Raw genomic sequence first — 50,725 nt, 5'->3', positions numbered from 1 at the left:
GGGTTTTTGCGGAAGAACCCTAAATGACCGTGCAAATGGAGTTCTCCGGTCGGAATATACATGAAACACAGTTTATTTATTTATCTTTGTCAAATTTAATTTTTACAATTCACAATATATTATGTTATATCAATTACATATCCTGTAATACAAATAAATAACTTTCAAATTTTTAATATTAAGTAATCATTAATTAATATTGATATCCATGCTCTTTTACTCACGAAAATATAATAAAAAACCGATTGATCAAATTTAATTGAACAATCGGTTTTTATTTTTATTTTAAAACTGCAATGATTATATCCCGGATTTATTTTCGATAATTGTATTTACACATTCACTCGTGCATAAAACAGATAAAATATAACTGCACTGATCCCAGAAAAGTGTGCTTTGAAATATCGGAAACACTACACTGAATCGGTTCTTCCTTAAATTTGAGTAAATTCCTTGTTCTATAGAAGTAAAGCTCTATAATTTTCACGATTTTAATATGTATGCTTCAATGAATACTAAAAAAAGCGGAAGAGCCACTATTCAAGGGGAATATTCATTTAAGCCGGCTTTTGTAATTTCATAACTTTGCTCTTTATTGAATCACTGTGAATTCTTTCAATCTCTATTCTATCATTTGCTAATGCTTCTTTAATTATTTCTTTTATCCTTGGTTCTGAAAAACGAATTATATTTTTTTCCTCTTTATTAGAGCTATGATTTTTATTATCAATAATCACTAACTTTTTATAAAGATTTAAAACATTTTCGAATTTTCCATAAGTTAATTCTTTCAAATCATGATGTTCGCTTTTTATCTCTTTAATCGGAATATCTCGTCCAGCTAATGTCTGGCAATGAAAAACACCTGATTCTTGGCACAAGGATTCATCAATTACGACCACATCTAACTTTTCAAGATTATCTGCTGTCAGAACAATTGCTAGAATTGCATCGTATAAACAATCAATTGACTTTATAAAATATGTAGAAAGACAATTATTGTTTGTTCTAAATTCTTTCGTAACAAAATCTCCTTCAACATCCCTAATTGATTCAACTTCTTCTAAGGCTTGAAATTTTGCTCTTGATGAAATTTTTCTCACTAAATATGGCATTAATGTTACTCTCCATGTTTCTTAAGGTTTTCAATTACTTCCTCTAAATATTCATTTAACCATTTAGCTGAAGTTTCACTGTTTTGTAAAATACATATACTTTCCTTAGAATTCCAATTTTCAAACGCTTTTATTGCAAAGTCTTTAACTTCAATATTTTTATTTGAAAACCCAGCCATTGCGATTGTTTGACCAATTGGCTTTATTTCATTATATTCAAAATGTGAAATGATATGTAAAATTCCAATACTTGTATTGGAATTACCGATATATGTGGTAAAAACATCAGCCAGCCATAACATTGTCTTTAAGATTCCAATCTTTGGGATAACCTTACTTCTAACAAATTTTTCTGATCGTGGTGTGATTCCTGACTCAAATATATCTTCAGCCATTATTTCAAAAATTTCTTTAGTAAATGCAGGGTGTGAGTTATCTATTATCGACACTTTCTTAATATCATTGATCTCACTCCCAATAGAACTTTTATCAATTAATATTTCCTGTTGCTCTGCACTAGTATTTTTTTTATTTGTGTCAGTAAAATATAAAAGATTCGAATTGTTATCTCTTGCAATAGAATTATTTGGGTTATAATCTTCAATTGCAGACTCTAGTAGATATGTATTATTTTTAATTGGGTTATAATCTTCAATTGCAGACTCTAGTAGATATGTATTATTTTTAATTAAGTATTCATTTTTAGACTTGCTTTTACTCATAATGAAACCAATCCTTCAATATTTACTACTAAATCTCCAATCATTTTTACACACCTATCACCAAATGCACCTAAATTTTTGATACCAAATCTTATCGACATATTATCGGGTTTTGTATTTATATCAAATACTAAAATAATTCTAACTGGATCATCGATCTTATCTAATTTTCCTAAAGAAATATTAGTAATTACATTTAACGATTCGGTTTTATCATTTATTTCAATATTATCATTTCCATTTATCATTAATGACCAATCGTTACATAATTTATCATTATAGAAATTTAAAGGATTAATCAGTTTATTTTGAAAATCATCAATTTCATCACTATTTAATTTTTTCATTACTCTTCTACAGTTAACTGCTAGCCTACCGCCTTTTAAGTCAAAGGCTGATAAGGCTAAATCTAATATTTTCTTTGAAAAATCCACTAATTCTTTTATTGACTCCTTCTGTACTTCACCATTCACATCTGATCCATTATAATTAGCGTCAATGCGATCAGGCATAAATAAAATTTCCCACTTTTTACTTATAGACATCATTTTTAATCTTGTCTCGGTTATTAATGTATTAATTGGGAGTTCAATTTTTTGAATTTCAATAGTACTAGGTATGAAAATTTCGCCCTCAAATCCTTTAAATGCATCCATTAATATTTGAATTGTATTCATACCAGGTTTTATATGTTCGTATGTACCAAATATGCTCATTTGATAATTTAGAAATTTCCCCATAAGACTTAATCCTTTCCAAAATAATATGATATTTATTATATAACTAAAATTACTTAATTGATACACTTAAAATGAAATTAATTAATATATTTCTATCTTAAATCTTACATTTTAGCGTATTTTGTCTTATTCTTACTATTTTCTTGTTAATTTACTTCTTTAATAATTAAAAAAGACAAGCTAAAGATTTAAATAATTGCAATTGGATAATTCTATATTCAATGATTATCAAAGCCATTTTTATGGTAACTGATATAATAATCCTCTGTTGTAAAATAAGAATGCCTTTTTGCAAAAGATACTTGCAAAAAACATCTGTTCTGGACAGTATTATTTACACAGCTACAATTTGGATTAAAGCACTTATCGCTTACTTATCAACACCATTTCTAAAGTCATCCTATGAGTTGATATTTATATGTGATATACTGATTTCAAAATTATTTCCTATTTTAATAAAGGAGTGCTTATATTTGAATATAGAAAATTACGTTGAAACAAAATATCGAGAATTATTGCTGAACCTGAATACTGAGTTCATTGATTTATACACTTGGTTTAAATATCCAAAGTTAGAAGAAGTTCTTGCTACACTACATTTTATAATAATTAATTCATTCAAAAAAATGAATGAACGATTACCTACAAAAGAATACACTGCTCACTTTTGGGCAGATCCAAGTAGAGAACTCTTAAAAGCAATCGATCTTTCAATTGGGTTGCAACAAGCATTAAAAAGCAGTACATATTCTTTTAATATAGATCCATATTACATTAAACTGTTTACTGATTCTCGCAAATTTCTCTGTACTAGCCTTGGTAGTGAAATACCCCCGCATATGGATAAAGTTGAGTTGTATTTTACTTCGCCAATATTTGTGACAAATAATCCAATTACTGTGGTTTCTGGTTTGGATAAAATAAATTTTGAACTAAAACCCATTGGAGAAGGATCATATGCAAATGTTTATAAATATAAAGATACTTTTTATCAGAAGTGGTTTGTTTTAAAAAGAGCAAAAAAAGATTTAGATAATAAAGAATTGATTCGCTTCAAAAGAGAATTTGAACAAATGAAAGAATTCCATTCTCCATACATTGTTGATGTACACCGATTTAACGACACTTCAAACGAATATATAATGGAATTTATGGATTGTTCTCTATACCAATATATCGAAAAAAACAATAGTAAATTAACAAAACCACAAAGAAAAAGTTTACTAAATCAGGTTTTAAAGGCGTTCCAGTATATTCATTCTAAAAGTTTATTGCATCGAGATATTAGTCCAAAAAATGTTTTAATTAAACTGTATGATGATGTTCCTGTAGTAAAAGTAGCCGATTTTGGATTAGTAAAAATTCCTAACAGTGATTTAACTTCTATTAATACAGAATTCAAAGGTTATTTTAATGATCCAGCATTGATTTTAGAAGGATTTGATAACTATGCAATAGTTCACGAAACCTATGCTCTTACACGTCTAATATACTTTATCATGACAGGTAAAACCAATATGGATAGCATAAACAATACGAATTTAAAAATTTTTCTAGAAAAAGGAATGTCTTCCAATAAACAACAGCGTTTTCAGTCTATTTTTGAATTAACTGAAGCAGTTAAATATTTTTAATATCGTACTCAAATTTCCTATTTTTACTTCAGGAGGTAAAAGTGTTATTAGTTAAATTCTTTGCAGTAGATTGCAAAATTGAATCAATTGATCAATTCCAGTATATATCAAACATAAGTACTATTTTGGCATTATCTGGTTTTACCACCGAGTATCCATCAAATCAAACTAATGCTAATTTTATGATAAACAGTGCTATTACCCCTTTGGATGATGGAATATTTTTATTTGAATATATTTATCGTAATGCTATATTTCAGATAATCTATGAGTTTGGAACATATTCTACTTCAAAACAATTGGAAATTCAAATTTCTTCTGATGATTATATTATTAAACCTGAAAACAATTATCTTGAACAACTAAAACTAAAAATTAAAATGATAATCAAGCATGATTGGGAAAAACTGATTTGGTTATATGATAAAGATTCAGAGGCACTCTCAGTTGCACTCTATCCTAATATTTATAGAACAGAAAATATGATGAGACAATTTATCAGTGAGGTAATGAACAAAGAGTATGGGGCTAAATGGTGGGATCTGTTTGTCCCTATTGTGATTAAAGCCAAACATAGAGCACGAGCTGTTGGATATAAAACAGTAGTACCGGGTTTTAATAATATAGACGAACGATTATTGTCAATTGATGTAGGAGATTTACTAGACATTTTACAGATGCAATTAAAAAAATGGAATCCTAGGTTTGATACAGAAATAAATGACATGTTAGTTGGAAAAAAACCAACTAATAACGTACTAATGGAAAAGCTTTTGGATAAACAGACAACAATTGTTACTGACTTATGGAAAGAGCAATTTTCACAATACTTGCCAGAGGAATTTTTAAAAGAAGCTCATATTTTTGAACTAAATAGAAATCATGTAGTTCATAATAAATTGATCGATAGAATTGCATATAACAGTATCCTTCTATCTATTGAAGTTGTGGATATAGCGCTAAATAAAGCGCTTAGCTTCCTAAGTATAATGATTAGATCAAAAGAACAGATAGATAGCCTTGAACGCGAATTCTTACTACAAGAGGAAGAAGAAAGAAAGTCTACATATAAAGAAATTATTGAGTCGGAGGCAAATATTAAAATTCGCGATTTTGATGAAATATTAAATTTATTTAATGACATGCTTTCAGATTTACACACTCATATCATTGAAGATTTGCGTTTCCGTTCCGATCTGAATATCTCAGATTACCAAGACATTGACTCAGATTCGAATGAAGGGCAATTATTTGATATAGAATACAAAATAACTGGAACAATCGCAAGAATATATTTTGGCTTGAATATTGATGATTCACCAGGATCATCTAGTCAAGTGAAAATATCCTTATCTGATGGAGAACATACAATAGTTGAAAATTTATATTACACAAATGGTGAAGCAGTATTTGATACTGAATTAGGATACTATATGCCTGAATGTTATGATGAAATTTCTGACACTGATGAATTGCGTGATTCTATTATCGCCTATGTAAACGAACATTATGAAAGTTTACCAGAAAAAGTTGACGCTGATATGTATTTTATAATCAAAGATGGTGGGAATAACCCTATCGCAGATATACCTTGCTGTGAATGCGGCAATGATTATATATGTATCGATGAGAACTATGCACCTTTTGGAAAATGTTTAAGTTGTGGTACTCAAAATGAAATTCGTATTTGTGAACGCTGTAGCTGCTATTTCGAGCAAGAAGACGATGGTGAACTGGGAATTTGTCCTAATTGTTTTGATCTGATTAAATTCGAGTAAAAATTTACATTTTGAGTGACCCTAGTGTTGAGAAAAGAAAGTAATAACTATCAAATTGATATTGATTTGGAAAAATTGAATAGAAGATATAAAATCATTTTATATTGAATAAATAACATCATTCGAAAAATAGTATTTTCAGAAGATATATTCTAGGATTATTTACCATTTTTATTTACTAGTTACACTTCAAACCTATGACTATTTACGGATTATATTTCAAAATACCTAAAATTACCACTTACACTTCAAAATATATTGATGTGTAAGTGGTAATTTAGAAAATAGAATGGCTTAAAACTATGTATTTACATGATATTTATTTACTAGGTATACTTCAAAGTACACTTTTCATTTTTATGCTGTTTATAATAAAAAAATTTAACCGCTTTTCACAGCTGATCATTTTCTGACTCCCTGCTTTTCCATCTCAAATTAATTTAATTTCAAATGATTTGGTATTCGCAGTCAACATCTGATAATAGCACATAATTACTTTTAAAAAAACAAGACTTTCAGTGCAATTTTTTCGCACTAAAAGTCTTGATCTCGCATTTATGAATAATTGCTTTTTTATTCGTTTGTCCGTTCTCTGATAAAGAAATGAATCGGTGTTCCAAAGAAATCAAAAGTCTCTCTGATTTTGTTTTCCAGGTAACGTTGGTATGAAAAATGTACCAGGGTTGCATCGTTAACGAAAACAACAAAGGTTGGTGGATTTATAGCAACCTGAGACGAATAATAAAGCCTTAATCGTCGACCATGTTTGGATGGCGGTTGTTTCATAAGGACAAACTCGGCCATGGCTTCATTTAGCTTACCAGTGGTAATCCGTTTTGCGCTTTGGGCTTTAACATACTCAATGGTTTGAAATATTTTTCCTAGTCGCTGACCGGTCTGAGCTGAAATGAAGATAATCGGAGCATAGGTCATAAAGGAAAGCATATCGCGAATATCATCTTCCATTTTTTTCATGGTTTTATTATCTTTTTCGACCGCATCCCATTTGTTGACAACAATAATGGAAGGTTTTGCTCGATTATGAGCAATTCCGGCAATTTTTGCATCCTGCTCGGTGATTCCTTCGGAACCATCAATGAGGATTAAAACCACCTGACTTCGCTCCACTGCGGCAATGGCACGAACGATACTGTATCGTTCAATATCTTCATATATTTTCTTTTTTCGCCTTAGTCCGGCGGTGTCAATTAAAACGTAATCTTCCCCATCATAACGCACATTGGTATCAACCGCATCCCGGGTTGTTCCGGGAATATTGCTGACAATCAGACGATCTTCGCCTAAAACCTTATTAATCAGGGTTGATTTTCCAACGTTTGGTTTTCCAATTACAGCAACTCTTAATCGATCATCTTCTTCTTCCTCATCATTATAATGACGCTTAATATGATCGATGACTTCATCAAGAAAATCCCCGAGTCCAAGACCCTGTTCAGCGGATATGGCAAGCGGTTCGCCCAATCCCAGATTATAAAATTCAAAAATGTTGTTTTCCAGAGTTTTACTGTCTACCTTATTAACGGCCAGCAGAACATCTTTATCATGTTTACGAATCATGTTGGCAACTTCTAAATCTGTTCCGGTGATCCCCTCACGTCCATCAACCATTAAAATAATAAGATCCGCCATATCGATGGCGATCTCGGCCTGGATCCGCATCTGCAGAAGGATATCATCCTTGGCGTGTGGCTCAATCCCTCCTGTATCAATGAGTGTAAAATGGTGATTCAGCCATTCAGCATCGGCAATGATGCGGTCCCGGGTAACCCCTGGGGTATCTTCTACAATTGCAATTCGTTCTCCTACTAATCTATTAAACAGAGTGGACTTTCCAACATTTGGGCGTCCTACCACTGCAACAATTGGCTTTGCCATAATTATTCTTCCTCACTTATTATTCTTAGAATCAGGCTTTCGCCATTTACCGGTACCCCAACAGCCTTGATATCAAGTGCTTGTCCCAGAGTTTCCAGTGTCCAATCATCCAGTAATATATTTGTACCGCTTCTTAGCGCATTTTCAGGAATAAGCAAAATATCCCTTGGATTTGCTTCCAATCCCGGTTTTAACTGCTCAATGATATCCTGACCGGTCATCAATCCTGATACGGTAATGGCTTCACCAAAAAAATCATTCGTTAAAGCATAAATTTCAACATCGATTTCCGGAATTTTCTTTTTCATTTTTTTTATGAGCTCCCGCAGATAATCGTAAGCAGCGGTTCCGGTGACAATGCCGACTTTAGGAAAAAACTTTTTGTCTAACCCTTTATGGAGCCAGCTCTCCAGTCCTTCGTTAAATGATTCTTCAAAATCCGATAGCATTCCTACCCCATTTTCAATCTGGGGGAACCCATTATAATAGGTTGGTCCCGGAATTGATACACCGGCTTTAAGAAAAAATTCATCACTGGGATACACAAACCCATCTCCGAATTTTTCTTCCATCTCAGTGTGAATCTTATTAATAATATCGATTGTTCTTTGGGCTCCAGCCTGGTCAAACCCTTTGATTTCAAGGAGTCCTTGTCGATGTCTGGAAATTCCCACCGGAACCACTGAAACGGATTGAAGGGTAGGATAATAGGCCTTTAAATCCGCTAATGTTTTAATTAATTCCAAATCATCATTATATCCCGGTACCAGTACGATTTGTCCGTTCATTTGAATCCCATTTGCCTTAAAAGCGTCAAGATATGACATCACATCCCCGGCAAAGCGATTATTCAGCATTTTACAACGCAATTCCGGGTTTGTGGTATGAATGGATAGGTTCATGGGCATAATCCGATACCGGATTATCCGATCCAATTCAGCCTTTGTCAGATTGGTCATGGTGATGTAATTTCCGGTGAGAAAAGAAAGACGCTCATCATCATCTTTCACATAGAGACTTTCACGCATGCCTTTTGGCAATTGATCAATAAAACAAAAGATACAATTGTTTTTACAGGTTTTTGTTCCAATCATCTCTTCTGTGAAAAGAACACCCAGATCCTCCTCAAAATCTTTTTCGATTTCAAGCTCCCAGATTTCTCCGTCCGGTTTTTCAATTTCTACCATTAATGTTTCATCTGCAATTAAATAGCGATAATCCAGGACATCCATAATCTGGGTTTTATTTATGGTTAGCAGCTTGTCCCCTGCCTCAATTTCCATTTCATCCAGTATGCTGTTTTCAAGCACACCCTCAATAATAAATTTTTTCAATGCTATCTCACTTGTTTCTTTACAATTTAAAAACTGCCCGCAAAACAAGCCGGCAGATCTCCACATCTATTATATAGTATTTTACCATAAAAAAAAACCTATTTAAGTTTTTTTTCGAAATACATGATGAATATCTCTATTTTTTATTCCTTCCCCACCGGACAGGCTACCATACAAAGGCCGCAAACAGCCCCGCGGCCAATATGCTTATAAGCATCCTTCATATGCTGGCTGCAGCTATAGGCATCATAAAGCGCATTTCTTGGCAGTCCCAATTCCCAAAGCTGGCCTTCAATGGCCATGGCCGGACAAGCCGTCACACAGGCCCGACAGGTGCCGCATTCGCTTCTGGTTGTCGGTACGCCAACAGTTAATGGAGCATTGGTAAGGACCGTCCCCAGTCGCACACGAGGGCCATAGTTCCGGTGAATAAACAAGGCACTTCGGCCAATCCACCCTTCACCGGATAATACAGCACCGGTTTTATGTTGAAAAGCGCCGGTGAATGCATCATTGGGGTCCGCGACGGACTGAGAAGCGGGAATGGCTAGGGAGGGGTATCCCCGATCTTCCAAAAATAAACTGAGACGCAGTGTAATATCATCAATAAGACGATTTACAGTCCGGTAATGACTAAAATATGTTTGGGTGGGTTCATATTTAATTTGATCTAAAACACCCTGGGATAGTCGTATAAAAATCGTGATGCACCGTGAATAACCCATTCTTTTTTCTGCGGTTAATACTTCAATGTTCGAAAAACTCAGTTCAGTGGCGCCCAGGGATTTCCCAAGGAATCTGATCGATTTCTCAAAGAGCTGCTGATCTTCTTCTTTTTGCATTTTTTTCCTCTTTTTTCTATAGAAATAACCACATAAACCTTGGAATATGTTACAATATTTATAATAATCAAAGGTGGTGGTACGAATGCTCTTTAACTCTGAGCAACAGGCTGAAAACAAACTCATTATATTATATGTTTTAAAAAAAATCAAAACCTCACTCACCCGTGAGCAAATCGCACTGATTGTCATTGAAAATTTGCAAATTAGTTATTTTGATATTCAGTTATATATTGATGATCTCATAAAAGATGAATTTTTGTCAATTTTAGATTTTGATGGAAAGTCAGCCCTTACCATAACACCCATGGGCAAAGAAATCCTTAAAGTCTTCAAGAATAAAATACCAGGTTATATTATGGATATGATTAATCTTTATCTCCAGGAAAACCGAGAAAAAATATTTAAGGAGGTTAAAGTTACTGCGAACTATCAGGAAAAAGGTGCTTCAGATTATCTGGTCCAGTTAAAGCTCCATGAGAATAACGTGATACTCATGGAAATTAGCCTCAATGCGCCAACTGTAAAACTTGCTCTTGATATTTGCGACCGTTGGAAAGAAAATACCCAGGAGCTTTATGCTTCGGTACTCGAAGTCCTTACCCAGCCCAATAAAAAAATATAAAAGGCTATAAAAAGCTTTAATGAAGCACCTGTCTGCTGGTTATCAATTGCTATTTCCTTATTGGACACCACCTCGGTGAACAATCCAGGATTGCAGTGATCAATTCAGCCCAGGTGCTTTTTTCAACATTCCTTTTTTATTGTGTTGTTTTTATGTTTAGTTTTTTTCTCAGCATTGGTCCTGCCTGTTTTGTCAATTCTACCACCACCAACGGCATTAATGATCCGATTATAACCACAAACCACTGTACGGCATCCATCCCAACAACATGAAAAATTGGTTGCAATATAGGGATTAGCAGTACTGACAATTGAAGTGCCGATGATATTGCCAAGGCCCCCCACAAATATCGATTGGTGAACAGCTGTGCTGAAAACAAGGATTTTTTTTCAGACCGAACATTGATAGCATGGGTCAGCTGGGAAAATGCCAATACTGCAAAACACATAGTTCTTGCAACATCAACACTGTAATTAACTAAACCAATTTGGAAAACCGTCAATGTTATCATCGCCAGAATAATTCCATGAAAAATAATACGTCTTCCCAAACCATGAGCAAAAACGCTTTCCTTTGGGCTCCGTGGTCTTTCATTCATAATATTGGGATCATTTTTTTCAACCCCCAGGGCAAGGGCAGGCAAACTGTCGGTAACAAGATTAATCCATAAAATTTGAATGGGCAATAAAGGTTGGATTAAACCTACCATAGTTGCAATAAAGAGAATTAACACCTCAGCAATGTTACAGGATAAAAGAAAGTGGATGGATTTTTTAATATTGGCATAAATGCCACGGCCTTCTTCCACCGCTGAAACAATGGTTGCAAAGTTGTCATCCGTTAAAATCATTTCTGCGGCTTCCTTTGAGACATCGGTCCCGGTGATGCCCATGGCGCAGCCAATATCTGCTTTTTTTAGAGCCGGTGCATCATTGACACCATCCCCTGTCATGGCAACAACCTGGCCTTTCTTCTGCCAAGCCTCGACAATTCGCACCTTATGTTCAGGAGCAACCCTGGCATAAACTTTAATGGCTTCAATTTGATGCTGCAATTCTTTATCCGTTAGTCTCGCCAACTCAACGCCTGTTAATGCGATACTGTTTTCCTCGAAAATATCCAATTGCTTTGCAATGGCAACCGCAGTGTTCTTGTGATCACCGGTGATCATGACTGTTTTAATGCCCGCTTTTTTACAAATCCGAATGGATTCCTTCACTTCTTCTCTGGGTGGATCAATCATACCTGTCATCCCACAGAAAATGAAGTCATGTTCCAACTCCTCAAATGAAATCTCCGGTTCGATATCATACTTCTTATAGGAATAAGCAATAACCCGATAGGAATCATTGGAAAGTGCGTTGTTGCTGGAATGAATTTTCTCAGTAAGCATGTCGTTCATTGGAACGATCTCATTGTCGGTGAAAAAATATCCCGCTCGTTCGATCATAACATCCGGTGCGCCCTTGGTGAAGCTGTACCAGCATTCATCTATTTTATGCACGGTGGTCATGAGCTTACGGCTGGAATCAAAGGGCAACTCCGCAATCCTTGGGAATTTCTTTTCCTCGGTTATTTTATCATAATCCAGCAAACCCCCAAAGGCAACCATCGCTACCTCGGTTGGATCACCCATTTCCTGAATGCTATCCTTACCGGTCACAATGGAAGCATCATTACACAGGAGTCCAATTTGCGCCACCATTTTTTCTGGTCCACTCAGGGTCTTTTCTTTTAGCTCTGAAACATCCATAACCTCGCCGTTAGCATAGACCTTTTTGATGGTCATTTTGTTTTGCGTTAAGGTGCCGGTTTTGTCTGAACAGATCACCGATGCACACCCCAGGGTTTCAACCGCTGGAAGTTTTCGAATAATCGCATTTTTCGCCACCAGCTTTTGAACCCCAATCGCCAAAACCACGGTAACAACCGCTGGTAATCCTTCGGGGATAGCTGCAACGGCAAGACTCACAGCTGTCAGAAACAACAAATAGGGATCGCCTCCCCGAAAAAGTCCAATTACGAAAACGGCAATACAGGCAACAATCGCCCCAATGGCCAAAACCTTGCCAAGTTCATCTAATCGCTTCTGAAGTGGCGTTTGTATTGTTTCGGTTCCTTGAATCATCCCTGCAATCTTGCCAATTTCTGATTTCATGCCGGTAGCTGTCACCACGTACTTTCCCCGGCCATAGTTTACCATACTGCTCATATACACTGAGTTTTTCCGATCGCCCAGAGCCGTCTCCGGATCTTTTATATCAGCGACTGATTTATGCACCGGCATGGACTCACCGGTTAAGGACGATTCCGTAATTTTTAATGACGCTTCCTCAATTAAGCGTCCGTCTGCCGGAATAAAATCTCCGGCGTCCAGAAAAACAATATCCCCGGGAACCAGGTCCTCTGATTTTATGATTTCTCGCTGACCGTTTCGTAAAACCTTGGCCTCTGGAATGGTCAGTTTTTTTAATGCTTCCATGGAATCTTCGGCTTTTTTTTCCTGGACGGCACCAATAAGAGCATTGATAAGGACGATGATCAAAATTAGAATCGTATCGCTTATTTCTCCCAGCAAACCAGAAATAATTGCCGCAGCGATCAGCACCAGAATTAAAAAATCTTTAAACTGGGAGACAAACATAATCCCAAAAGATCGTCTTTCCCCTTCATCCATTTTATTTTTTCCATGGATTTTACTTCGCTCTTCAACTTCACTTGAATTCAATCCTGTTAATGGGTTCACTTTTAAGGTCTCTTCGATTTCCATTGGTGACAATAAAAAACTTTCATGTATTTCCAATGCACTTCCTCCTTAATCATATAAGACCTTTATTTCCAATTATTTGTCTACTAAACAAACATTGAGAAATAAAGGTCTTATTTTAAGCTTTCTTATTAACCAATCAGAGCTATTTTAGCGCGATTATAATATCAATGATAGAGGATAGAATTATTTTTGGTAATAATCCAGGCGTTCCATAACCTTTTCCATTGTTTCAATATATTTCCGTTGTTTTTCACGTTCTTCCTCAACCACTTTTTCCGGTGCTTTATCGGTGAAGCCAGGATTGGAGAGTTTTTGATTTACCCGATCAAGTTCTTTTTGAAGTTTGTTTTTCTCATTTTCCAATCGTTTGATTTCTTTTTCCTTATCCACCAGTTCATCTAAATTAAGGAAAATTTCAACTTCATCTACCACAGCCGACACAAAATTTTCGTCGATTTCTGCTTTGGTAATAAGCTTAATGGTCGATACCGATGCCAACTTTTGAAAATAGAGGAGTGATGCTTCCATGAGCTCAACCCGTTTTTTATTTTTAGAAATAATAAAGAGCTGCGTTTTTTTGGAATTTGGCACATCCATTTCAGATCGGATGTTTCTTATACTTCTGATGACTTCCATTAAAAAGACAACTTCTTTTTCATCCTCAGGAAAAACAAGAGTTTCATCAAAATGCGGCCATTTGGCAATCATGATATCACCATCGGTTCCTGGTAAATAGCTGTTGATTTCCTCGGTAATAAACGGGGTAAAAGGATGTAATAATCGCAGAATGGTATCTAAAACCATGCGTAATGTGTATTGAGCGGCAATTTTCGTTTTATCTTCATCGCCATAAAGTCTGGGTTTTACCAATTCAATATACCAATCACAGTACTCATTCCAGGCAAAATCATAAACCTTTGAAGCGGCGATGCCCAGCTCATATTTATTCATATTATGATTCACTTCTTGGACGATGGTATTCATCCGGCTTAAGATCCATTTGTCGGTATTTTCAAGGTGAGCCAATGCCTCATCCTTTTTATCCATAATATCATCATCCAGATTCATCAAAACAAAGCGGGCGGCATTCCATATTTTATTTAAAAAATTCCGACTGGATTCAACTTTTTCATCCTGCCAGCGGATATCATTGCCTGCGGAATTTCCTGTGATGATGGTAAAACGCAGTGCATCGGCACTGTAGCTTTCAATAAGTTCCAATGGATCGATACCATTTCCCAGTGATTTACTCATTTTCCGACCCTGGGAATCCCTGACCAATCCATGAATGTAAACATCTTTAAATGGCGGCTCGCCCATTTCATTAATACCCATAAAAATCATTCTGGCAACCCAGAAGAAAATAATATCATAGCCGGTGACCAACACCGTTGTGGGATAGAATTTTTTCAAGTCTTCGGTTTCGTTTGGCCAGCCCAATGTTGAAAAAGGCCATAATGCCGAACTGAACCAGGTATCCAAAACATCTTCGTCCTGGGTAAAATGAGAACCACCGCATTTTGGACAGGTTGAAGGCATTTCTTTGGCAACAATCATTTCCCCACAGTCGTCACAATAATAGGCTGGAATGCGATGTCCCCACCACAATTGCCGCGAAATACACCAGTCTCGGATGTTTTCCATCCAATTGTAATATATTTTACTGAAACGATCCGGAATAAATTCAGTTTTCCGGTTCCTTACGACGTCCAATGCCGGTTTTGCCAGAGGTTCCATATGGACAAACCATTGCTCGGAAGTCATGGTTTCCACAGTTGTGGAACAACGGTAGCATTCCCCAACATTATGTTGATGTTCCTCGATTTTTTCAAGCAGGCCCAATGCTTCCAGATCTTTAACCACTGCCTTTCGACATTCGTAACGATCCAATCCCGCATAGATACCAGCCAAATCGTTCATGGTTGCATCATCGTTTAATACCCGAATTTGTTCCAGATTATGGCGAAGCCCCACTTCATAATCATTGGGGTCATGGGCAGGCGTCATTTTAACCACCCCAGTGCCAAAGCTCATATCCACATAAGTGTCTGCAACAATTGGAATTTCCTTATTTAATAATGGCAGAATAACGGTTTTTCCAATCAAATGCTGATAGCGTTCATCATCCGGATGAACAGCAACCCCACTATCGCCCAACATTGTTTCCGGTCGAGTGGTGGCTACCGTCACATATCCTTCGTCATTTGGCAGAGGGTACCTGATATGCCATAAATGTCCCTGTTGCTCGGCATATTCCACCTCAGCCTCGGATAAGGCGGTCTTACAGGTTGGACACCAGTTGATAATCCGGCTGCCCTTGTAGATAAGACCTTTTTCATACAGGCTCACAAAAGATTCTTTTACCGCCTGACTGCATCCCTCATCCATAGTGAAACGTTCTCTGCTCCAATCGCAGGAGGCCCCCAGTTTTTTTAATTGATCGGTGATCCGTGTTTTATAGGTCAATGCCCAATCCCAGGCCCGTTCCATATAAGCATCCCGGCCAATATCCTTTTTTGTTTTGCCTTCTTCTTCACGAAGCTTGTCCACTACCTTAACCTCGGTAGCAATGCTTGCATGATCGGTTCCCGGCAGCCACAATGCCGAATAGCCATCCATTCGTTTGTAACGGGTCAGGACATCCTGTAGGGTGCCATCGAAGGCATGCCCCATATGGAGCTGTCCGGTAATATTGGGAGGCGGCATCACAATGGTAAAGGGTTTGCCATCCGGGTGAATCTCGGGTTTAAAATAACCCTTACTTTCCCAATCTGCATAGGTTTTATCTTCAACTTCTTTTGGATTATATGTTTTCGACATTTCTTTTTTCATAGTTCACTCACCTGCTGATTTCTCAATAGTCTTCTCTATATTGGTTTTTATTAAATCCTGGCACAGCTCAATGGTTTTACTCATGGAGCGTTTAGCTGCTTCTTCTGACATATTTTCGGACATGCGTTTAATAATATATTTATTCTCAAATAAGAAATCAACCATTGAAGTCAAGTCCTTAATTTTGTTAAGCTTAATGGCCATCCCACCATCCACCAGGTAATCTGCATTTTCTTCTTCCTGGCCCGGGTAATAGAATGGAATAATCATCGGAATATTTTTAACAATCGCTTCTGTTGATGTCAACCCCCCAGGTTTGGAAATAATGGCGTCCGAAAGGTCCATCAGTTCTGAAATATTATTAGCAAAACCATAGATCTCGACAATCTTATTTTCAGAAGCATCGCGCTTGTTAAGACTGCGGATTTCTTTTTCAATTTTTGCATTATTCCCACAAACAACAATAATGCGAATCTTTTCCCTGACCTTCAGCAGCGAAGAAAATGCTTTTTCCATTTGCTTGCTTCCCAGGCTTCCGGCCATTAATAAAATGGTGCCGGCAATATCAGTTTCTTCCTTTGGGTCAAGACGATTGTTTTTAAGAAATGTTTGACGGATGGGTATCCCATAAGGATAAATTATTTCAGGGGCAATTCCCTTGTCAATCATGGTTTGCTTGGTATAATCACTCCCGACCACATAGGCGTCAATCATCTTTTTTAGATAAAGGGTATGAATTTTATAATCTGTAACAATTGATAAAACAGGTACATCAAAGGCATTATGTTCTTTGAGAGTCCCAAGGACATTGGTAACAAAGGGATGAGTTGTAATAATCAAATCAGGATTTCCCGCTCGAATCAAAGGGACAATTTCCGGGTTCATAACCTTTGTGAGCACCTGAAAAATCCCTTGCTGGAAGCGATTCATGTTATTAAATTGATTGTACATCTGTTCATATAATTTTGGAACATTCACCACCATCTGCTGATAACCTTTAGTTATGAGTCGATCAAGGGTTACATTGCTTTCCTTGAAGGCATCATAAACCTCGGTTTCAAAACCAGCATCATCCAAGGATTCTTTTAAAGATTGAGCTGCTAAATTATGACCAGCACCAGTTGATGCTGTAAAAATAAATACCTTCGACATCTTTTAACCTTGGCCTAATCTTCAAAATCTTTGGTAAAGAGATAATTAACACGCATCAGTTTTCCGCCAATTGCTTCTTCTCTTCTTTTTTCGAAAAAATACATTCCACCAAAAACAGTTAACATACCTGCGGTAACCGCAGCCAATCCTATAAATAATTTTTTCAACATGTAATCCTCCAAATATGACCGGATTAACCGATCATTTTATTTTTTTATAATATCGCTGAGAAAAACGGTTCCAATTTCTTTACCCTCTAATATTTCATATAAGATACTAGACGATTCACCGGATGCAATAATCATATCAATGCCGCATCCGGTGGCATACTTTGCCGCACCCAGCTTTGTTATCATTCCGCCGGTTCCAAGACAGGAAGCCGTGTTTCCAGCGCTTTTCATAATGTCACTGTCAATAGTCATGACCGTTTTTATAAGTGTGGCCTCAGAATTTTCTGAAGGATTGTCGTCATACAATCCATCCACATCGGATAAAATCACTAACAGCTCTGCGCCCACAATATCTGCTGTCATAGCGGAAAGAATGTCATTGTCGCCAAAGCACTCTTCCAGAATTTCATCAGTGGCAATACAATCATTCTCATTTACAATTGGAATGATTCCCCGTTCAATGAGTGCACTAAAGGTATTCATTGCGTTATTGCGCTTAATTGAATGCTTAAACACATCCTTAGTTAATAAAATCTGTCCCACGGTTTGATTGTATTCATCGAAAAATTTATGGTAAATCTGCATTAACAACCCTTGTCCAACTGAAGCCGCGGCTTGTTTGTCTCTCAGCTTTTTAGGCCGTTCACTCATATCCATGCGATTCATTCCCGCACCGATTGCGCCAGAGGATACCAGAATCATTTTTTTTCCGCTATTCTCAAGATCTGTTAATACTCTTGCCAGGTTATCCAATTTCTTAAAATCAAGGGTTCCGTTGGGATGCGTGACAGATGTAGTCCCCATTTTTACGACAATGGTTGTTGCATCTTTTATTTTTTCTCGCATTAAAACCTCCCAATCCTTTTATCTTAGTTTATTATTATATCAAACAATTCCTAAACATCAAAATACTTTTTATGGTTTAGCTGCATCCTGTGGTTGTACCGCAGTCCAGACAAATTTTGCAGGTGCCATTACGCATTAAACGATCGCTGCCACATTGGCTGCAGGTTTCGCCATATAAGATTTCTCCCTGGGGATTTTGATTGTAATCTGACACAATAATACCATCAGCCATTGATTTATGAACAAGATTTGCCTGATTCATCATAGTAAAGTTTTTTGGTTTTACCTGACAATTTGAAAAGTCCCCGTGCTCAATATCCAGGACTTTACTGATCAAATCCGATATGGAGTACGCAAATTTAATGTAAGGATGTCTTGAAACAAATCCCGAGGGTTCATATTTTTGTCCCCGCAGCATCTTCGAAATTTGATCCGGTGGGATATGGTATTGCAGCATGTGAGAAATGGACTTGGATAAGGACGCCAACAAACCTTTAACCACGGTTCCTTCTTTATCTGTTGAAACAAATAGTTCCGCAATTCCGCCATCATCATAAAATCCGATGGTAATATAAAGTTCGATGTCGCTGATTTTTGCAGCGTGAGTTCGACTTAAACGCATGCCTTCGGGACGAATGCGATTCGGTACCTTACTGGATCCTTCTTTAACAAGTTTAAGCAGTTCTTCATAGGAATAATCCTCAATGGCTTTTTCTGTATCATCTGCCATTCCGGAGCTCAGCGGCTGGGATGCCTTGCAGGCATCCCGATACACGGCGATGGCCTTAGTTCCGGTACGGTATGCCAATAAGTGAATGTTTTCAACATCTTCAACACTGGCTTCATGTGTCAGATTAACGGTTTTTGAAACCGAACCACTGATCATTGGGGTAATGGCGGATACCATTAAGACATGACCCATGGGCGAGATTGTATTGGCTGTATCAAAAACCGCCAGATGTTCCGACTTAATATGCGGTGCGCCGTGAACCCCTTCGTGAAGGAAATAACCATTGCCGTCTTTCTCAATCATGTAGGTTAATATCTCACTGATTTCCCGGGTGCTGTAACCCAGGTTATCCAGAGCAATTTCCATCACTGGGTTCACTATTTCCATGGACCCGCCGCCAATAAGCCGTTTAAAAACCACATGATTATAAAAAGGTTCCACTGACGTTGAACCACAATCCATGGCAAAAGAAATAGTACCGGTTGGGGCAATTACAGAGACCTGAGCATTACGATAACCATAGGCTTCGCCAACTTCTTCAGCACTCTGCCATGCTTCTTTTAGCTGAAGACTGATTTCTTTGAACCCCATTTTCTTTAAAAGCTGATGGTTGACTTTTATAGGCTCATAATACAGTTCTTCAAATGCGTCATTTCTTGCACCGGCAACCCGACTATGGTTGCGAATTACCTTTTTCATATGGGGCTCATTGATCTTATACATCGGAAAAGCCCCGATCTTTTCTGCCATTAATCCGGAAACGTTATACGAAACACCGGTCATCAATCCCGCCAGCCCCGCAATTAACGCACGACTTTCGGGGGAATCATAAGGATGACCCAAGGCTAGCAAAAGTGAAGCGGCATTTGCAATCCCCAAACCGGTTGTTCGAAACAAATAACTTTTTCGTGCCACATCTCTGGTTGGAAATTGTCCATGAAAAATAGAACCTTCCAAGGCGCACTGAATTAAGCCCACAAGATGAACATAGCTTTCCGTTTCAAAACTATTATCTTCAGAATTAAAAAATTGAAAAACATTAATGGATGCCAGATTACAGGCCGTATCATCTAAAAAAGCATATTCAGAACAGGGGTTGGTTGCATTAATACGGTTTCCCTTTTCACCAATGATTCCATTTTCCCCTCCGGGACAAGTATGCCAGGCATTGAATAAATCATCAAACTGAATCCCCGGATCGGCACATTCCCAGGTTGCGGTATTCAGACTATGCCATAACTCTTTTACTGAAACGTCCCGATCAACGCTGCTGTCAACGCGTCCCTTGAGTTTCAGTACATGATCCGGTTCATTTTTCAAATTAAGAACTGCCTTCATGAAGTCAGCGTTTAATCGAACCGAATTATTGCTGTTCTGCCCACTTACGGTTTGATACGCTTCACCATCCATGGATAAATCATATCCCATTTTGCCAAGAGCTCTGACCTTTGTCTCTTCTTTAACCTTCCAGTTAATAAAGGTCTCGATTTCCGGGTGATCAATGTCGACGATCACCATTTTAGCCGCACGCCGGGTAGTACCACCTGATTTTATAGCTCCTGCATTACGATCCAAGCCCTGCAGAAAGCTCATCATTCCCGAGGACTGCCCCCCACTGGTCAGACCTTCATTAACACCGCGGAGGTTCGAGAAGTTCGTTCCCACACCGGATCCGCCTTTGAATAACTTGGTTTCACTCACATAATGTTCTGAAATAGAATGATCTCCCAAGAGGCGATCCTGGATGGATAAAATAAAACAGGCACTGGCCTGGGTCCTTGTATACCGATCTTCAGATTCTAAAACCTGACCGGATTTTTCATCATAATAATAAAGGTCATCCTTGGACCCGCTGATTTGATAGTTTCGCATAAGTCCGGTATTAAACCACTGTGGAGAGTTAGGTGCCCACATTTGTTTTAGGAAAGCATAAGCAAGCTCATCATAATAAATCTGCCATTCTTCCCTGGTTTCAATAAGACCTTCTTCCATCAGCGCATCTGCCCAAAAACCCACCAGACGATCTGCAATTTCTCGCATACTGTGTTCATACCCAAGCTTATTGGGGATCCCTTTGCGTCTGAAATATTTGGTTGCTATGATATTACAGGCATTTTGTGAATAATCCTCTGGAAATTCCAAATCCTTCATCTCAAAAATAGTTTCACCGGTTTTATAATTTTTAAGGATAACATCAACGATCTGCCACTGGAAAAGATCATAAACTGTCTTTTCTGAGTTTTCCAACTCTTTTGTAAATACGCGTTTAAAAATTTGATTCAATTGTTTCAATTATTTATTTCTCCTTTTTTTAAGTACAGCATATAGTAATGCCATCCTATTATAATCCTATATATAGTACGGCACAATGTTTTTTTATGTATTGATTTCTTTGTTTTCTATTCCAACAACAAAGAAAAGGCTCTGGACAGAGCCTTTGTGGTTGGCGATAAACTCATTCTGGCGACAATGGTAAATCATTGTCTGCGGTATGATCGTACCGGCTGGCAACCGTTCGCCATGATGCAGACAACTGATGTTACGCTTGTCCCCAGGCCTTGCTTTGCTGCTTTGGGGCCATTCATTTATGTAATTTAATGCTTTATTTAATCTTAACCTTTTGTCCGATCTTGCTCTCCCGGCCTTGAATAATCCGGCCAATATTTTTTCGATGCTGATAAAAGCTAAAGAAAAAGAGCACAAAGGCAAAAATAATTTCTTCAATGGATCGGCCAAAACCGATGGTAAGAATCGGCAGTGTTGCCATCCCAACCAGGGATGTCAGCGACACCATTTTCCAAACAATTAAAACAATGATCCCAATAATAATGGCAACTAATGTAACCTGCCAGTCATAGGTCAGAAAAACACCCAATGAGGTTGCTGTTCCCTTTCCCCCACGAAATTGAAGAAACGCCGGCCAGTTATGACCAGCCACCACGGCAATACCACCAAGGATAATGTAAATCGCATCCAGACCAAGCAGTCGCCCGGCAACAATAACCAGACTGCCTTTAAGCGCATCGAGAATGAAAACCGGCAAAGCGTAGTTTTTACCCATGACCCGCAGAACATTGGTGGTACCCGCGTTGCCACTGCCATAATTCCGCACATCTTCTTTTTTGAAATACCTAACCACAATATAAGCAAAATTGAGGTTTCCAATTAAATATGCAGCAACAACAAATATTACACCCATTAAAATCATTTATTTACCTCCTTTAAAATCATTGATTGGACTCTTCTTTGACACGTTTAATGAGGATCATAATCTTTTCCAGAACTTTATCATAATTTTCCTTTTGGTGGGGAAAATCACAGTGACTGCAATTTTTTATACCTTTTTCGGTATAGACAAAATTACCGCCACAGTCTCTGCCTAATGCATACAAAGGGCAATAACAAAAGAGACAATTAAAGCTATCGCAATTCTCCACCTTATGACAGGGGAAGTATTCACAAGCGATATTTTGAAAAAATTTAAAATTTTCGCTTTTAACTTCCATTTTAGACCGCATCCATCCCTGCATTCAAGGCTTTTATATTGAGATCAACAAACTGCTCTTTGATATTTCCCCGAATAATCTTTTCCCAATCAATGTCTGTAAGCCCCATGGCTTTAACAACAGATCCCAGGAGAATAACATTCATCACCTTAGCGTTTCCCAATGCTTCCGCCATTTTTGTGGCGGACATCACACGGTAATTCGCCTTACTTGCGATTTCCTCGATGATTCCCTCTGGGTAGGTATTTGCTCCGATAATAACAGACAATGGATAGATTTCCGTGTCATTGACAATGATCTTTCCACTTGGCTTTAAGTATTCCAACGAACGGAGCGCTTCCATTTTTTCGAAAGCAACTACAATATCCGCACTCCCGATTTCAATAACCGGGGATTGAACATCGTCACCATAGCGCACAAGCGAGGACACCGACCCACCGCGCTGACTCATTCCATGAATCTCACTCATTTTGACATCGTATCCGGCTTCCATCAAACCAATGGTTAGGAGTTTCGCCGCAAGAATTGTTCCCTGTCCGCCGACGCCAACTAAAACAATATTTTTTGTTTCCAATTATCTTACCTCCACTTCAATGGCTTGTTTTGGACATATTTGTACACACACGCCGCAGCCAACACAGATATCTTTGAGAATACCTGATTTTTGATTCATGATATCAAATGCCAAAGCAGGACATCCTGACTTCAGACATTTTTTACATCCAATACAGTTATCAACGTTAACCGTGCAAACATTTTTAAATGCAGATGGAAATTCTGTCTTATCCTGGGTTGATAATTTTTTAAGTACACATGGCCACCGGGTAATCACAACTGCCGGACCATCTGTTTCCAGCCCCCAGTTTATAGCTTCTTTTACCTCTTTGAGATTGTTTGGATCAATGGTTTTAACATTCGTCACGCCACAGGCAGAGACAATCGCCTGAATGCTAAGCTCCGGTGAGGCCTCACCCTTAAGGTCATAGCCGGTGCCAGGGTTCTGCTGGTGACCTGTCATTCCGGTGATACGATTATCCAGGATAATCGTTAGCGTATTACTCTTATTATAGGTAACGTCCATGAGACTGGTAATGCCAGAATGAAAAAAAGTTGAGTCGCCTAAAACTGAAACCACTTTTTTACTGGTATCTCCTTTTATATCAAATGCTCTCTGAACACCATGTCCGGCACTAATGCTTGCACCCATGCAGATCATGGCATCCGTAGCATTGTAAGGGGCCATAAGACCCAACGAGTAGCATCCGATATCACTAAAGATCATAATGTCTTTGCGTTTGCCCAGATCGTAGAAGATCCCACGATGAGGGCATCCTGCACAAAGAGATGGTGGCCGGGGCAGTACCATATCAGGGTTTGGCTGAATAATTGGTACGGTTTCCCCCAACAGGACTTTTCGTACACGATCCGGTGTAAGCTCGCCCATGGCAGGCAGCATATCTTTTCCGATACAGTCAATACCTGCAGCTTTTATTTCCCGTTCCATAATCGGATCATTTTCTTCAAAAATATACAGGGTTTTTTTACCCTTTGAAAAATCTCTGATTTTTTCCATGGGCAGCGGGTAACTGAACCCGATTTTCAAGTAAGAGGCTTTCTTACCAAATACTTCTTTGGCATATCGATAAGCAACACCGGATCCGATAACCCCAATCTCCGAGACATTTTCTTCGACATAGTTAAAAGGCGAATTATTTGAATAAAATTCCAAACGTTTAAAATTATCAGCAAGCTTTACCTGCATACCCTTTGCAAAAGCAGGTAACGGACAATATTTTCGAATGTTTTTCTCATAGGGCTTATCCGGAATTTCAACGCGATCCTGACACTCAACAATGGATTTCGAGTGACAAACCCGGGTGGTTACCCGAAAAAGAACCGGCATGTCATATTCTTCACTGACAGTATAAGCTTCTTTAATCATATCCTTGGTTTCCTGGCTATCCGAAGGCTCAAACATGCACACTTTGGCATGTCTGGCATAATTTCGATTGTCCTGTTCATTCTGAGATGAGTGCATCCCCGGTTCATCAGCTGAGACTAAAACCGCTCCTCCATTTACACCAAGATAGGCAAAGGTGAAAAGGGGATCCGTCGCAACGTTCACCCCGACATGCTTCATAGCGCAAAGTGTTCTTATTCCACCGATGGAGGCACCGGCAGCGGCTTCCAAAGCAACTTTTTCATTTGGAGCCCATTCCGATACAATCTCATCATAGGTTGCCACATTTTCTAATATTTCAGTACTGGGAGTTCCCGGATAAGCTGTGGCGAATTTCACACCTGCTTCCCAGGCTCCTCGTGCAATGGCTTCATTTCCAGTTAATAATTTTTTCATTTCTTTTTTCTTGCTCCTCTCTGGTTTCACAATGACTTTCCTTTGGTTGCAATATAGGCACCAAGGGCAATAGAATTTAATTTATTTTCAAAAGAATCTGATCGTGACGTGAGGACAATCGGAACCCGGGCTCCCATGACCACGCCAGCCAACTGGGCATTTCCCAAGTGGGTCATTATTTTTATAATGGCATTACCGGTTTCTATCTCCGGGGCTAAAATAATATCTGCATCGCCGGCGACATTTGACACATAACCTTTTACTTTGGCAGCTTTTTTGGAAACAACCAAATCCATGGCCATAGGACCGTCAACTATAACATCCTCACCAAAATAACCGGTTTCCCCAAGTTCTTTAAGGGCCTGGGCATCCACGGTGGCCTGCATTTTCGGATTCACTTTTTCTTTGGCAGCTAAACATGCAACCTTAATTGGATTTATCTCTAAAATTTTTGCCAAATCCAATGCGTTTTTAATGATCCCTTTCTTTTTCTCAAGATCAGGCGAGATAATCATTCCACCATCGGATAAAATCAAAAATTTATGGTACGTGCTGATTTTAAGTACCATCACGCTGCTGAGAAGTCCCCCAGCCATTAATCCATGGGTTTTGTTAATAACAGCTTTCAAAAAAATAGAGGTGTCAACAAGACCCTTCATGATAAAATCTGCCTGGCCCTCGCGAACCATTTCAACTGCTTTTTCGCAGGCAGCACCGACATCCTCACTGTTAATGATCTGGATATCCTTTAATTCAATTTTTTCTGACTCACTAATTTTCATGATATCCTGACGATTGCCAATTAAGATAACCTTAACCAACTGATTTTTTTTTGCCTGTGAAACCGCTTTAAGGATGTCAAGCTCAGCTGCGGCGGCAACAACAAGAGTTGGGGTTTGGCCAGCAGTAGACCGCTGCGCCAAGTCTTCGAAATTTTTAATCATATTTGACCTCTCAATTTTTCGTATGAATCATTATACCCTAATCAGTTCTATTTTTAAAGGCACAAATTTTTTGTGATTTTTTGTCAGGTCTTATTTAATGTTTTACAGCCAATATTTTTCTATTCTCAGCACCAGTATGTTTTCTGTGATTATTTTATCACGAGTTATGTTAAAAACAAAGAGTATTTATTCATTTGAACGCATGCTATAAAAAAAAAGCCCAGTTACGGGCTTTAAAGCTATTCTCGTTCTTCCAGTGGTACATATTCATTGCGGTCGCATACATTCTTATAGGCAGGCCGGATGATTTTTCCGGCATTAATGAGCTCTTCCAAACGGTGAGCACTCCAGCCTGAAATACGGGCAATGGCAAAAATCGGCGTGAATAATTCCAGTGGCAATCCCAGCATATTATAAACAAACCCACTGTAGAAATCGACATTTGCACTGACACCTTTGTAAATTTTTCGTTCTTCGCCAATAATCACAGGGGCTAAACGTTCTACCATGGAATAGAGTTCGAATTCATCATGAAGGCCTTTTTCTTCTGAAAGACTTCTAACAAAACCTTTAAAAACTTCTGCCCGAGGATCTGAAACCGAGTAAATAGCATGTCCCATTCCATAAATCAGGCCGGCCTTATCAAAGGCTCGCTTGTGAAGCAAGTCAACCAGATATTTTCGCACCTGCTCTTCGTCTGTCCAATCATCAAGGCTATTCTTTAAATCGTCAAACATTTCAACAACCTTAATATTGGCCCCGCCATGTTTCGGGCCTTTAAGAGAACCCAGAGAAGCCGCAATGACAGAATACGTATCGGTCCCTGAGGATGATACCACATGGGTTGTAAATGTCGAATTATTACCACCGCCATGTTCTGCATGTAGTACCAGGGCAATGTCAAGAATCCGAGCTTCCAGTGCTGTGTATTGACTGTCCGGACGTAAAATATGCAAAATATTCTCAGCGGTGGAAAGTTCAGGCAGCGGTGAATGGATATATAAGCTTTGTCCATCGTGATAATGTTTGTATGCCTGGTATCCGTAAACAGCCAACAGAGGAAATAAAGCGATGAGCTCTAAACACTGTCTGAGAACATTAGGGATTGAAACATCGCTGGCATTATCGTCATATGAGAATAATGTGAGTACGCTTCTGGCCAGAGTATTCATCATATCCGAGCTGGGTGCCTTCATAATAATATCCCGCACAAAGCTGGTGGGTAAACTTCGGTAGTTTCCCAGAATCCGGGTAAAATCACCAAGCTGCCTGCTGTCCGGTAGATCTCCAAAAAGGAGCAGATAACTTACTTCTTCAAAACCAAAGCGTTCTTCTTTTACAAAGCCATTAACAAGTTCTTCAACATTGACCCCGCGATAAAACAACTCCCCTTCCTGGCCGATTTTTTTTCCATTTTCAAATGTATAGGCAACAATTTCGGAAATTTCAGTTAAACCGGTGAGAACGCCGTTTCCTTCCAAATCCCGGAGACCGCGATTGACCTTATATTGTGTATACAATGCTGGTTCAATGGTGCTATTTTTTGTACATAATTTGCTATATGCAATAATTTCAGGGGTAATTTCTGAAAAAATATGATTCATCATCAATCCTCCATCTTTCTATTTAATGGTTAATTCTTTTTTAATTATACATTAAATTTCATTATTTATAAAGTTAAATCTCTGAAATATAATATTTTTTTGAAAGATTTATTTCTTATCTCTCATTCTTAATAAAGCATATCCATCAATAAACCGTTTATTATTGGAATAAACCATATAATACCCTAAATAAGGAGACTATTTAGCTGAACAATTTAGTATTTGAAAGTTAAGCAACACATTCTTGCATTATTATTTATTCTTCATTGATTAATTTTAATGCTTTTCATAGTAATTACGCTATCTAAATAAAAAACCTTCAAACCATTTCTAAAAATGGAATTGAAGGTAATAATCATCAATAAATTGGCAGGGGTATGAGGACTCGAACCTCAGGCACGCGGTTTTGGAGACCGCTGCTCTACCAACTGAGCTATACCCCTGCATCAACAACATTTAGAATTATATGATTTTTTGAAGCAATTGTCAAGATCTTTTTATACTTTTAGATCCGTTTTATTTAAATTAAGTATGTTCCTGTTGGCGTCAAGGATCGGATTAACTTCTTCATTAATAAAATCAATGACTTGTTCCGGTGCCCGACCCACATAAAGTGACGGTTCAAGCAATGCGTCAACATCCTCGGCTTTTAAATTGAAGGTTGCATCATTCAATATCCGTTCAATTAAATCATTGGGCTTTCCTTCCACCTTAACGGTGTTTCCCGCTTCCATTGACAACACTCTGATCTTTTCATGAAGCACCTGACGATCGCCTCCCCGTTTAACCCCTTCCATAATGATGTTTTCAGTAACCATAAAGGGAAGTTCAGCATTGATGTGTTGAAGAATAACCTTGGGATAGACAACCAGATTTTCAGAAACGTTAATGGCAATCATGATGATAGCATCCGCTGCTAAAAAACCTTCTGGAATACTGATGCGTTTATTGGCCGAATCATCGAGTGTGCGCTCAAACCATTGGGTTGCGGCGGTGATGGCCGGATTAAGAGCATTAACAATAATATGTCGTGCCAGAGAGCAAATTCGTTCTGTTCTCATTGGATTACGTTTGTAAGCCATGGCAGATGATCCGATTTGCGTTTTTTCAAAGGGTTCTTCGACTTCCTTAAGGTTTTGAAGAAGCCGAATGTCAGTTGCGAATTTACTTAAGCTTTGAGCAACGCCGCTTAAAACATTCAGAACCTGAGCGTCAAATTTTCTAGGGTAGGTTTGTCCCGTAACCGCAAAGGTCTTTTTGTATCCCATTTTTTCTGCCACCAATTGGTCAATGCGCTTGACCTTTTCCTGATCCCCGTCAAAGAGTTCCATAAAGCTTGCCTGGGTCCCTGTAGTACCCTTAGCTCCGCGAAGCTTAACATTATCAATAACATGATTCAGATCATTTAAATCCATTAATAGGTCTTGAATCCACAAACAAGCACGTTTCCCCACTGTTGTGAGTTGTGCCGGTTGGAAATGTGTGAAACCCAGCGTCGGTAGATCTTTATGTTTTAAGGCAAAAATTGACAACTGGTTAATCAGATTGATCAATAATTTTTGAATATGGAATAAACCCTCGGTATAAACGATCACATCGGTATTATCCCCTACATAAGCGCTGGTGGCCCCAAGATGGATAATGCCCTTTGCTTTAGGACATTGGGCTCCGTAGGTATGGACATGGGCCATAACATCATGACGCAGCTCTTTTTCTTTTTGAGCCGCCATTTCATAATCAATATCATATATTTTTGATTTAAGTTCATTGATTTGTTCGTCTGTTATGTTGAGACCCAATTCCTGTTCAGCCTCCGCCAATGCTACCCACAGCTTGCGCCAGGTCTGAAACTTGTTATCGGCAGAAAAAATGCCGAGTATTTCTTTTGATGAATAGCGTTCAATCAGAGGATTTTCATAATATTCTTTCATTTTAATTTCCTTTCCATTCTGGTCGTTTGTTAATAAGTATCAATAAAACGATTCAAGCGGCGAAAGCCTTCATCAATATCTTCGATGGACGTCGCAAATGAAAGACGAATATAGTTTGGCATTCCAAATGCTTCGCCTGGAATCACCACAACCTTTGCCGCTTCCAATAGCTTTTCAGAAAATCCATAGCTGGTATCCGGATGAATGATGTTTTTTCGATTGATTAAAATATTTGTGATATCCACAAATATATAAAAAGCACCTTCCGGATAAATATAATCCAATCGATTAATCTGATTAAGATGTTCAACCATCACTTGTCGGCGTTCATCAAACAGTTTAATAATTTTATGGACAATATCCCCTTTTTCCTCGAGTGCTGTGATACCTGCATGTTGGGAAATGGTTGATGGATGGGAAATCGTATGTCCCTGTACACGTTTCATTCCAGTAATTATTTCTAAATTTGCAGCTGCGTATCCCAGCCGCCAGCCAGTCATTGCATAGGTTTTTGAAAACCCATTAACGACAATGGTTTGATTTTTAATGTCACTATTTAAAGATGCGATGCTGATATGTTTGCGATTGTCATAAACAAATTCTTCGTAAATTTCATCTGAAATAACTAAAATATTATTTCTTACCAGAACCTCGGAGAGCGCCAGTAGGTCATCCAGAGAATAAATCACACCGGTTGGATTCACCGGTGTATTTAATATAATTGCTTTTGTTTTCGGTGTGATGGCATAAATAAGTTCCTCAGGTGTCAGTTTGAATTTGTTTTCGCTTTGGGTTTCGGCGATAACGGGAATACCGCCGGCGAGAAGAATCATCTCAGTATAGCTTACCCAATAAGGGCTTGGTACAATAACCTCGTCCCCAGGATTCAGAATGGTTTGAAGTGCAATGAAGATACTGGACTTTGCACCACTATTGACAATAATATTTTCTGGTGGATAATCCAACCCATTATCTTCCCGAAGTTTTTTTGAGATTGCTTTTCTTAATGCCAAAACCCCGGCAACCGCATCATATTTTGTATGTCCGGCTTTTATGGCTTTATTTGCACCAGCACAAATATACTCTGGGGTTGTAAAATCAGGTTCTCCTGTTCCAAAGCTAATGACAGATTCACCAGCATCTTTAAAATTTTTAGCTTTTTCAGCTAAACTTAATGTTAAAGATTCTTGACAGAATTTAACCTTATCCGATACCATAGATTTCATCTTCTCCTCCATTTTAATTAAACTTCATACGTCTCATAAAATCGTGTGATGGCTGTTGCTTTACCATCCACATCACTTATTTCTAAAATAATGCCATTAATCTGAACCTTCCCAGTTGCTGTAACAAAACGTTTCGGGCGTTTCGTGATCATGGTCTCTAAAACAATTTCTTTATCAACGCCAATAACCCCATCCAAGGGGCCGGTCATTCCAATATCTGTAATATAGGCTGTTCCTTGTGGCAATAACCGTTCATCTGCAGTTTGAACATGGGTATGCGTTCCATAAACTGCTGTCGCAATACCATCCATATAATAGCCAAAGGCTATTTTTTCAGAAGTTGCTTCAGCATGAAAATCAATAATGAAAAGATCCGCAGTATCTTTAATGTCATCCATTAAAGCTTGAATTGAACTAAACGGACAACTCAGGTTTGGCATAAATATTTGACCTGACAAATTAATAATACAGATTTTTTTATTCTGATGCAGAAATATTTTATAACCTTTACCGGGGCATGGGTCAGGATAATTTAGGGGACGAATAATTTGAGGAAAATCATCAATGGCATCCAACATTTCCTTTTGATGCCAAACATGATTTCCCATGGTGATAGCATCAATGGGTAAAGACAGTAGTTCCCTGGCATTTTTTATGGTTAACCCATTGCCACCGGAAGCATTTTCGCCATTAATAATTGTAAAATCAATGTCATGTTCACTGATTATGTCTGATAATTGGTCTCGAAGAATATTTCGTCCGGGTCTCCCGAAGACATCACCAAGTATTAATATTTTCATCTTATTTCCTTTTAATAAATTATTAAAAAAAAGAGGAGATAAACTCCCCTTATTTTGCGTAGTCGCTCGCTCTTGTTTCGCGAATCAAGTTTACTTTTATATTTCCAGGATATTCCATTTCAGATTCAATCTTTTTGGCAATATCACGAGATAACAAAATCATTCCGTCATCGTCAACTTCATTTGGTTTAACCATAATTCTTACTTCACGTCCTGCTTGAATGGCATAGCATTTTTCTACACCCTCAAAAGACATGGCAATGGTTTCAAGTTCTTGTAATCTTTGGATATAAGAAACTAGAGTTTCTCTTCTGGCTCCTGGCCGTGCTGCTGAAATCGCATCTGCTGACTGTACAAGTACGGCTTCCATAGTATGGGCTTCAACATCACCGTGATGAGCTTCCACAGCGTGGATTATGTTCTTATTTTCCTTGTATTTTTTAAGTAGATTAACACCAATTTCAACATGTGGACCTTCAACCTCATGGTCAATGGCTTTACCGATATCATGTAATAAACCTGCTCTTTTAGCAACTTTAATGTTTCCGCCAAGTTCAGCGGCCATGATTCCAGCCAAATGTGAAACTTCGATAGAATGTTTAAGAACATTTTGTCCATAACTTGTCCGATATTTCAAACGTCCAAGTAATTTTATTATTTCAGGGTGTAACCCATGAATTCCTGTATCAAAACAGGCCTGTTCTCCAACTTCCTTAATTTGGTTTTCAACTTCTTTTTGAGATTTTTTTACCATTTCTTCAATTCTGGCAGGATGAATCCGACCATCAATGATTAATTTTTCAAGGGATAATCTGGCAACCTCCCGACGTATTGGATCAAAACCGGAAAGTATAACTGCTTCCGGTGTATCATCAATGATGAGATCAATGCCGGTTAATGTTTCTAAAGTTCGAATATTTCGACCTTCACGTCCGATAATACGTCCCTTCATTTCATCGTTGGGTAAATTTACCACAGTAATGGTATGTTCAGCCACATGATCAGCCGCACAACGTTGAATAGATTGGGCAATTAATTCTTTGGCTTTTTTATCAGCCACAGCTTTGGATTCAACCTCAATTTGACGAATCATAATCGCTGCTTCACGTCGTGTTTCCTTGCTGACATCTTCCAGCAAAATTGATTTTGCTTCGTCATATGTCATACCGGAAATTCGTTCAAGCTCTTTAACCTGTTCATCAACAAGTCCATCAAGCTTTTCTTTTTTCTTTTCTAAATCTTTTCCTTTTTTACCTAAAGCTTCTTCGTTTCGCTCCAGGTTCATCAATTTTTTCTCAAGATTCTCTTCTTTTTGGACCAACCGATTCTCCATTTTCTGAAGTTCAGCTCGTCGTTCCCGGTTATCTTTTTCAATGGACTCTTTTAAAGCCAAGGATTCTTCCTTCGCATCAAACAGAATTTCCTTTTTTAAAGTTTCACCTTCTTTTGTAGCATCATTGACAATTGCACTTGCTGTAAGCTCCGCATTTTTTATTTTGCCTTCGGCAATGTTCTTTCGGACAAGATATCCAATAGCAAAAGCTATCACAATTCCAATGGATAAGATAATTATTAGTATGTCTATAATTTTCACCTCCTTATAAATTTCATAGTCAATTCTTTATTACACTCATCATAATCTATATTTTATACTTTTTTAAAATTAGTGTCAAGAAACAAAGGGGCTACTTCACCGTTATTTTAAGCTAAATAAGAAAAGAACCCCTAAATGAGGTTCTTTTCGAAATTTATTCGTCTTTTTTGTTTAAGAAAGAGTATTAATTCCTTGATCATCATTTTCATCCTGGATCTCTTCAAGTTTATCGTCGGGTGTGTTTCCCGCTTTATCCAGTGCATTTTTGGCTCGAATTTCTTTTTCAATGGCATCTGCCACCTCAGGATTTGCCATGAGATACTCTTTGGAATTATCTCTTCCCTGTCCCAATCGCTGCTCCTTGTAGGAGAACCACGAGCCTGATTTATCAACAATTTCGAAAATAACACCCACGTCAAGGATATCACCTTCTCTTGAAATACCTTTACCATACATGATATCAAATTCAGCTATTTTAAAAGGTGGCGCAATTTTGTTTTTTACAATTTTTGCCCGGGTTCTGTTCCCAATCATATCTGTTCCCTTTTTAAGGGTTTCAATTCGGCGAACATCAATTCTTACTGAAGCATAGAATTTTAATGCCCGTCCCCCTGATGTCGTTTCTGGGTTGCCGTACATCACCCCAATTTTTTCTCTTAGTTGGTTAATAAAAATTGTGGATGTATTTGATTTTTTAATGACACCAGCAAGTTTTCTTAATGCTTGTGACATTAAGCGTGCTTGTAATCCCACATGTGAATCTCCCATTTCACCGTCTATTTCAGCTCGTGGCACTAACGCAGCCACGGAATCTATGACAATGACGTCAATGGCATTACTGCGAACCAACGCTTCAACAATTTCCAATGCCTGCTCCCCGGTATCCGGCTGTGCCACCAGGAGATTGTCAATATCAACTCCCAGAGCCTTGGCATAAATGGGATCCAGTGCATGTTCCGCATCAACAAAGGCTGCATTGCCGCCTATTTTTTGAGCTTCTGCAATAATATGAAGGGCAATGGTTGTTTTACCCGAAGATTCAGGACCGTATATTTCAATAACACGTCCCCTTGGAACTCCGCCAACCCCAAGTGCCAGATCCAAACCAATTGAAGAGGTTGATATGACATCAATATCAAGTTTTGCCCCTTCATCGCCCAGGCGCATAACCGCACCTTTTCCAAAGCTTCGTTCAATATTTTTCAGTGCCGCATCCAGTGCTTTTTCTTTATCCGTTAATTTTTCCGGTGTTTTTATTTTTTCAGCCATATGTATCCATCCTATTCTTTATTGAGAACGTTAGTTCTAATTCTATTATAGTTAATTTATTCTACTTTGTCAACAATAGACTTTCGAATTAAATGAAATACTTTATTCGCAGTCTTTTGTTGAACTATTTTTCGGTCACCTTTAAAATGACATTCGGTTATTTCCGTATTTCCTTTGACATTCAGCCCAATGTATACCAGACCAACCGGTTTTTCTGCGGACCCGCCATCAGGTCCGGCAATGCCGGTAACAGCGACTGAGACATCTGCATTGGAGATATTCCTAAGGTTGTCGCACATTTCTCGGGCAGTTTCTTCACTGACCGCACCAAATGTTTCAAGGGTTTCACGGCTCACATTCAAGACCGTTTGCTTTGCTTCGTTTGAATACGATACAATCCCCAGGCCAAAGACTTTCGAAATCCCCGGTTGTTCCGTAAGCTGAGATGCGATTAGTCCGCCAGTACAGGATTCTGCTGTGGCGATGGTAACATTCTTTTCGATTAACAATTTTCCCACTGCTTCAGCAAGAGAATCTTTTGAAAATGCAAAGATATTTTCACCAAAACGCTGAATCATAATCGTTTCATATTCGTCCAACAAAGTACTTATCTCTTTTTCATCTTTACCATTGGCGGTAATACGAATGAGCACTTCGCCCATTTTTGCATAGGTCGCAATGGTTGGGTTGTCCTGCACATCAATGAGATCAAGCAAGCGATCTTCCGCGGCAGATTCGCCAATATCCGAGATATTGTAATATCTTGAAACAACCAATTGATTCTTTTCTTTATTTAGTAACTTTAAAACAGATCCTTCAAACATACCCGTCATTTCTCTCGGTGGGCCAGGCAGTAAAATAACGGTTTTACCCTGCTCTCGAATCATTACTCCAGGAGCTGTCCCTTTGGGATTTGTTAATACCACTGCATCTTCAGGTACAAATGTCTGTTTAAGGTTGTTGTCCGTCATCACAAACTCCCGATTGACAAAATACTGAAGTAAATCTTCTTTGACTTTTTCGTCCTGAACTAATTTTTTTCCAAAGAGATTGGCAATGACTTCTTTTGTTAAATCATCCTGGGTTGGTCCAAGGCCGCCGGTTGTTATAATCAAATCACTTCGCCCGAGAGCAATTTTCATAACATCTTCCAAGCGTTTGGGATTATCGCCAACAGTTGTATGGTATAAAACCCGGATACCAAGTAAAGAGAGCTCCCTTGATAAGTACTGTGCATTGGTGTTAAGAGTATCCCCAACTAAAAGCTCAGTTCCTACCGATATAATCTCGCATTTCATTTTTTGCTTCCTTTCAAAGAGGTTTTCAAGACAAGTTCTTATTAATCTGAACTACATTGACCGGAATACTTTGCGATTGAGAATAAAGTAGTCCACGCCGGAAAAAATAGTTAAAATCGTAGCCACATAAATCATAATCGTGTCGGCAGGAAAATTGATAAGGGAGAATGGCCAATTGTTAAACAAAATGATGACAATGGCAATCATTTGTGACATTGTTTTCGCTTTCCCCCATTTACTGGCTGCAATAACGATGCCGTCAGCAGCTGCCAGGGTTCTTAAACCTGTAACCGCAAATTCTCTGGCAATAATGACTATTACCACCCAGGCCGGAACCGACCCCAACTGAACAAAGCAAATGAGTGCCGAGCAAACAAGCAGCTTATCCGCCAATGGATCCATGAATTTTCCAAAATCCGTAACAAGGTTTCGGCTCCGGGCAAGATAACCGTCAAGACTATCTGTTAACGCGGCAATAATAAACAGTGCCGCCGCAATGGGTTGATGAAAAGGAAAATCAATGAGTAAAGCCGCAATGAAAAAAGGAATCATCAGAATTCTAATAACCGTAATTTTATTTGGTAAATTCATTTTCAATATCTCCTATCAAATCATATTCAAGTGCATTCACAATTTTTACCGGATAAAAGTTACCGATAATCAGTGCGGTACCCTTGCTGTCCACAAAAACAGTGCCGTCAATTTCTGGAGCGTCACCATAACATCGACCGATGTACGACTCTTCTTCAATTCCTTCTATCAACACCTTTAAAACCCTTCCTACCTGGTGTTGATTTTTCTTAAGTGAAATTTCCTGCTGAGTCATCATAATATCTTTATATCTTTCATCTTTGGTATCATCTGAAATTTGATTTTCAAAAGATGCCGCAGGTGTATCTTCTTCCTGTGAATACTTAAAAGCGCCTAAATGATCAAATTCTAATGCCTTTATAGCTTGCAGCAAGGTCTGATGGTCCAAATCAGTCTCACCTGGGAAACCGGTAATGATGGAGGTTCTTAAAACTGCATCAGGAATCATATTCCGAATTAAAGCCGTAATGTCTTCTATTTTTGCCAATGTCATTTTGCGTCCCATCCGTTTTAAAATGGGATCCGCAGTATGTTGCAGAGGGATATCAAAATAATTGCATATACTAGGGTACTCGGCGACAACCCTCAATAACTCTGGGGTGATTCCTTCGGGGTACAAATACATCATTCGAATCCAATCAAACTCATAATTCAAAGCGATCCGTTCAAGCAAACTCGGCAAGTCAAAACCCTCCTTAAGATCTTGCCCATAAGGTGCTATATCCTGGCCGATGAGAACAATTTCCTTAATTCCATTTTCCTGAAGATAACTTAACTCCTTGAAAATATCCTGGCTTTTCCGACTGCGATACTTTCCTCGTATTTTTGGTATTACACAATAGGTACACCCATGGTCACAGCCTTCGCTGATTCTTAAAAATGCCGAAACAGATCCTTTTGGGATAAACCGTTTGATGTCACTTACGCATTCCTTATCAATATCACCCATAAATTTATTATGCTCGGTATTTTCAAAGTTATTCAGCAGATCAATGATGTTTTCAAAATGACCCACTCCAAGAAAACCATCAATTTCGGGGATTTCCAGGTTCAATTCGGTATGGTAGCGTTCGGCCATACACCCGGCAACAATGAGAATTTCGCACCGGCCGCTTTCTTTGTATTTTGCATATTCGAGAATATAATCAATGGATTGTTCCTTGGCTTCCTGAATAAAGCAGCAGGTATTCACAATAATAATCTCGGCATCTTTGGGATCTTCCTGAATGCTATATTCTTTTTCCTGGATCAGACCCAGCATGAGCTGTGAATCAATGGTGTTTTTATCGCAGCCGAGAGTTGTCATATGGATGGTTTTATTTTTCACTTTTCACCTATTCTCGATTTCTGTATTCATCTTCAGTAACTAATATTTGTCGTGGTTTGCTTCCGTTGGGACCGGAAATAACCCCGCGTTCTTCAAGGTCGTCAATAATCCGACCTGCTCGTGCATACCCTACCTGCAACTTTCGTTGCAACATGGATGTGGATAACTGATTGTATTCAAAACCAATGGTAAGGGCATCATCTGTCAATACATCCCCGTCTTTGGTCTTTATTTTTTCTTCAGGTTCCTTAGCAATGGCTTCTTCAATGGAGGGGTCATACTGAACGCCTTTTTTTATTTCCACAGCGTCGATAACCGCATTGATTTCAGAATCCGATACATAGGTACATTGAACCCGGGTTGGTTTTGATTGCCCAACCGGATAATAGAGCATGTCCCCCTTCCCAAGGAGCTTCTCAGCACCACCCATATCCAGAATTGTTCTTGAATCGGTGTTTGATGACACCGAAAATGCGATTCTGGATGGGATATTGGCTTTAATCAGACCGGTAATGACATCCACTGATGGCCGCTGGGTGGCAATAATTAAATGAATCCCACAGGCCCGGGCCAATTGGGCGATTCGACAAATGGCATTTTCAACCTCTTTAGGGGAGGTGGCCATAAGGTCTGCCAATTCATCTATAACGATCACAATTCGCGGCAACTTTTTCTCGCCTAAGCTGTCCTTTAATTGATTGTATCCTTCAAGATCTCTGACATTACTTTCTTTGAATAGCATATAACGATCTGTCATTTCTTTCAACCCCCAATTAAGAGCATAGGCTGCTTTTTTGGGATCCGTTACAACCGGAATAAGTAAATGGGGAATCGCATTGTATTGATTAAGCTCAACCATCTTAGGATCAATCATAATAAACCGAACTTCTTCTGGAGATGCTTTGAAAATGAGGCTTACAATAATACTGTTAATGCAAACACTTTTCCCTGATCCCGTTGATCCGGCTATGAGCATATGGGGCATTTTGGCTATATCTCCAATAATACTCTCACCTGAAAGAGTTTTCCCAAGAGCAAAGGTCAAAGGACTTTTACTGTTGATAAATTGCGGTGTATCGATAATTTCCTGTAAACCAACAATTTCTGAAACCTCATTGGGCACTTCAATTCCCACTGCAGCCTTTCCTGGTATGGGGGCTTCAATTCGGATATCCGAGGTTGCCAGACTAAGTGCTAAATCGTTGGATAAATTCACAAATTTATTGACTTTCACCCCTGGATCAAGCTGAAGCTCAAAACGGGTAATACTAGGTCCCACATTGACCTCAATAATTTTGGCTTTCACGCCAAAGTTTTTGAGTGTTTCTTCAATAATCTTAGCTTTTTTTAATACGTCATCTTTTTTTGACTTCTTTTTAATCGCCGGAGGATTTAACAGATTCATTGACGGAAAAACATATTCCTGAGGTAATTCTTCAATCAGTATTTCATCGTCATTTAATTGCTTTGTTTCTTCACTGTCATTGTTGAACTTTCCGTTTGTTAAACCAGCCAATGGCTCATCGGAAGGTTTAATCCGTCCACTTGACAAACCGTCCATTGATTTATTGGATTTATCGGCTTTGACATTTTCTAAATCATCCATCGGTTCAATGGGGTGGAGATAATTTTCATTTATTTTTATGGATTTCCCATTTTTTATCTCTATTTCCTCCTCAATAAAACCAAAAGGATCCCTGATGACTTTATTCTTGGGGTTTTCCTCTGTTTTATTTTCTGGCTCAAACAAAGAAGAGTGTTCATTGATTTGAAGGGGTTCGAATAGGCTGCCGTCATTGATTAAATCACTGATGGGCGGAATCATTGTGGTTTCCGAGCTGCGATTTTTCGTAGCCTTAATTTCCCTTTTAATTCTATTTCGATCTTTTATCATTTCAACTTTTTCTGCAATTCGGTCTTTCACTGAAGGCGCATCCTTGTTTTTTTCTTTAATATTGCTCCAATGCTTCTGCAGACCATTCTTGAATATGATGACAAAGATCAAAATTGAACTCAATAAAATCATTAGAACAGTGCCACTGGCAGAGAATAATTTTATAAACAGTGCTGAAAGTAAAATACCGATGATTCCACCATATTGACCATATTTTGCTAAGCTAAAGAGTTGTAAAACACTATAATCTAAAAAATTTGGAATGTTGATACTAAAAGCAATCATCGTGTTGATTAATAAAATAAAGATTAAGACGAAATTCCGGGCCCAGTCTTCAATTTTATTTAAACAAAATAATACCCCGAGTACAAAAAGATATATGGATACAAAAAGTGAGGATGTCCCAAAACAATAACTAAATCCCTGTCTCACAGCATTACCCACCACACCTGCACTAAAATCGATATAAGCATAGGCGGAAAATAATCCAATGACAATGAGAACCACACCGATTACCAGATTATTGCTGAATAGTTTTTTTGCAGCCTTTTGTTTGCGTTTTACCGGTGCTTTTTTTCTTTTTCGATTATTAGAATTACTTTTTTTTACGGCCATTGTTCTCCTCTAACTATAATTTAAGATATTAAAAAAGATGCAGGTTTACCTGCACCCTTGATTATTTGTTAATGATACGGTTGGAAAGCGGTGCAGCAATCATTGAAAATTCAATTTTCATAGCTTAGCTTACTTCTTATTTTCCGGAGTGGCCAAAACCGCCAGTGCCACGATTACTTTCAGAAAGTTCAGCAGCGGAATTCACCTCAATAAAGTCAACTTTTAAATATTCTGAAAAAATCATTTGGGCAATTCTTTCTCCGGGCTGAAGCTGATAGGGTCTGTCCAGTAATATTATCATAATTAACTTAATTTCTCCACGATAATCGGAATCAATTGTTCCAATACCATTAACCAGAGAAAGACCGTTTTTAAGTGCCAAGCCACTTCGTGCTCTTATTTGAGCTTCAACCCCCAGCGGTATTTCAAGATAAATACCGGTGGGGATTTGATAAATCCGATGTGGCAGCATGACTAAACTTTCTGTAATGTTTGCTCTTAAATCAAGGCCAGCTGATCCCGGTGTCTGGTATTCAGGGAGTGGAGATTCAGAAGCATTGAATATTTTAACTAGGCCTTTTTCCATCTTCATTATTCCTTTGGAAGCATTGCCTTACGGGATAAATTAATTCGTCCCTGACCATCAATTTCCATAACCTTGACGATTACTTCATCTCCGATTTTCACAACATCTTCAACGGCATTGACACGTTCATTGGCTAATTTTGAAATATGAACCAAGCCGTCTTTACCGCCTGGCAAGGAGACAAAAGCTCCGAAATTCATGATTCGCACAACCTTACCGGTTATTACTTCACCGATTTCAATTTCACGTACGATGTTTTCAATGATTTCCCTGGCGCGATTACCTGATTCAGTATCAACTGAAGCAATGAAAACCCGGCCATCATCTTCAATATCGATTTTAACTCCGGTGTCATCAATGATCTTGTTGATGACTTTTCCGCCTGAACCGATAACATCTCTGATTTTCTCCGGTTTGATCTGAAGAATAATAATACGTGGTGCAAAAGGCGATAGATCTTCTCTTGGTGCACTAATTTCTTCATTCATAATGCCTAAAATATGAAGCCGACCGATTCTTGCCTGTTCAAGGGCTTCGGTCAAAACTTCTTTACTAATACCATCAACTTTGATATCCATTTGAATGGCGGTAATACCAGCTTCGGTTCCTGCAACCTTGAAATCCATATCTCCCAGGGCATCTTCCATTCCCTGGATATCCGAAAGAATTGCTAACTTATCGCCTTCTTTAATTAAACCCATTGCGATTCCTGCAACCGGTGCTTTTAATGGCACACCAGCCGCCATTAAAGAAATGGAACTACCACAAACACTGGCTTGAGATGTTGATCCATTTGAGCTTAATACTTCTGATACCACTCGAATAGCATATGGGAAATCTTCCTGTGAAGGAAGCATTGGCATCAGTGCACGTTCTGCAAGGGCACCATGTCCAATTTCACGTCGTCCAGGACCTCTGGAAGGACGCGCTTCACCCACACTGTAGGCTGGAAAATTATAATGGTGAATATATCTTTTGGCATCCTCATTGGATAAACCATCAAGTGTTTGAGCATCCCCTAATACTGACAATGTTACAACAGACAGTACCTGAGTTTCACCACGAGTGAATAAGCCAGAACCGTGAGGTCTGGATAAAAAATCCACCTTTGCGGTTATTTGTCTGATTTCATTGGTTTTGCGATTATCAGGACGAATACGATCCTCAAGGATAAGACGTCTGATTTCTTTTTTCAATAGGGAATTCAAAACTTCATCAATTATATTTCCCTGGCTTGGATAAAGTTCTGAAAAATGCTTCTTTACCAGGTCTTTTGCAGCATCAATGTTTTCCTGTCGTTCAAGCTTATCTGCGGTTTTAACGGCAGCTGCCAATTTGTCGCCTAAGAAAGTGACAACTTCTGTTTTGATTTCTTCCGAAGGTGTAAAAAGAACGTATTCTTTTTTTTCTTTTCCCACAGCCTTGATGATTTCTTCCTGGAAAGCACAGATTTTTTTGATTTCTTCATGGGCCAATAAAATACCCTCAAGCATAACAGCTTCAGAAATTTCATTACCACCGGCTTCCACCATCATAATAGCATCTTTTGTTCCGGATACGATTAAGCTGAGTTCGCTTTGATGTCTTTGTTCTTCATTAGGATTTACAACAAATTCTTCATTGATATATCCGATTTCTACAGCACCTGTTGGGCCATTGAAAGGAATATCAGAAATGCATAATGCGATGGATGAGCCAATCATTGCAACGATTTCAGGGGCATTATCCTGATCAACCGACATAACGGTTGTTACTACCTGAACATCATTTCTAAATCCCTTGGGGAATAAAGGTCTGATCGGTCGATCAATCAGACGGCAGCTTAAAATTGCTTTCTCTGTTGGTCGACCTTCACGTTTAATAAAGCCGCCTGGAAATTTTCCAACGGAATATTGTTTTTCTTCATAATCACAACTTAACGGGAAAAAATCCATGCCTTCTCTAGGCTTCTTTGAAGCTGAGGCTACAGCTAGAATTTCTGTTGAACCATATCTAAGCATAGCCGCACCCTTTGCGAGTTGTGCAACTTCGCCAATTTCCACTCGGAGCGTACGACCGGCAATTTGTATTTCAAAATTATTCATTTTTTCTCACTTTCTGTTTTTTTTAAAAAAAAGAGGCGGAATACTCCGCCCCAAATTATTTTCTTAAGCCTAATCTTTTGATTAGTTCACGATATCGGTTAATTTCTTTACCTTTAAGGTAAGTTAAAAGTCTTCTTCTTTGTCCAACAAGTTTCAATAAACCACGGTTTGAATGGTGATCTTTCTTGTGGATTTGAAGATGCCCATTAATGTCATTAATTCGTGCAGTTAACAGTGCAACTTGTACTTCCGGTGATCCAGTATCACCCTCGTGTGTTTTGTAGTCTTCTACAATTTGTGCTTTTACTTCTTTGCTTATCATGTAATAAATCTCCTTTTAAATAAATTATCCATAAACTGAGTATTTTGTTGGAGTATCAAAAAACCAAGTGAACGGAATTAACCTAATAATCATAGCATAAATATCATTAGCTGTAAATGGCTTTATTCGATATAATTTTTTTTAATATTATCGATATCAATTTTAATCTGTAAAATCAATTCATCAATGGTTTCAAACTTGATTTCATTGCGAATTTTTTTCTTAAAAACGATGGTAATATCATCCCCGTAAATATCTTTATCAAAATCATATATAAATGTCTCGATACTGAAGGGGTGTTTTTCAAAGGTGGGATTGAATCCCAGATTGGTAAGGCCATAAAAGCACTGCCCTTTGTAATAGACATGTGAATAGTAAACCCCTGCATTAGGCAGAATCATTTTTTTCTTTAATTTTAAATTGGCAGTGGGAATTCCAAATTGGCGTCCAAGGCCTTTCCCTTCCACAACTTTTCCTGTTAAAGAATAGTCCCGGCCAAGAAATGTTTTTACTTCGTCAACCTGTCCGCAACTAATCAATTCACGTATAAAAGAAGAACTTACCGAATTTTTATTGATGATACACGGCGGAATAATCAAAACTGAAAATCCGTATTTTTCGCCAAGTTCTTCTAACATTTCAGTTGTTCCCGAACCTTTATAACCAAAATTATAATTGAATCCCACAACAATTGCTTTTACATTGTACCTTTTTAAGAGATATTCAAGAATAAATTTTTCCGGCGTAAGCCTCATAAGCGTTTCGCTGAAATGATTCAGAAAAACATAATCAATCCCCAGTTCATGAATCATGGCTTCTTTTTCTTCATTTGAAGTAATTAACCATGGTGTATACTTAGGAAAGATCAATTCCAACGGATGTTCTTTAAAGGTCATGACACCGGTTTTACAACCCATCTCTTTCCCAATTCGCACTGTTTCTTTTAACAGAACCTGATGCCCGAGATGAACACCATCAAAAAATCCCAGGGCTAAAACAATCGCTTCTTCCTGGTATAATATTTTTGTCATCAATTACCTCACAATAATTTTACTGGTTTTACGTATGAATCTTCATCACACAGGTTAAAAGAACCCATACCTACCAGAGTGTCGTCAACATACATGCGCAGTATTTCCGATGGTTCATAGGACTCAAAGGATTCAACTGCATTCCATTGATAAAGTTTATTCCCATTGATCAGAAATTTCTTACCTTGTTCATTGGCGGTAACCCGACGATATCCATCAAGGGAATACTCCAGAGGATACAGGTAATCACTTAAATTATTTGCATCTATTTTCTCCAGGATCTGTGAAAGCTTTAGCGCAGTTTCGATTGAAAAATCGCCAACATTATGACGAAGCAAGGTTCCCATGCACCCACATGAAGCAAGGCTGGCGCCGATATCCCGGCAGAGAGACCGCATATAGGTTCCTTTTGAACAGGTGACCATTAACTTTGCCTTTTGTCTTTCTTCGGAAAACTCAAGCAGAGAAAGGGTAGAAATACAGACGGGGCGCAAGGGTATTTCCACGGTTTCACCGCATCTTGCGTAATGGTAAAGTTTTTTACCATTAATTCTGATAGCAGAATAGATGGGCGGTTTTTGCATAATGTTCCCAGAAAATTGAGTTAAAACTTTTTTAAATGCATCTTCCGTTATTTTCAAATCGTTTTCATTGATTATCTTTCCGGAAATATCACACGTATCCGTTTCAATTCCCAAAACGACTTCAACTTCATAGGTTTTTTCGTGTTCCATAATGTACTCCACCATCTTAGTGGCTTTTCCAACGCACAAAACGAGAACTCCTTCTGCATCTGGATCAAGAGTTCCCGTATGTCCTATTTTTTTAGTTTTCAGTATTTTACGAGCTTTGAAAACAACATCATGAGAGGTCATCCCTTTTTCTTTATAAACATTTAGATAACCATTATACTCAAACATGTGTATCTCGCTGGGCTTCATAAATATCCTGAAGTTCTTTTTTTAGAAGATTAATATCACCTTTAAACGTGAAACCGGCAGCCCGTTCATGTCCGCCGCCGCCATATTTCAAGGCAATTTCATGAATATCAAATGGTGCTTTTGCCCGAATGGATACCCGGTATTCGCCTGTATTAACTTCTTTCAAAAGTGCCGTAATAATCACGCCGCTGGTGTTTTGTCCGATATTGGCAACATCGTCGCTGATATTAAGCGTACCGCCAAAATCCTTGATGGTCTGATGATCCAGAATCATCATTGCAATCGGAGCGTCTTTTATAATCTCCAGCGAATGAATGGCGGCTCCTGTCATTTTCATTTGATTATAGTTTTTTTCACCATGTAATAAACGTGATAAATGTGCATAGTTTGATTTAATCAGGTATAATTCACTGACGATTTTATGCGTATCAGCAGTGACATTCGAGAATTGAAAGCTACCGGTATCTGTCGAGATCCCAGTAAACAGTGCATCCGCCATTTCCGTATCAATTTTTATGTTTAATGCTTTAATGATTCGAAATACAATTTCAGCCGTTGCGCCGGTAATCTCAACAAAATTAAGGTCCCCATAACAGACATTGCTTTTGTGATGGTCAATGACCAGGGTTAGCTTTGCCTCGGGTAATACTTCCGGCTGAAATGCAAATTCCATGGTTGAGCAATCCAGCAGTACAATGATGTCATATTTTTCTTTTAAAGACTGATTAAAGCATTTAATCTCAGGAAGGAAAAGCAGTTTTTCTTCAATGGGAAGATCAATGTAATAATCCACCGATTTATTTAACTGTTTTAATCCCTTTCCCAGGGCAATGGCTGAACCAATTGCATCCCCATCAGGCTTCTGATGCACCAAAATAAGAAAACTTTGATTGTCATTTAAACACTCAATGATTCTTTCAGGAATCTTCTTCATTCGATTCCTTCAACTTTTTCTTATCCTCGATATCTTTTAAAATAGATTCAATATGCATTCCGTATTCAACAGAATCATCAATTTCAAATACCAGCGCCGGAACAGAATGGACTTTTATAACCTGTCCAAGACTGGATCTTAAAAAACTCTTTGCATTATTCAGAAGTTCAATGACAGCCTTTTTCTGGGCTTCATCACCAAAAACACTGACATAAACAGTCGCTGTTTTTAAATCTGTGGTTGCCTTAACGCTGGTAATACTTAAATTGCTGTCGGTAATACGGGAATCTTTCATTTTATGAATAATGATAAGGCTTAATTCACGTTGGATTTGCCCGTTTATTTTTTCACTACGATGTGATGCCATAATTTTGACCTCCTTCAATATGAAAGATAAGGTATAACCTTATCTTTCGATTGCTTCCATGGTGTATGCTTCAATGATATCGCCGTTTTTCAGATCATTGTATTTTTCAATACCAATACCAAATTCATATCCGGCATTGACTTCTTTGACATCATCTTTGAAACGTTTTAATGATGCAATTTTTCCTTCCATTACAACGATCCCATCGCGAATAATCCGGATGTCATCATTTCGATTGATTTTGCCCTCAGTAACATAACAGCCGGCAATTGTACCAATACTTGGAATTTTAAAGACTTCTCTAATTTCTGCATTTCCCAGGACTTTTTCACGGTATTCCGGTGCAAGCATGCCCTCCATGGCCTTTTTAATATCATCAATGGCATCATAAATAACCCGGTAAAGACGAATATCCACTTTTTCGGTGTCAGCAAGCTTAATTGCATTTTTATCCGGTCTGACGTTAAATCCAATAATAATCGCATTGGAAGTAGCTGCAAACAAAACATCAGTCTCATTGATGGCACCAACGGCACCATGAATAACATTGATTCTGACGGTGTCAATATCTAATTTTTCAAGTGATTGTATAATGGCTTCGATGGATCCTTGCACATCAGCTTTAATAATAATATTAATATCCTGGATATTACCATCCTGAATTTGACTAAAGAGATCATCCAGCGAAATATTTGTCCGACGTACGCGTTCGCCCTTTTGAAGTTCCTTACGTTTTTCCGCTAATTGTCGAGCTTCTTTTTCATTCTCAAGAACAATAAAATCATCCCCGGCGACCAGAATATCGGAAAGACCTGAGACTTCAACCGGTGTTGATGGACCGGCCTTTTTCAGACGTTTACCCTTGTCATCAATCATAGTTCTTACCTTACCATAGGTCGTCCCGGAAATAATGGAATCCCCAATGTGTAATGTTCCTTGTTGAATCAATAGGGTTGCAACCGGACCTTTACCGCGTTTAACCTGAGCTTCAATGACACTTCCTCGAGCTTCACGACTTGCATCAGCTCTCAGTTCTTCCATTTCAGACATCATAACAATCATTTCAAGTAAGTTGTCGATACCTTCTCCGGTTTTTGCAGAAACTGGCACAGCAATGGTTTCACCGCCCCATTCTTCAACAACCAGGTTATACTTGGTTAATTCTTGTTTGACGCGTTCAGGATCCGCTCCCGGTTTGTCGATCTTGTTGATAGCGACTAAAATTGGCACCCCGGCAGCTTTTGCATGATTAATAGCTTCCACTGTTTGTGGCATAACCCCATCATCAGCGGCAACAACCAATACCGCAATATCCGTAATCTGTGCCCCACGTGATCGCATCGCTGTAAAGGCTTCATGTCCCGGTGTATCAATAAAGGTAACTGATTGATTTTTAACATTAACGGTATAGGCCCCGATGTGCTGGGTAATTCCACCCGCTTCACTGGACATAACATTTGTTTTACGGATACGGTCAAGAAGGGATGTTTTACCATGATCGACATGGCCCATAACGGTAACAACTGCCGGTCGTATGGTTTCATTTTCAGATTCTTCTTCATCATATTCTTCGAGGATTTTGGAAACAACATCTTCGATTTTAATAGCGACTACTTCAAAGCCAAATTCTGAAGCAACAATGGATGCTGTATCAAAGTCAATTTCCTGATTGATGCTTACCATAGAACCTGCCATCATTAATGTTTTAATGATTTCGGTAACATTAATTTCAAGAATATCGGCAAGCTCTCCCACCGTAAGAATCTCAGGAATTTCATAGATTTGATTTTCCAGAACACTTTTCTTTTTTTCGTCTTTTATCCGCTTATAAACACTTCGCGCGGTTTTTTCTTTTTTACTGTGATCACGTGGCTTCTGCTGGGTTGCCTGATTTGAAGAAACCGGACGTTTTTTAGCACCACTGGCTGTATTGCCTTTGCTTTTAACCGGATCTTTCGCCCCACTGGTTTCAGATCCCTGCTTTTTTTGCGCAGCAGCATTCTGAGGTTTGTTTTGGGTACTCTGCTCATGTGGTGTTTCCGATTTCTTTTTTTCCAGTTCCCTAAAATATTTTTCTTTATCGAATTTTTGTTCGAATTCAGAAATTTGCTGTTCCGTTAGGGCGCTCATATGATTTTTTACAGGAATATTGTGCTGATTTAAAATGACTACGAATTCTTTGCTTGGAATATTATATTTTTTTGCAAAATCGTATACTCTTAATTTTGACATATTATTCCTCCCTTCAATTATGTTTATTTATTTAATTACTTTACATTGGAAATTTGTTGTCGCACGCGCTCAACGACTTCCTTTTCAACTTTTCTTTTAAATGCGCGTTCAAGATAATTTTTATTTAAAAATTGATTAATGCACTCTTCGGATTTACACAAATAGGCCCCGCGGCCATTTGCTTTTCCGGTAGGATCAAAGAAGATCTCTCCAGAATTGTCAGAAACAATCCGTAATAAGTCGCGTTTATCAAATTTTGAATGACATATGACACAGGTTCGCTGTGGAATTTTTTTCATATCATACCTCTCTGACATTGATGATAACAATATTATACCATAACAAAGCTAAAATATTGATTAAATGCTTAAAAATCCAGTTCAAGCTCTTCTTTTAATTCCATCAAAATATCTTCAAGTTTTTCGGCAGGCTTTTCGACAACCATATGATCCCCGACATAATTGAGCTTACTCTTAATATCAATTTTCCAGCCCGTCAGCTTCGCTGCCAAACGAACATTCTGACCTTCTTTTCCAATCGCCAGGGAAAGCTGATAATCATCAACAATCGCAATGGCGGTTTTATCATCCTTGTTTGGAATGACTTTGACAACCTTCGCCGGACTCAAAGCATTGGCAATATATTCCTCAATGTTTTCGCTCCATTTAATGACATCAATTTTTTCATGGGAAAGCTCATTGATGATATTTTGAACGCGAACACCCTTTTGTCCAACACAGGCGCCTACCGGGTCAATGCTTGGTTCATTGGCTTTAACTGCTACCTTTGTTCGCGAACCAGCTTCTCTTGAAATCGAAACAATATCCACAATACCATCAAATATTTCCGGAACTTCTGATTCAAAAAGACGTTTGACTAATCCGGGATGGGTTCTTGACACATTGATTTGCGGTCCTTTTGTTGTCTTTTTAACCATTAGCAAATAAACTTTTATTCTCTGATTAACTTCATAAGTTTCACCAGGCGTCTGTTCAGATGGCAGCATAACAGCTTCAAGTTTTCCAACTTCAACATTTACAATGCCTTTTTCCACACGCTTGATGATGCCGGTTAAAACTTCATCCTGCCGTTCCAGGTAATCATTGTAAATAATATTGCGTTCGGCTTCTTTGATTCGCTGTATAATTAATTGCTTTGCATTCTGTGCCGCAATTCTCCCAAAATCTCTGGGTCGTACTTCTTTTCTAAAAAGATCTCCAACATTATAATTAGGATCAACTTCTCTTGCTTTTTCAAGTGAGATTTGATAAAGGTCATTTTCTGGAACTTCCAAAATTTCTTTCATTGCAAAAACTTGGATATCCCCTTTTTCTCGATCGATATTAATTTCTACATTTTGAGCATTGCCATAGTTCTTTTTATAGGCAGTGGTAATAGCTGCTTCAATTGCTTCAATTAAATCTTCTTTATCAATTGATTTCTCTTCTTGAATTTTATCGAGAGCTCTAATAAACTCTGCGTTCATTTTTCATTTTTCCGCCTTCCATATTATTCGGCTTTTGGCTGAGGTTTGAAATTCAACTCATCCAAAACATTTGCCTTAGCTATTTTGCTATTTTCTATATTTAGTATCTCACCGGTTTCAAGTTCAAGAGCCAGTGCTTCAGTGGTATAGGATTTTAGAACCCCTGAATAGTCTTTCTTTCCGTCCAAAGGAGCGAAAAGACGAATGGTTATTTTTTTATTGATATTTGCCAGATAGTGACGTTCTTTTTTTATGGGGCGATCAATTCCCGGAGATGAAACCTCAAGAAAATAGCTTTGTTCAATCGGATCACTTTCATCCAGAACGTCACTGACAGCACGGCTAACGATTTCACAATCATCCATATTAATGCCGTGATCCGAGTCAATAAAAAGAACCAATGCCCAATCCTTGCCTCTTTTCTCAAAAATCAGATCTGCCAGTTCATAACCCAGCGACTCAACAACCGGAGCGGTTAGATCTTCTAATAAAACTTCTTTTGAAACTTTTTTCATATATTCTCCTTTTCGCTATGAAATATTAGGTAATTGCGAAACTCAAAAGAATCGAACAATTGTTGCTTTGATGTCAGTTTTCACAA

General features: G+C 38.3%; 41 protein-coding genes and 1 tRNA gene. 3 read left to right on the top strand and 39 right to left on the bottom strand.

Features of this window, described 5'->3' with window-relative positions; translation table 11 throughout:
* Positions 1–557: 557 nt before the first annotated feature.
* The 3 genes from AKG39_RS10880 to AKG39_RS10870 are packed head-to-tail and all read right to left on the bottom strand — an operon-like array spanning position 558 to position 2,553.
* Positions 558–1,115, bottom strand: a complete 558-nt coding sequence (locus AKG39_RS10880; RefSeq protein WP_050740418.1) for a hypothetical protein — start codon at positions 1,113–1,115, stop codon at positions 558–560.
* 5 nt (positions 1,116–1,120) lie between these two features.
* Positions 1,121–1,837 carry a hypothetical protein gene (locus tag AKG39_RS10875; RefSeq protein WP_050740417.1) on the bottom strand — a complete coding sequence of 239 codons (717 nt, stop codon included), beginning with the start codon at positions 1,835–1,837 and terminating at the stop codon, positions 1,121–1,123.
* Positions 1,834–2,553, bottom strand: coding sequence for a hypothetical protein (locus AKG39_RS10870; protein ID WP_160316172.1), 720 nt, complete (start codon positions 2,551–2,553; stop codon positions 1,834–1,836). The genes AKG39_RS10875 and AKG39_RS10870 overlap by 4 nt, the downstream gene beginning before the upstream one ends.
* 497 nt (positions 2,554–3,050) lie before the next feature.
* On the opposite strand from AKG39_RS10870, the gene AKG39_RS10865 reads away from it, so the two are divergent.
* Together AKG39_RS10865 and AKG39_RS10860 are read left to right on the top strand one after the other, a co-directional pair.
* Positions 3,051–4,211 (top strand): protein kinase family protein, encoded by a 1,161-nt coding sequence (locus AKG39_RS10865; protein WP_050740415.1) that lies wholly within the window; start codon positions 3,051–3,053, stop codon positions 4,209–4,211.
* Between the two features lie 41 nt (positions 4,212–4,252).
* Positions 4,253–5,989 (top strand): hypothetical protein, encoded by a 1,737-nt coding sequence (locus tag AKG39_RS10860; RefSeq protein ID WP_050740414.1) that lies wholly within the window; start codon positions 4,253–4,255, stop codon positions 5,987–5,989.
* Between the two features lie 573 nt (positions 5,990–6,562).
* Here AKG39_RS10860 and der read toward each other — a convergent pair.
* From der to AKG39_RS10845, 3 genes are all read right to left on the bottom strand, one after another.
* Positions 6,563–7,885, bottom strand: coding sequence for a ribosome biogenesis GTPase Der (gene der / locus AKG39_RS10855; RefSeq protein ID WP_050740413.1), 1,323 nt, complete (start codon positions 7,883–7,885; stop codon positions 6,563–6,565).
* Positions 7,886–7,887: 2 nt separating this feature from the next.
* Positions 7,888–9,219: a DUF512 domain-containing protein gene (locus AKG39_RS10850; RefSeq protein WP_242852596.1), complete on the bottom strand. Its 1,332-nt coding sequence runs from the start codon at positions 9,217–9,219 to the stop codon at positions 7,888–7,890.
* A gap of 143 nt (positions 9,220–9,362) precedes the next feature.
* Complete coding sequence (locus AKG39_RS10845) at positions 9,363–10,061, bottom strand: 4Fe-4S double cluster binding domain-containing protein (RefSeq protein ID WP_050740412.1); 699 nt, start codon at positions 10,059–10,061, stop codon at positions 9,363–9,365.
* A gap of 85 nt (positions 10,062–10,146) precedes the next feature.
* Here AKG39_RS10845 and AKG39_RS10840 point away from each other — a divergent pair, with 85 nt between their 5' ends.
* Positions 10,147–10,686: a DUF4364 family protein gene (locus AKG39_RS10840; protein WP_050740411.1), complete on the top strand. Its 540-nt coding sequence runs from the start codon at positions 10,147–10,149 to the stop codon at positions 10,684–10,686.
* Between the two features lie 136 nt (positions 10,687–10,822).
* On the opposite strand, the gene AKG39_RS10835 is transcribed toward AKG39_RS10840, so the two are convergent.
* The 33 genes from AKG39_RS10835 to AKG39_RS10675 form a co-directional block, all read right to left on the bottom strand.
* Positions 10,823–13,456: a calcium-translocating P-type ATPase, SERCA-type gene (locus AKG39_RS10835; RefSeq protein WP_126981297.1), complete on the bottom strand. Its 2,634-nt coding sequence runs from the start codon at positions 13,454–13,456 to the stop codon at positions 10,823–10,825.
* Positions 13,457–13,639: 183 nt separating this feature from the next.
* Positions 13,640–16,288 carry a valine--tRNA ligase gene (locus tag AKG39_RS10830; RefSeq protein WP_050740410.1) on the bottom strand — a complete coding sequence of 883 codons (2,649 nt, stop codon included), beginning with the start codon at positions 16,286–16,288 and terminating at the stop codon, positions 13,640–13,642.
* Positions 16,289–16,291: 3 nt separating this feature from the next.
* Positions 16,292–17,440, bottom strand: coding sequence for an MGDG synthase family glycosyltransferase (locus tag AKG39_RS10825; protein ID WP_050740409.1), 1,149 nt, complete (start codon positions 17,438–17,440; stop codon positions 16,292–16,294).
* A gap of 14 nt (positions 17,441–17,454) precedes the next feature.
* Entirely contained in the window at positions 17,455–17,610 is a 156-nt protein-coding gene (locus AKG39_RS10820; RefSeq protein ID WP_050740408.1) for a hypothetical protein, read from the bottom strand.
* Positions 17,611–17,646: 36 nt separating this feature from the next.
* Entirely contained in the window at positions 17,647–18,456 is an 810-nt protein-coding gene (gene proB / locus AKG39_RS10815; RefSeq protein ID WP_050740407.1) for a glutamate 5-kinase, read from the bottom strand.
* 76 nt (positions 18,457–18,532) lie between these two features.
* Entirely contained in the window at positions 18,533–21,478 is a 2,946-nt protein-coding gene (locus AKG39_RS10810; protein WP_050740406.1) for a vitamin B12-dependent ribonucleotide reductase, read from the bottom strand.
* Positions 21,479–21,788: 310 nt separating this feature from the next.
* Positions 21,789–22,394 (bottom strand): glycerol-3-phosphate 1-O-acyltransferase PlsY, encoded by a 606-nt coding sequence (gene plsY / locus AKG39_RS10805; RefSeq protein WP_083439512.1) that lies wholly within the window; start codon positions 22,392–22,394, stop codon positions 21,789–21,791.
* A gap of 19 nt (positions 22,395–22,413) precedes the next feature.
* A complete protein-coding gene (locus AKG39_RS10800) occupies positions 22,414–22,692 on the bottom strand; it encodes a cysteine-rich small domain-containing protein (protein ID WP_050740405.1) in 279 nt (92 codons plus the stop codon).
* Position 22,693: 1 nt separating this feature from the next.
* The gene (locus tag AKG39_RS10795) at positions 22,694–23,266 is read right to left on the bottom strand and encodes an indolepyruvate oxidoreductase subunit beta (RefSeq protein WP_050740404.1); all 573 of its coding nucleotides are present in this window, start codon (positions 23,264–23,266) and stop codon (positions 22,694–22,696) included.
* On the bottom strand, positions 23,267–25,048 hold the full coding sequence (gene iorA, locus AKG39_RS10790; protein WP_050740422.1) for an indolepyruvate ferredoxin oxidoreductase subunit alpha: 1,782 nt from the start codon (positions 25,046–25,048) through the stop codon (positions 23,267–23,269).
* A 26-nt stretch (positions 25,049–25,074) separates the two neighbouring features.
* Positions 25,075–25,992: a phosphate acyltransferase gene (locus tag AKG39_RS10785; protein WP_050740403.1), complete on the bottom strand. Its 918-nt coding sequence runs from the start codon at positions 25,990–25,992 to the stop codon at positions 25,075–25,077.
* A gap of 239 nt (positions 25,993–26,231) precedes the next feature.
* The gene (locus AKG39_RS10780; RefSeq protein ID WP_050740402.1) at positions 26,232–27,599 is read right to left on the bottom strand and encodes a citrate/2-methylcitrate synthase; all 1,368 of its coding nucleotides are present in this window, start codon (positions 27,597–27,599) and stop codon (positions 26,232–26,234) included.
* Between the two features lie 364 nt (positions 27,600–27,963).
* Positions 27,964–28,039: transfer RNA gene (locus AKG39_RS10775), tRNA-Trp, on the bottom strand.
* 54 nt (positions 28,040–28,093) lie between these two features.
* Complete coding sequence (gene purB / locus AKG39_RS10770) at positions 28,094–29,527, bottom strand: adenylosuccinate lyase (RefSeq protein WP_050740401.1); 1,434 nt, start codon at positions 29,525–29,527, stop codon at positions 28,094–28,096.
* A gap of 29 nt (positions 29,528–29,556) precedes the next feature.
* Positions 29,557–30,753, bottom strand: coding sequence for a pyridoxal phosphate-dependent aminotransferase (locus AKG39_RS10765; RefSeq protein WP_083439511.1), 1,197 nt, complete (start codon positions 30,751–30,753; stop codon positions 29,557–29,559).
* Positions 30,754–30,770: 17 nt separating this feature from the next.
* On the bottom strand, positions 30,771–31,553 hold the full coding sequence (locus tag AKG39_RS10760) for a TIGR00282 family metallophosphoesterase (RefSeq protein WP_050740400.1): 783 nt from the start codon (positions 31,551–31,553) through the stop codon (positions 30,771–30,773).
* 49 nt (positions 31,554–31,602) lie between these two features.
* Positions 31,603–33,147, bottom strand: coding sequence for a ribonuclease Y (rny, locus tag AKG39_RS10755; protein ID WP_201780273.1), 1,545 nt, complete (start codon positions 33,145–33,147; stop codon positions 31,603–31,605).
* A gap of 171 nt (positions 33,148–33,318) precedes the next feature.
* Positions 33,319–34,416 carry a recombinase RecA gene (gene recA / locus AKG39_RS10750; protein ID WP_050740399.1) on the bottom strand — a complete coding sequence of 366 codons (1,098 nt, stop codon included), beginning with the start codon at positions 34,414–34,416 and terminating at the stop codon, positions 33,319–33,321.
* Between the two features lie 56 nt (positions 34,417–34,472).
* A complete protein-coding gene (locus AKG39_RS10745) occupies positions 34,473–35,714 on the bottom strand; it encodes a competence/damage-inducible protein A (RefSeq protein WP_050740398.1) in 1,242 nt (413 codons plus the stop codon).
* A gap of 51 nt (positions 35,715–35,765) precedes the next feature.
* Positions 35,766–36,305, bottom strand: a complete 540-nt coding sequence (pgsA, locus tag AKG39_RS10740; RefSeq protein ID WP_050740397.1) for a CDP-diacylglycerol--glycerol-3-phosphate 3-phosphatidyltransferase — start codon at positions 36,303–36,305, stop codon at positions 35,766–35,768.
* Complete coding sequence (gene rimO / locus AKG39_RS10735; protein ID WP_242852594.1) at positions 36,289–37,632, bottom strand: 30S ribosomal protein S12 methylthiotransferase RimO; 1,344 nt, start codon at positions 37,630–37,632, stop codon at positions 36,289–36,291. Before rimO ends, pgsA begins: the two co-directional genes overlap by 17 nt.
* Positions 37,633–37,639: 7 nt before the next feature.
* Positions 37,640–40,141 (bottom strand): FtsK/SpoIIIE family DNA translocase, encoded by a 2,502-nt coding sequence (locus tag AKG39_RS10730; protein WP_050740396.1) that lies wholly within the window; start codon positions 40,139–40,141, stop codon positions 37,640–37,642.
* A 136-nt stretch (positions 40,142–40,277) separates the two neighbouring features.
* Positions 40,278–40,727, bottom strand: coding sequence for a dUTP diphosphatase (gene dut, locus AKG39_RS10725; protein ID WP_050740395.1), 450 nt, complete (start codon positions 40,725–40,727; stop codon positions 40,278–40,280).
* 5 nt (positions 40,728–40,732) lie between these two features.
* The gene (locus AKG39_RS10720; protein ID WP_050740394.1) at positions 40,733–42,811 is read right to left on the bottom strand and encodes a polyribonucleotide nucleotidyltransferase; all 2,079 of its coding nucleotides are present in this window, start codon (positions 42,809–42,811) and stop codon (positions 40,733–40,735) included.
* A 55-nt stretch (positions 42,812–42,866) separates the two neighbouring features.
* Positions 42,867–43,133, bottom strand: a complete 267-nt coding sequence (rpsO, locus tag AKG39_RS10715; RefSeq protein WP_050740393.1) for a 30S ribosomal protein S15 — start codon at positions 43,131–43,133, stop codon at positions 42,867–42,869.
* A gap of 122 nt (positions 43,134–43,255) precedes the next feature.
* Positions 43,256–44,164 (bottom strand): bifunctional riboflavin kinase/FAD synthetase, encoded by a 909-nt coding sequence (locus tag AKG39_RS10710; RefSeq protein ID WP_050740392.1) that lies wholly within the window; start codon positions 44,162–44,164, stop codon positions 43,256–43,258.
* A gap of 8 nt (positions 44,165–44,172) precedes the next feature.
* Positions 44,173–45,084 carry a tRNA pseudouridine(55) synthase TruB gene (truB, locus tag AKG39_RS10705; protein WP_050740391.1) on the bottom strand — a complete coding sequence of 304 codons (912 nt, stop codon included), beginning with the start codon at positions 45,082–45,084 and terminating at the stop codon, positions 44,173–44,175.
* Positions 45,077–46,039 carry a DHH family phosphoesterase gene (locus tag AKG39_RS10700; protein ID WP_050740390.1) on the bottom strand — a complete coding sequence of 321 codons (963 nt, stop codon included), beginning with the start codon at positions 46,037–46,039 and terminating at the stop codon, positions 45,077–45,079. Before AKG39_RS10700 ends, truB begins: the two co-directional genes overlap by 8 nt.
* Positions 46,023–46,406 (bottom strand): 30S ribosome-binding factor RbfA, encoded by a 384-nt coding sequence (gene rbfA / locus AKG39_RS10695; RefSeq protein ID WP_050740389.1) that lies wholly within the window; start codon positions 46,404–46,406, stop codon positions 46,023–46,025. The genes AKG39_RS10700 and rbfA overlap by 17 nt, the downstream gene beginning before the upstream one ends.
* A 39-nt stretch (positions 46,407–46,445) precedes the next feature.
* Positions 46,446–48,638, bottom strand: coding sequence for a translation initiation factor IF-2 (gene infB, locus AKG39_RS10690; RefSeq protein ID WP_050740388.1), 2,193 nt, complete (start codon positions 48,636–48,638; stop codon positions 46,446–46,448).
* 35 nt (positions 48,639–48,673) lie between these two features.
* On the bottom strand, positions 48,674–48,937 hold the full coding sequence (gene rnpM / locus AKG39_RS10685; protein ID WP_050740387.1) for an RNase P modulator RnpM: 264 nt from the start codon (positions 48,935–48,937) through the stop codon (positions 48,674–48,676).
* Positions 48,938–49,005: 68 nt separating this feature from the next.
* The gene (gene nusA / locus AKG39_RS10680) at positions 49,006–50,124 is read right to left on the bottom strand and encodes a transcription termination factor NusA (RefSeq protein WP_050740386.1); all 1,119 of its coding nucleotides are present in this window, start codon (positions 50,122–50,124) and stop codon (positions 49,006–49,008) included.
* Between the two features lie 23 nt (positions 50,125–50,147).
* Positions 50,148–50,639 (bottom strand): ribosome maturation factor RimP, encoded by a 492-nt coding sequence (locus tag AKG39_RS10675; protein WP_050740385.1) that lies wholly within the window; start codon positions 50,637–50,639, stop codon positions 50,148–50,150.
* Positions 50,640–50,725 lie beyond the last annotated feature (86 nt).

Source organism: Acetobacterium bakii (assembly GCF_001263355.1).
Classification (GTDB): domain Bacteria; phylum Bacillota; class Clostridia; order Eubacteriales; family Eubacteriaceae; genus Acetobacterium; species Acetobacterium bakii.
This window is presented reverse-complemented; position numbering and strand designations above follow the sequence as displayed.

Excerpts from the sequence above, each read along its gene's own strand:
- AKG39_RS10880 (WP_050740418.1), bottom strand. The coding sequence starts at position 1,115 with ATGCCATATTTAGTGAGAAAAATTTCATCAAGAGCAAAATTTCAAGCC.
- AKG39_RS10875 (WP_050740417.1), bottom strand. The coding sequence starts at position 1,837 with ATGAGTAAAAGCAAGTCTAAAAATGAATACTTAATTAAAAATAATACA.
- AKG39_RS10870 (WP_160316172.1), bottom strand. The coding sequence starts at position 2,553 with ATGAGCATATTTGGTACATACGAACATATAAAACCTGGTATGAATACA.
- der (WP_050740413.1), bottom strand. The coding sequence starts at position 7,885 with ATGGCAAAGCCAATTGTTGCAGTGGTAGGACGCCCAAATGTTGGAAAG.
- AKG39_RS10845 (WP_050740412.1), bottom strand. The coding sequence starts at position 10,061 with ATGCAAAAAGAAGAAGATCAGCAGCTCTTTGAGAAATCGATCAGATTC.
- AKG39_RS10840 (WP_050740411.1), top strand. The coding sequence starts at position 10,147 with ATGCTCTTTAACTCTGAGCAACAGGCTGAAAACAAACTCATTATATTA.
- AKG39_RS10835 (WP_126981297.1), bottom strand. The coding sequence starts at position 13,456 with ATGGAAATCGAAGAGACCTTAAAAGTGAACCCATTAACAGGATTGAAT.
- AKG39_RS10830 (WP_050740410.1), bottom strand. The coding sequence starts at position 16,288 with ATGAAAAAAGAAATGTCGAAAACATATAATCCAAAAGAAGTTGAAGAT.
- AKG39_RS10825 (WP_050740409.1), bottom strand. The coding sequence starts at position 17,440 with ATGTCGAAGGTATTTATTTTTACAGCATCAACTGGTGCTGGTCATAAT.
- AKG39_RS10820 (WP_050740408.1), bottom strand. The coding sequence starts at position 17,610 with ATGTTGAAAAAATTATTTATAGGATTGGCTGCGGTTACCGCAGGTATG.
- proB (WP_050740407.1), bottom strand. The coding sequence starts at position 18,456 with ATGCGAGAAAAAATAAAAGATGCAACAACCATTGTCGTAAAAATGGGG.
- plsY (WP_083439512.1), bottom strand. The coding sequence starts at position 22,394 with ATGATTTTAATGGGTGTAATATTTGTTGTTGCTGCATATTTAATTGGA.
- AKG39_RS10800 (WP_050740405.1), bottom strand. The coding sequence starts at position 22,692 with ATGGAAGTTAAAAGCGAAAATTTTAAATTTTTTCAAAATATCGCTTGT.
- iorA (WP_050740422.1), bottom strand. The coding sequence starts at position 25,048 with ATGAAAAAATTATTAACTGGAAATGAAGCCATTGCACGAGGAGCCTGG.
- AKG39_RS10785 (WP_050740403.1), bottom strand. The coding sequence starts at position 25,992 with ATGATTAAAAATTTCGAAGACTTGGCGCAGCGGTCTACTGCTGGCCAA.
- AKG39_RS10780 (WP_050740402.1), bottom strand. The coding sequence starts at position 27,599 with ATGATGAATCATATTTTTTCAGAAATTACCCCTGAAATTATTGCATAT.
- purB (WP_050740401.1), bottom strand. The coding sequence starts at position 29,527 with ATGAAAGAATATTATGAAAATCCTCTGATTGAACGCTATTCATCAAAA.
- AKG39_RS10765 (WP_083439511.1), bottom strand. The coding sequence starts at position 30,753 with ATGAAATCTATGGTATCGGATAAGGTTAAATTCTGTCAAGAATCTTTA.
- AKG39_RS10760 (WP_050740400.1), bottom strand. The coding sequence starts at position 31,553 with ATGAAAATATTAATACTTGGTGATGTCTTCGGGAGACCCGGACGAAAT.
- recA (WP_050740399.1), bottom strand. The coding sequence starts at position 34,416 with ATGGCTGAAAAAATAAAAACACCGGAAAAATTAACGGATAAAGAAAAA.
- AKG39_RS10745 (WP_050740398.1), bottom strand. The coding sequence starts at position 35,714 with ATGAAATGCGAGATTATATCGGTAGGAACTGAGCTTTTAGTTGGGGAT.
- pgsA (WP_050740397.1), bottom strand. The coding sequence starts at position 36,305 with ATGAATTTACCAAATAAAATTACGGTTATTAGAATTCTGATGATTCCT.
- AKG39_RS10730 (WP_050740396.1), bottom strand. The coding sequence starts at position 40,141 with ATGGCCGTAAAAAAAAGTAATTCTAATAATCGAAAAAGAAAAAAAGCA.
- dut (WP_050740395.1), bottom strand. The coding sequence starts at position 40,727 with ATGGAAAAAGGCCTAGTTAAAATATTCAATGCTTCTGAATCTCCACTC.
- AKG39_RS10720 (WP_050740394.1), bottom strand. The coding sequence starts at position 42,811 with ATGAATAATTTTGAAATACAAATTGCCGGTCGTACGCTCCGAGTGGAA.
- rpsO (WP_050740393.1), bottom strand. The coding sequence starts at position 43,133 with ATGATAAGCAAAGAAGTAAAAGCACAAATTGTAGAAGACTACAAAACA.
- AKG39_RS10710 (WP_050740392.1), bottom strand. The coding sequence starts at position 44,164 with ATGACAAAAATATTATACCAGGAAGAAGCGATTGTTTTAGCCCTGGGA.
- truB (WP_050740391.1), bottom strand. The coding sequence starts at position 45,084 with ATGTTTGAGTATAATGGTTATCTAAATGTTTATAAAGAAAAAGGGATG.
- AKG39_RS10700 (WP_050740390.1), bottom strand. The coding sequence starts at position 46,039 with ATGAAGAAGATTCCTGAAAGAATCATTGAGTGTTTAAATGACAATCAA.
- rbfA (WP_050740389.1), bottom strand. The coding sequence starts at position 46,406 with ATGGCATCACATCGTAGTGAAAAAATAAACGGGCAAATCCAACGTGAA.
- infB (WP_050740388.1), bottom strand. The coding sequence starts at position 48,638 with ATGTCAAAATTAAGAGTATACGATTTTGCAAAAAAATATAATATTCCA.
- rnpM (WP_050740387.1), bottom strand. The coding sequence starts at position 48,937 with ATGAAAAAAATTCCACAGCGAACCTGTGTCATATGTCATTCAAAATTT.
- nusA (WP_050740386.1), bottom strand. The coding sequence starts at position 50,124 with ATGAACGCAGAGTTTATTAGAGCTCTCGATAAAATTCAAGAAGAGAAA.
- AKG39_RS10675 (WP_050740385.1), bottom strand. The coding sequence starts at position 50,639 with ATGAAAAAAGTTTCAAAAGAAGTTTTATTAGAAGATCTAACCGCTCCG.